A 45,249-nucleotide genomic window follows, 5' to 3' on the forward strand; every position below is an offset into this window, starting at 1 on the left:
TCGCCCGGAAGTTTCCAGAGGAACGGCACACGAAGCTGTTCTTCATAAAGCGTTTTCCCGTGGTCGGTTCCGCCATGTTCCCAAAACTCTTCCCCGTGATCCGACAGCACAAGGATGGTCGTGTTTTCGTACATTCCGAGGCGCTTCAGTTCCTCAACGGCCCTCCCGAACTGAGCATCGGTGTACGCGATCTCAGCATCGTACAGGTCAAGGGCCTTCCGCCGCGCGATCTCCGTAGGCGTTCCTTCATAAACATCCGGCTTGAACTTGTCCTCAAACCCGCCGGGGGGCTCATACGGTGCGTGGGGGCCCATGGCGTGCACGTAGACCAACCAGGGGCGCCCCGCCAACGACGGCAGCATTTCGAGAAAGCGGTCCACGAGTTTTGCGTCGTCCGCGTGTTGCCAGTTCGTCGAATCCACATCGGTATGCGTGTCGAACTCCGTTCCAATGTTCCAGAGAGGCAGACAATTGAGGTTCGTCACTATGCCGTGCGTTTCGTACCCGAAATCGTGCAGCGCCGTAGCCAGCCGGGGAAGGTTCTTCCGCACCATACGCAGACTGTCGTTCGCCCCATGAGTCGGCGGATAGGTGGCCGTTAAGAGAGACGCAACAGACGGCCGCGTCCACGATGACGGAGGCATGAGCTGCTTGAACTGGACGGCATCCTCGCAAAAGCGGTCGATATTGGGCGTGGTATCGCGCTGATAGCCATAGCAGCCCGCGTGATCCTGGCGCAAGGTATCGATAAGGAAGATGAGAATGTTGGGATGCGCCTGCGTGCCCCCAGTGAGTTCACAAGTTCCCAAAACAAAAGAACTCTTGCACTCCAGCCGCACCCGGCACTGCGCGCCCGTTTTCTCCGACAGGTCAACTCTCGCAAGAGCCCATTTCTCCGGGCCGGCACTCTTGAATGCAGCCGCAGAGGTCTCACCAGCCCACACCCGTACGTGAACTGGCGCGGGGTGTTCCCCATCCTCAAGCATGGATAGCCGGAACGCGCCCCCTTCCGGCACTGCTCCCAAGTCAAGCGTGTGTTCCCCCCCAGGCAGGACATAGCCGCGCCCCCAAACCGTTTCACGCTCGATCTGAGACCGTTCAAGATCCGCGAGACGCAGTGTTGCGGCGGAAGGCGGTAACGGAACCCGCAAACCACACCCCAGGACGGAAGCTGCGGTTAGAATCGCTATCCACGGCACGAAGTACTTGGTCATGGTGAGAGCCTATCATTGAACGGTCCGCACGGACAATCCCGATGACGGCTTATTGTCCCGTGACACACAAGAGCAGGTACAACAGAATGGGCACAGTGGCCATGCTGAAGAGCGAGGACCACGACACCGCGCTCGCGAGGAACGCGGGCTTTACCTCGAACTGCACCCCGAAAACCGCCATCCCCACCGCCGTTGGACTACTCACCTGAATCACAAATACGCTCGCCTCCGTTCCGTGAAGCCCGAGGCTCCATGCCGCGGCCGCCGCGAATACAGGCGCGGCACAAAGCCGGAAGAAGCATGCAAGAAACACGTCCAAGCCGGTATCCAAACGCGTCTCCGCCAGCTTTACCCCAAGCATCATCAATTGCACGGGGATTGCGGCCGCCGCCAGAAGCTCCACGGCGCGCATGAATATGAGCGCAAGAGCGTCGAGTACGCCGGAGCCGCTCCATTCGGCAGGAGGGCGCCACCCCAGCCGCTGAAGCGCAAGCGCAAGGAAGAACGCGTAAATCATCGGGAATTGCAGAACGCGTCTTACGGCGCCAAGCACCGCGTGGCGGCTCCGATGGGCGATGTAGATGCCCAACGTGTTTTGCAGGAAACTGCCGCAAACGAGAACGATGATAGCCAGAGGAAGCGTCTGCTGGCCAAAGGCAAACAGAACAACCGGCAGGCCAAAGTTGCCCAGATTCGGGAATTGCGTCAGCAAGAACGCGCTCTGCTGCGCCCCTTCCAGCTTGCGCAGACGAGCCACCCCGTACAGGGAGGCGAGCATCAAGAACGTCACGGCGAGGGACGCGCCAGCGTAGCGTGCGAATAGGCCCCACTCGATCACGCGCTGCGACAGGCCGTTGAAAACAAGACAGGGAATCAACAGGTAGAGATTGAGCGTAGAGAGGGTCTTGACGTCCAGGGGAAACGCACGCCGCACTGCGCAAGCGGCGCCAGCCACCAGAAATACCGGCAATACGGCCGAGAGTACAGCGAGAAGTGTGGACACCGTACCCTCCTATGCCACACAAATAGCATTCTTGCCGCGGGATTTCGCCTTGTATAAGGCATCATCAGCCGCTTTCATCAAGGCATTCCCATCCATGGAATCACGGTATTCAGCTATACCGATACTCATTGAAGTTCCATAACACTCGCTCTTTTCGAAGGCAACGCGTATGCGCTCGGCCACGGTTTGCCCAATGGCGGCATTGGCCGAACGGACCAAGACACAGAATTCGTCTCCGCCGTTGCGAAATCCCGCATCCAGCGAACGAATCTGTTCCAGAATCGCCTGGCCGGCGCTGCGCAGCACACTATCGCCTACGGGATGGCCATAGCGGTCATTGCACTGCTTGAAGTTATCCAAATCGATGGAAAGCACCGAAAGCGGCTGCTTATTCGCTTGCGCATTTCGAACGGCGGTTTCCAGGTGCACCCGCAACGCCCGCTGATTGTAGAGACCCGTCAACCCGTCTCTGGCTGCCCTCTCAACAAGTTCCTGTTGAAGGGCCTTTTGCTCCGTGAGGTCCTTGCACGCAACATGCACGAACCGCTCATCGCCGTCGCCGATAAACGTTATGCCCAAGTCAACAATCGCCAGAGTGCCATCGGACGTCTCGATACACATGTCAGACAACGTTCCCCGCCCCGTTCTGGAGACCGCCGCGAAAACCTGCTCGAGACGCACCCGGCTGGGACCGTTCAATAACTCTCTGAAATCCCGATGAAGCAACGCCTCGCATTGGCGGCCGCAGAGATCACAAAACGCCTTGTTCGCGGCGCGCAGACACAAAGTCTCCGCATCGAGCACCAGGGTTGGCATCATGTTCAGTTCGAAAATGGCCCGATACTGGATGTCCCCGCGCTCCCCGTTCGATGCAGTGTCTTCCACCGCCTTGACTCGACGAAGAATGCGTTCCCGGCCCCAAATAAGCGTTCTCCGTTGACGCCGTGTTTCAAGCACACGCATGACTCTTGCCTCGAGTTCCTCGAGAGGAAAAGGCTTGGAGACAAAGTCGCTGACGCCGGCGCCCACGAATTCGATATAGGGGCAGGGGTTTGCGCGGCCGGTTATCGCGATTACGTCGATCTCCGGCCATCGCTTCTTGAGGTCCTCCACGAACTCGAGGCCGTGCGCCCCGGGAATCTGCATATTGACAATAACAATATCGAAAGGTTCGGTTTCAAGGACCCTCGCGGCGGTGTCCCCGTCGCGAACAAGCCGAACCGGACACGCGAAGCGCTCGCGCATCATAGTCAGGAGAGCATCCCCAAACGCAGGATCGTCGTCGGCAACCATAATGCGGGTATGAGCATAGGATTCGTTCATTGTTGCTCCACTTCCCCCCGCAAAATGCGCTGAGTCTACCAACGGGCTTGCCTACTGTCAAAAGTCTCCTAGCCAGGTATCACGGATATGCTACCAGTATTGCCCTCGCTTGGTCGCGAAGCTCCTTGTATATCAGTCGAATCTCCGTTTCGTTGATCCGGGCGCCGCTCGCTGACCCGACAAACGTGTCTTGCACGCCAGCCCGCGAAACGCTGCCAGGTTCCGCGGGCTGTGCGCTGCTCGACAGGCCGTCTGTTACTCCGGCTTGTAGTCAACAGGGACCTTCAATACGGCAACAGTCGGAACGTCCTCGCCTCGATACAGGCGAATCAGGACCGATGCCCCCGGCTGCGCCTGCTCTTTCATAAGCCGGCGGAAATCACCCACATTTTCGACGGGCTCTTTGCCCACGCGCACCACAATATCCCCCGCCTGAATGCCGGCCTTATCCGCGGGACTGTTGAACTCGACATCCGAGACGATCACGCCTGTAAGTTGCTCTTCCACCCCGAGCCGCTGGCGCAACTCGTCCGTTAACGGTTGCGTGCGCAGTCCCAGGATGTTCTCAGTTGCGTCTTTCGGAGTCTCGAGTTCGGCTTCGGGGAATTCCTCGAGTTTCACATCCAGCTCAATGGGACCGCCATCGCGCCAGACCTCGACTTTGACGGCCTCTCCCGGCCTGATATCGGACACCTTCACTTTCAGGTCGGTGTCGTTTTCTATGACGATTCCATTCACCTTGCGCACCACATCGTCAGGCTTGATCCCGGCCCGTGCCGCAGGCGTGTCTTCCGATACATCGATGACAAACGCGCCCTTCGTGTCCGGCAACGCCAATGCCTCGGCGTACTCCTCGGCAGGCTTGATATAGACTCCGAGATATCCCCGGGTTACCTTACCTTTGGAGATCAAGTCCGGAATGATCTTCTTCGCGGCATTGACGGGAATCGCGAATCCCAAGGATTCGGCGCCATACATGATGGCCACGTTGATTCCGATCACCTCCCCATCGATGTTGCACAGAGGCCCTCCGCTGTTGCCGAGGTTGATGGCGGCATCGGTCTGGATGAGGTCCTGAAAACGAAGGCCCAACTCCAAGCCTTCCCGCCCTAGTGCGGTGATGTGCCCGAATGACAGTGAATCTTTGAGCCCCCGCGGGCTGCCTGCCACCACACTGAATTGCCCGACACGCAACGTGTCCGAGTCGCCTAATGCAGCCACGGGAAGGTCAAACCCAGCCTCGACCTTGATTACGGCGATGTCGGTTTGGGGGTCCCGGCCCACGGTCTTGGCATCGAGCGTTTGGCCGTTCCAAAAACGCACCTCTATGGATTGCACGCCTTCCACCACATGATTGTTGGTAACAATATAGCCATCTTTGCTGTAAATGAACCCCGAACCGGAGGCCTCTCTTCGCGGCGCGGGGCGCGGCACTCCGTCGCGCGGGGCGGGGACGTTGAAGAACCGGAAAATGTCCTCCGGAATCTCGCCGTTGCCCGAAAACCCTTCAGGCAGCGCGCTCTTGACGTTGATATTGACCACGCATGGGCGGATCGTGTCTCCAACCGCAATGAAGGCGTTCTCCAGTTCCTGGAGCAAGTCCGGTGCGGCATAGCTCGTAAGCGAGAACGCCATGACGGCCCCCAGAATCACCACAGCCGCCGGTTTGCGATGTCTCATCGTGTCTCTCCTTTTGCGTCCATCGAGGACCGGGGATGAATTGCGTGATGGATCTCCTCACGAATCGCCTCCTGCTCTTCCGGGTCCTCGACTCTCTTGTTGTCTCGTGTTACGTAGAATGAGTCGCGCACACGGCGCGCATCGGTCACGATGCGCGCCGTTGAAATGTTCAAATTCAGTTTCGCCATGGCGCGCGTGATATCATAGAGTAACCCAGTTCGGTCTCCCGTTTCGATATCAATCACCGTGTGGGTCCGCGAGGACTGGTTATCGAATTCGATGCGTGTTTTCACGGGAACCCGCGGCTGAAGCAAGGCAAACAGTCGCCGCCGCGAGTTGTTTACGTAATCCTGCACATCCTCGAATTCCAACAATACCCTGCGCAGCACATCTTTTATAGAATCAATCTGGGCAGGAGTGAGCGGCGCGCCCCGCCGCATGTCTTCCACCATGAAAGAATCTATCACATAACCATCGGGACGCGTGAACAGCGCCGCGGTCTGGATATCGACCAGTTGCGAGGCAAAACTCCCGGCAATCTGGCTGAACAAGCCGGGACGATCCTGTGTGCAAATGACAATCCCCGTCATGCCCGCCATATCATTTGTGCTCGTTGCCATCGCCAACCCTTTTTCTTTGCCCTCCTTCACGTAGTCCAGGTGCGCCACGATTTCCTGGGGCCGGAAGGCCGCCAGGTACCGCTGCCCCAGGCCTCTCATGTGTTCTAACGCGTCTTGCTCCTTCTCGGGCGCGAGCAATGCCAGAACGCGTTTCGCCTTCGGGGAAGTCCAGAACTCCTGGCCCACGGCCTCCGCCGGACCCAGGAGGCGCTGCACGGTGCGCAAGTAAAGCTGCATCAACAGCGCCCCTTTCCATTCGGTCCAGACGCCGGCGCCGACCGCGCGAAGGTCCGCGTACGACAACAAGAACAAGGCACGCAGCCGCTGCTCGTTCTTTATCGTGTCCGAGAACGATTCCACGATTCCTTCGTCGCCCGTATCGCGGTACTGGCTGAGGTTTGTCATGAGCACATGATGCCTGACCAGAAAGGCGATACGCTCCTCGTCATCCTCCGGCATGCCTACCCGGTTGCAGATGAGCCGCGTCAGCCGAACGCTCTCCTCAATGTGCACATCGCCGAAAGCCTTTCCCAGGTCGTGAAACAAGAGCGCCATAACCAATATGTAGGGGTCGGTCAAGTGTTCGAGCGCTTCCCGAAGACAGCTGCGTATGGAGCCATCGAGGTCATCGATCCTGGAAAGGGCTTCAATTGCGCGAAGCGTGTGTTCTCCAACAGGATAGCTGTGAAAGTCCTGATCGCGGATCATATTCTCGATTTCGCCGAATTCAGGCAAGTAACGAGCGAGGAAACCGCACCGCGCAGCTTGACGCAGAGCATGTCCCGCCTGCATCGGGCGGTTGCAGATCGCCACAAAGAAACGCCGAACGAGATCGCTGGAGCAGAATGCCGCATTGACAAGGTGCAGATTGGCCCGCACAAGCCGCTCAGCCGGCCGGCTCAGCGTCGCCATATGGCGCGCACACTGCCAGAAGGTCTCCATCAAACGGGCAGGATTGTGCGCATACCAGTAAGGGTCGCCGCCTCCAACGTAAAGCGCCCCTTCCCGCACTTCCACCTCCGGAATGACGTCCTCGCGGCGTGGGCTGAATGAGGCAACCGATTGCTGGTGACAGATGCGCGCGGCGACGTTCAGAAGCTGGCGCAGTTTGGCCGCGGAAGCATAGTAGTCAGACATCAAGCCGGAAAGGTTTACCGTGGACTCTTCAGAATATCCGAAAGCTTCGCAAATACGCCGCTGGTTGGCGAAAAGGAGGTCGTCCTGAGGTTTTCCGGCGCTGAAGTGCATTTCGTTTCGCACCCGCAAGAGGAAATCAAGCCCCTTCACGAAATCGAGGTGCTCATCGGCGGTCAGAAGGCCTTGGCTCACCGCTTCCTCAAGCGTGTTGACGTCGTAAAGCATCATCAGCAGCCACAAGGCGGTGTGGTAATCCCGCAACCCTCCTGCGTTTTCCTTGATATTGGGTTCCGCCGTATACAAATCCCGATATTGCGGGGGAAGCCCCGCCGTGCGATCAAAGAGCTTCTGCTCGACGAAGGTCTCTAGCGAGGGGCCGCGCATCTGCTCACGCAACAACAATTTGAGCCGGCCGAAAACCGTGCTGTCTCCGACCACATGCCGGCCTTCGAGAAGACTCGTCAGAACAGCCGTGTCCCGGCGGGCAAGTTCGAGTGATTCATCCATACTGCGGACGGCGAACCCCACCCGGAATCCGGCATCCCACAGAAACGGCACCAGGTATTCGTCTAAAGCCCCGATTTGGTCGTTCAAGGTCCCCTCATACACCAGCGAGATATCCAAGTCAGAACATGGATTCATTTGGGCGCGCCCGTAACCGCCTAGAGCGCAAAGAGATACGCGCGTGCGCAGGCTGCGGCTGCCGGGGATATCAGCCAGCGCGAAACTGAACACGGCATGCAGAATCCTGTCCGCCATTTGCGACAAGTCCGCTACCACGTCGCTTCCCGAAATACCCTGGCTGTGGCGAAGCTGGATGGCGGCGCGCGTTTCCAAGGCAAACTGGCGGACGCCTTGGAGACAGAACTCGCGGGGCGGCGCTTTCTGCTTCACTTGAGACTGCTTTACGATGGCTTCAAGAGAATCGGTCACCCGGCACCGCCCGTCCGCGATTGCTCCGGCGGTTCCGGCGCGGGAGGCGCGGGTTCATACGGAGGCCCGACAATCGTCATGGCGTTTGCCTGGGTCCATCCGCGCCGTCCGTCCGATGTGGCTATCCGCAACCATTGACCCCGGCGTTCTTCAACAAGAACGCGGTCACCCGCGAATAATTCAAAATGTACCCTGTCAGTATCACCAATGACGTATTGCACGGGAACACGTTCCATACTGGCAACCGCGAGTGCGGGAGGATGCGCCTTTACCCATGCGGAGACCCCAAAGGCGAGGGTCCAGATGGCAATCGCGATCAGGAGGGGCCGCGAATACACAAAGGTCCGCCAGCGCCGGATGCAAAGTATCGTCCAGAAAACACACCACGACACAAGGGCAACAACGCAGACGGCGCGCGGCGCCAGCCGTGCATGCCAGAAAAGGACCGTTTGCTCCAACCAGGAAGGCAACGGCGGCGCAAGGTTCCGTTCGCGCGTTGCGAGGGCATGGTCAAGGTTCACTCGGGCGCGCTCAAAGTCCGGCGCCAGCCGAAGTGCCCGTTCGTAGTTGGCCACGGCAGGGCCCAGCCGTCCCGCACAGAAGTAAGCGTTTCCAAGATTGAAGAAAACCACCGGGTCGTGTACTCCGTCCGAGATCAGCCGTTCGTAGATGGTGGCGGCCTCGGAATAAGCGCCTTTTCCGTAAGCCGCGTTCGCCTGCTCGAAGAGCGCTTCAGGGGAATCCGCCCCCACGGCCGACACCAGTATAGAGAACAGAAGCGCCATCAGCGAGATTCCTTCTCGAGCCACCGATCCAGGCATTCCATATTGGCATCAGCCGCTTCAACGAGGGATTCAACCGTCTCCCGCGAAAGCGACGCTGCGCCGTACCGTCCCCTTTCACAGCAGCACAAGATCTCGAGGAGCTTCGCGGCGGATTCGTGCTGGATTGCCCGGCCCTCGAGCAAGTCCCTCACATCTGCCGGCGTCATTCCCGCTTCCGGCAAGTCGAATTTGTCGGCAATATAGCCATTGACCGCGCGGCACAGAGCATCAGCCGGATCGGCCGCATTCACCACGCCTCGCAATCTCTTCCGCATCCGTGATTTCGCGCGGTACGAACGCGCGTACGGCCGGTCCTCCGCAAACCGCCGTTTCCGCGCGGTCCACAAGACCACCAGGCCATAAACCAGGGGCGGCCCTGCCAGCACCATCGCCGTGCCCGCCTCGGAGAGAGAGGCCCGATACAGCCGTCTTCCCGCCGTGACTATAGGCATCATTCCGGCGTTGGCCATGTCCGCCCGCGCGGATTCGGAAGGCATGGCCGCGCCCGCAACATACCGCCGGTGCTTTTCGCCGCTCTCCTCGACAGTCACAAGAAAAGCCGGCGTCTTTTCCGTGACAAACCGCTCTTGAACAGGATCGAAGTAACAGAACTCGACAGGGGGGATGGCAAGAGAACCGGGTTTGAGAGGTGTGATTTGGTACGAAAACGTCGTCTCGGCTGTCACCCCTTGCGGGTCCGTAATGGGCTGCATTGCGCGCTCGGGTTCGGAGACATGGGCGTCTTCAATGTGCCCGAGTTTCGGTTCGCCAACCGCCGCAGGATTGCCCGTTCCGTTCACTCGAATGATTAACATGATGGGCATGTTCTGCTTGACGCTCTTTGGCGTTACCTGCGCGTCCAGGGAGTATTGGCCCACTGCCCCGTTAAAACTGGGCGGGCGAGGAGGCAGAGGCTTCACGGTGACATCAATCGGCTCCGTCTTGAGTTCCAACGGCAGAGAACTTAACCCGTGAACTGTCCGGGCTTGCACGACCGCATTCCATTTCCAGGCCGGAATCTGCAACTCGCCCGGCTCCGTCGCAAACAACGTTTGCCGCCAGCGGGCGACATGGTACCGCCGTCCACCCCTGTCCTCGTAAGCCTCGTCCACCGCCTCGGGCCGTTCGGGAATGCTGTAGAAACCCTCCGTCTCAGGAAACGCGAATTCGATGCCCCCCTCCGGCGAGCTCACACGGATCGACCTGTCCGCAATACGGTAGCATCGCAGCGTAAACGACACCGGTTCCCCAACATACACCTCCGTCTTATCAACTTTGGTATCCAGAAAGATGACGTCCTCGACACGCAGCTGGGCGGTATTGTTGTCCTCGGGCTCCTCGCGGCCAGGAGGGACAATCGGCTGCCCGCCGCCTGTGGAAGTGGCCCGCACCACTACAGGGTCGCTTTTGACAGAGGCGCCGTCGACCGTCACGGTGAATGCCGGGATCGTGATCACTCCTTCCTTTAACGCCAGCGCCCTGAACCCCAGCCGGGTAGAGTTCTGGTTCTTGCCCATGATCGAAGAAAACGAACTCTCTTGAATCGACGGACGGCGGTCAAGCTGCAGCCCTTCCACATTGGGCGTTTCTACTTGACTGACATTGCCTCCTTCCGTCTCGACAAACACGTAGAAATACTGACCGACTTCCACCGTTTCGCTGCTCGCGTAAACCCGCAACGAGTCTTCACCCGCAAGCGCCGCCGCCCCCGGCACGCTCAAGATGATCAACACTTGTATCCAACGCGGCATCGTTACCACCATTCTTTGCGAACATGTGAGTCCGGCACGCCGGTCCGCAAATCCTGTTGCTCGCGCTTATCCTGCGCCTCAAGCGACTGAAGAATGGCCTCCATCGTTTGACGGTCTTTCGTGTCCTCCTGGTCTTTGCTGTCGGAAACGTCTTCTTCGCTTGCTGATGCGGCTGCCTGCTGTTGGGCCTTGGCCTGCTGTTGCTGTTGTTGCTCGCCGTCCTGTTTCTGTTGCTCTTGTTCGTCCTGGGCTTCCTGTTGCTCCTTCTGCTCTTCCTGGTCCTGCTCGCCCGGCTTGTTTTGGTCCTGCTGTTGTTGCCCCTGCTGTTGCTGTTGCTGGTCCTGCTGCCCTTCCTGCTCCTGCTGCTCCTGCGACTGCTCGTTGCTCTTTGGGGGATTCTGCAGCATGCGTTTCAGCAAATACCGCATATGGTCCAGGTTGTGTCGGGCTCCTTTGTGGTCCGGGTACCGTTCCAGGACCTGTTCATAGGCACCTACGGACTCTTCAAATGCGGCAATGACCGCTTTTTGATCGCCGAGAGCGACTCGTTGTTTGGCGATCTGCGCGACGCTGTTGGCGTGGTTGAGAGAGGCGTCAACCCGCAACCATTCGTCGCGGCTGGTCATGGCCTGCCCGAACGCATCCCGCGCAGACTCGAAGAACTCGATGGACCCTTGGGGATCCTGCAACGCGGAGACGCTTTGCCCTTCCTCGTAATCGGCGCAACCCAAACTGTAATAGACGATTTCATCCTCCGGGTGCTCGATCTGCAGGTTCCTGTACACTTCGCGCGCGCCCTCGAAATCTCCGCTGTTCAGCAAGGCATTGCCGTATTCGATCCGGTCGCGAAAAGACTCCGCGCCCGCTACGCTCCCTGAGACGGTTCCGCACAGGCACAGCAGTGCCGCAATCAATCCGCGGCTTGCGGTCATTCTCTTTTGCGCTTTATCCATGTTGTTTTTCACCCTGAGCCTGCGCTTTCCGCAGGCTTCCCCACGTGCGCAACCAAGGCATCACCGCCAACCAGAGGCTTTCCGCCGCGAACAGCATGATAGCCGCGGCCAACGGCCACTGGTAACGATTCACCAACTGCAACCGCACATCGCTCTCCACCAGACGGCTCTCGAGACGATTCATCGCCTCACGCACCTGCTGGATGTCCCAATCGTCCGGGGTAGCGGCCACATACGGCCCGTTCCCCGCCTCGGCAACACGAATCAGGGTTTCTTCGTCCAGTTTCGATATGTGCGTCGCGGCGCGGGCGCCCGCTCCCCGCACGCCCTCACGCGTCATCCATGTGGGGATCTCAATCTCGGCGCCGTCCGGGTCGCCCACTCCAATGACGTAGACGCGGCAATAATCAGCCGCCTCTTTCGCCGTCTCAACGGCGTCGCCAGATACCTCCTCGCCATCGGATATAAGCAATATCGCCCGGGTGTCGCGGGCAAACTCGTCCATCTTCGTATCTTCGTCTTTAAAGACGTCCACGGCGCCCGCCAGGGCCGCCGCGATGTCCGTACCTTCGCGGCTTATCGAGTCGGTATCCACGGCGCCGAGAACGGCCTTGAAATACCCGTGGTCCAAGGTCAAGGGACATTGGAGGCCCGCAGCCCCTGTAAACGCGATAAGGCCGAACCGGTCTCCGGGCGAGTTGTCCACCAGCGTTACCACCTTTTGTTTGGCCCGTTCGAGACGGCTGGGCAGCAGGTCCGTCGCGCGCATGCTTTCCGATATGTCCAGGCAGACCAGAACGTCGCGGCTGTGTTTGCGCACTTCCTTCCACGCGCGTCCCCAGTGCGGCTGTGCCAGCGCCAGCAACAGGCAGCAGAACCCTATGACCGTAAACCAGAACAAAGGCCGGCGGATCCGGGCGTCGTAACCGCCCACCAGTGAACGCAACAACGTGTGCTGAACGAAACACGATATACGGCGTTTCCGGCGGCTCTCAAGCCAGTACAGCCCCGCCACCGTCAGCAGCAACAAGACGGCGTCCGCCGCCAGCCACCACGGCAACTGCGACACTGGAAATCCAAAACCGAACGTCACGCCCGCCTCCTAGGGAATAGCCTCGAACCACATACGCCGCACAAACACCGCTGCAAACATCAACAACCCTCCAAATACCGTGTACGGGAAGAAACCCTCCTCGTATTCGTAATAGTCGCCGATCTCAATCTCCGTCGCCTCCAACTGGTTGATCTCTTCATAGGCGCCCACCAGCGATTCCGTGTCCGTCGCCCGAAAGAACCGCCCGCCGGTCACGTCCGCGATCTTCTTCAACGACTCCTCGTCAATGGGCATTTGCGCGGGCATCATCACGTTGCCCCACAGGCTGCGGCGGGGGACCAGCACTTCCTCTTGAGAACCCGCGCCTATCGTATAGATCCGGATTCCGTATTCTTTGGCCAGGTTTGCGGCTGTCGCCGGATCCAGCTCGCCCGAATTGTTCAACCCATCGGTAAGCAGAACAATGACCTTCGTATCGGCCTCTGATTTTCGCAGCCGGCTCACTGCCAATCCGATGGCCGAGCCGATCGCGGTGCCTTGCTTCCGGGGATCGCGCTCGTCAATGTTGGCCAGTTCCAGCTCGCGATCGAGCAAGGCGTAGTCCAGCGTCAAAGGGCACTGGGTCCAGGCATACCCCGCGTACAGAACCAGGCCGAGCCGGTCGAGACCGTACCGGTCCTCGGGTTTCTGTTTACGGCTTGCGATGAAGTCGCGAACGGCGTCCTTGGTCACCTCGAGACGGTTCTTGCGCGCGCCCCGCGACTCAAAGTCCTGCGCGGCCATGCTTCCTGACACATCCACGCACAGCATGATGTCCACGACGTCGGCCCGGTCCAGACGGGGCTGAAGCCCTTTCAGAGGCCGCGCCAGCGCAACCAGGAGCAGCAGCAAGGCGAGCGCGCGCATCACCGCGGGCAGCCGCCTCAGAAGTGCACGCTGCGTGCTGCTTACCCTGTGAAGGATTTCTCCCGTTGAGATGCTTATCGAGCCCGGCGCGCGGGCAAAACATTCGAGCAGGAACAGCACCACGACCACCGGCGCCAGCAATAGCAGCCGGGGATGCATGAATGTGTTTACCTGAAGCCAACTCATGCCGCTTCTTCCTCAGGCGCTGGCCCCTGCTCCTCGACCGGAATCGTCTCATCGATGAATTTCAGTACCAGCGTGAAACTCTGTTCCATCTCTTCCACCGTGGGTTCGTACTGCGCGAATTTCACGCGGTCGCAGTGCCTCAGGAAGCGCCCTAGACGGCGTTGCTGAGCTTCCGTGAGCACGCCGCTGCGCGCCGCCTCCGACAAGAACTCGGGCGTGGTCTGCTCGGGCGCATGAATACGGAAACGGCCCTCGATATAGACACGCAGCACGGTCGACAACTCAACGTAAAAAGTCTGGAACTCGCCCTTTTCCGGATACCTCTGCGCGTCCAGTTCCCGCAAACGGTCGTAGGCGATTTCCCATGGCGGCCGCAATGGCTCAACATGCGGACGCCGCAGACGTTTCACAAAGAGCACAACGGCAGCGAGAACCGCCACGGCGATCACCACGCCCCCGGCCGTCCCCCATATCCACGGCTGAAGCCACGGACTGGGCAACTCCGCCGGACCCGCGTTTTCTTCGAAACGCTCGGCCTCAACCAATTCCTCGGGTGTCAGGTCCCGCACGCGAATGGCCGGAGACGGCACGGCGAACTCCTGGCCGTCATTCACTTTGACAACGGCCGGCGCGATCGGGTAGTAGCCCATGAAAATCGGGTCGAGCATATATGTTTCCCGAATCCGTGCCCGGCCGCGCGGGAGTTCCTCCCGCGTTCTTTCCGGCGAGCCATACACCGCAAGCCCGCCGAATTTCCCGGCCATCTCGGGAAACGACACCTTTGAATCCGCCGGAGCTTCGACCTCGATTGTGTACTCGGCCTGCCGATGGAACGGAATGACCGAAGGCTCGACTGTTACACGCACGTCAACCTCCGGCGCTGCCGCCGCGGCAAGAATCAACACTATGGACGTGAGGAGGCTCATTTCTTCGGCGGGTCCTCTTTCAACCGCTCCGGATAGAGCTGCACGCTGCGCGCCTTGAGCGTCTCGGCCACAAGCGCCTGGAACTGCTCGCGCTGCTTTTCAACTCGCAGCATGCGTTCGGCCTGTGCCTGGACATCCTCAAAGGCATGAACCTTCGCCGGGGTCTCGGTCACGCCAAACACGTACCAGGCACTGCCCAGTTGCACCGGCTCAGATACAGCACCCGGCTCGGCCGCTTTGACGGCCTCCAGGACGGCGGCATCGTGCTCGGCATCGCCCAGCCCTTGAACCAGTTGGCCGTCGCGCACGACAACCTTGGTTGCCCGTTCGGGGTCGTTCCGCGCCTTGGCCAGGTCTTCCTTGGCGGAATCCGCACTGTCGCCGGAGCCCACCAGCGCCATACGGGTCGCCGGTTCGGTAAAACGTTCAATCTCGGCTTCGTAGAAACGACGCACGTCCTCCGGAGTGATGGAAATCTTCGAATTGACCTCTTGGTCTATCAGCCGTCGTACGATCAGGCCGTCCCGTACTTGAGCCAGTTCCTCTTGGACCTCCGGCTCCTTGTCCAATTCGAGCCGCAGGGCCTTGTCCAGGAGCAACCGTTCCGCGACGATGTTCTGGAGAAACTCCGTCCGTTTCTCTGGCGAGTCAAAAGATTCCCGCGCGGCAGGCGGGAGCTTCTCGATTTCGCGTTCCAGGTCGCGGTCCGTGATGACCTGCCCGCCAAACTCTGCCAGCACGACCTCTCCCTCCTCGAGGTCGGCCGCCGTACGTTCGGGAGCCGTCCGCTTGCGCAGTTCGCGGCGCAAGTCGCTCGAGCGCCCGAGTTTCTCGAGGCACAGCACCACCTTCCCGTTGATTTCATCTTTCACGGGGCTGTCAGGATCGAGCATCTCGGCCTGGTACAGGAATTCGAGGGCTTTCTCGTACCGTTCCGCCTCTATCGCGAGCTTACCCACGCTGTAACACACATTCGCCCGCGCATCTGGCTCGAGCGGCGCATTCTCCAGATAATCCTCGTATGCGTCAATGGCCGCATCCGTCAGACCTTTCTGTTCGAGCAGCGTGGCGTATTCACGTTGCGCGGAGTTCGTTAGACCGCCCCCGCCGCCAACCTGCTGCACCGTCCCTCCGCGTTTCGAAGTCATAACTATCGCCGCTATCACGCAGGCAAATCCCGCGATGAGCAGGACGGTATTGACGAACGGCCACACGGTGGCCCGCCGCGAGCGCTCGCGGGTCTCTTCCCGAAACGCCTTCAATCTTTCCGGAGTATTTTCACTCACGTTTCGTTGCCTCGCATGTCATCAGCCGTATCGCCGCTCGCGCATACGGAAGAATCGGTAGATTTCATTCACATAAGACCTGTCGGTGTGCACGCTTATCACGTCCACGCCCGTCCGGCGGAAGATCTCGTCGCGCTTCTTGGCGCGCTGGCGCGCAGCCCGGGCGTACTCCTCCCGCACGCTGCGGACGCTTGTGTCCACCAATGCTTCCCGGCCGGTTTCGGCGTCCTGTACCGCGACCAGGCCGACATCCGGGAGGAAATCCTCGCGAGGGTCGCTTACGTGGACCGCGATGACGTCGTGGCGCCGGTTTGCCACCCGCAACGGCACCTCGTAGGCCTCGGCCATGAAATCGGACACAAGAAACGTCACTGCCCGCCGCCTCGTGATGCCATTGAGGAAATGGAGCGCACCGGGGATATTCGTGCCTTTTCCCCTGGGCTGAAAGTACAGGACTTCGCGGATCACGCGCAACACGTGCTTCCTCCCCTTGCTGGGAGGAACATACAACTCGATGTCGTCCGTGAAGATGATCAGACCGACCTTGTCGTTGTTCTGAATGGCCGAAAACGCCAGGACCGCGCAAAGCTCCGCCGCGAGCTCGTTCTTGAGCCGTCCGATGCTGCCGAAACGCTCGGACCCGCTCGCATCAACCATCAGCATGACCGTCAACTCGCGCTCTTCGGCCAGCAGTTTCACATGCGGCACGCCCGTTCGGGCGGTGACGTTCCAGTCGATCATGCGGATGTCGTCGCCGGGGACGTACTCGCGCACCTCGCGGAACTCCATCCCCTGGCCCTTGAATACGCTCTCATACTGGCCCGCGAGGATGTCGTTCACCATGTGGCTCGTCCGGATCTGAATCCGGCGTATCTGTTTCATTACTTCTTGCGGAATCATATCTGCGTCTGTTTCCGAATCCTATGGCACCGGCACCGTATCCAGAATCTGCCGGATAATATCCTCGCTGGTCATGTTCTCGGCCTCGGCTTCGTACGTGACGATGATGCGGTGGCGGAGAATGTCCATCGCCACCTGTTTGACGTCGTTCGGGAAAACGTTGCCCTCCCCCTGCATGAACGCCAGCGCCCGGGCGGCCTGCTGCAGGTAGATCGTCGCGCGGGGCGAAGCGCCGTATTCGATAAGGTGGCTGATATTGAGTTCGAATGCCTCGGGGTGACGCGTGGCCTGAACGATGCTGACGATGTAATCCTTGGCCTTCTCGTCTACGTAGATCTGATTGACGAGCGCCTGGGCCTGGAGGATCTCCTCGCGCGTGACTGCCGGGCGCACCTCGGGCGCGTGAAGCAGGTCTACCCGGTCCATTATCTCGCGCTCCTCGATTTTGCTTGGATAGTTTACGCGCAGTTTGAGCATGAACCGGTCAACCTGCGCTTCCGGCAACGGATATGTGCCTTCCTGTTCGATGGGATTCTGCGTGGCCAGAACCATGAACGGCTCGTCGAGCAGAAATGTTTTGTCTCCAATGGTCACCTGGCGTTCCTGCATGGCCTCGAGCAACGCGCTCTGCACCTTGGCGGGAGCGCGGTTGATCTCGTCCGCGAGGATGACGTTGGCGAAGATCGGGCCCTTCTTTGTCGTGAATTGTCCGTCCTTGGGGTTGTAAACCAGGGTGCCAATGAGATCGGCGGGGAGGAGGTCCGGGGTGAACTGAATCCGGCTGAAGGAGCATCTCATGGCTTGGGCGAGTGTTTTCACGGCGGTGGTTTTGGCGAGGCCCGGCACGCCCTCGATGAGGACGTGCCCGTTGGCCAGGAGGCCGACCAGGAGCCGGTCCACCATGTACTGCTGCCCTACGATGACCCGCGCCATCTGGTCGCGCAACCGCGAAACGAACTTCGATTGCGCCTCCACCTCTTTACGAATCGCCTCAACAGACAGTGCCATATGTTCGGTACCTCCCAGTATCATGAAGCCGGGGCTTCGTCTTCGTCCTTAGTTTGTGTTACTACGCGCGCGACCGCGCGGTAGTCCATATCCATCTCATCCTCGGTCGGCGCATATCCTTGAAAGCCGGCTTTCTGGGCTCGCGTCTGCAGCGAGGCCGCCAATTCGCCGTATGGGTTCCCCAGCAGCTCGCCAGCCTTCGCGAGGTGGACGTAAAATGCGTAAACGTCGCCCTGGACGCGGCATCGTTTGGCCTCATGAAGCGCCAGCCCGGCGGCGCGCACGTCGGGGGGGCGTTCGCCGCTTATTCCCGTTGTTTCTCCGGCTGGCCGGGGCGCTGGCGCGCCTCCCGCAGTCTTGCGCAGAAGAAAGACGCCCATCCCCCCGAGATAGAGCGCGGCGCCCGCGCCAATCACTGCCAGCGCGGCCCACAGCACGGTCCGATCTTTCCGCACCTCGACGCTGTATCCGCTCAGGCGGAGCTTCGGAACCTCTCGCTCCGGCTCCTGCTCTCCGGATACCTCCTCCGGTTGTTGCGACGCGTTCAGATCACCCGGAGTCAAGTAACCGACGCGTATTTCCGGAACCTCGAAGGTACCCGTTTTCCGGGGAGTTATGACAACGGTTTGCTGAACCACGTTCTCGCCATCACGCACAAATCCTTCGCTGGGACCAAGTTTCATCTCCGCCCAGTCTACCTCGTCAAATTCCGGCGGCAGCACCACGTACGCATCCGGAGCGCCGTGCCACCGCGCCGAGCACACTACCTTCGAAGCCCGGTTCAGATAAACACGCTCGTCGCCCGCGATCCGTTCGAGCGTCGGCTGAGACGCTGCCGGAAACGCAGCGAGTACTACGGCAACTAGGCCGCCCACAAGTATATAGACACAAATCTTCCCCTTCATGTCTGACCTAACAACAAGTATCATGCCGCACGGCGCTCCTGCTGTAAATGATTCGGATATATGTTGTTACAATGATTCCGCATGGTGTCGAATCTCCCCATTTGGGGCAGAACCGCAAACCGTAACCCATCTGGGGTATCCCGGAATCCCGTCGGACCCATAGTACTGATTGCGTAAAAAGGCGAAAAATGGTACTGTACGTTATGGAAAAGCTGGGGTATTGCGCGGGTTTTACGGTGAATTCGGATATAGTAGGGCCTATCTTAGTGTACTAGGTTTTAGGGGAGCCGTTCAGTATGACCTTACGTCAAGCCAAGGACCCTCCGACAATTCTGGCCGTTGACGACCTGCAAGACAACCTGAAACTTCTGGAACGCTTGCTTGCTCCCCGCGGGTACCATGTGGTCACAGCGGAAACCGGAGCACAGGCTCTTGAATGCTTCAAAGAGGTCTGTCCCGACGTTGTTCTTCTCGACCTCATCATGCCCGGCACAGATGGCTATGATGTATGCAGGGCCATCAAGGGCGACCCCCGGTTTCGACATATACCCGTAATACTGCTCACCGGCACAACCGAGCATGAAGCCTACGTGAAAGCCATGGAAGCGGGCGCCGACGATTTCGTCCTGCGTCCGTTTGACTCCGCCGTGCTTGAGGCGCGAATTGGCAGCGCCGTGCGGGCGAAGCGATTGCAGGACAAAATCATCGAGCATCAACGGCATCTCGAGCAGCGCATCAGCGAACGCACCGCAGAACTCGAGCGCATTCAACAGGCTACGGTTTTCTCTCTCGCGAAGCTCGCGGAATCGCGCGATCCCGAAACAGGCGAACATCTCGAGCGTATCCGCCGGTATGTGCGGCTCACGGCCGAATGCCTTGCCGGCAAAGGCCTGATGGATACGCCCATCACCGCTGAGTTCATCGAAAGCCTGTATGTGGCAAGCCCGTTGCATGATATCGGCAAAGTGGGGATTCCCGACCAGATCCTGCTGAAACCGGGGCGCCTCACTGCGCGCGAATTCGACGTGATGACGTGGCATACGACTATCGGAGGAGATACCTTAAGCGCGGCACATAAGGAAGTGGGCTCGAACACTCTTCTGGCTATCGGGCGCGACATCGCCCGTCATCACCATGAACGCTGGGACGGCACGGGATACCCCGATGGCCTGAAAGGCGAGCAGATACCCCTTGAGGCCCGCATTGTGGCACTTGCCGACGTGTACGATGCGCTGACGTCCAAACGCCCCTATAAGGAGCCCTACCCCCACGCAAAAGCGCGCGACATCATCCTCGAAGGCGCGGGGACGCAGTTTGATGAGCGGGTGATTCAGGCATTTCTCGCTTTGGAGGGTCCGTTTCAGGAGATCCAAGCCACGCTGCGCGATTCAAGCGCGCCGACCCTGCTGCAGCGCATCTTCGAGACCCTGCACGAGTCCGGTACCCGCGCTCTCGAGTGATACAGTGCCCTTCCAGCGCGTGACCATTGCTCATACCGTGGGAATCGACGGCGGCGGGAATAGCTTATCGAGCTTTGCGAGAACGTCATCGGGGATAGACAACGCCGCGGCCTTGAGGTCCAGCGCCAACTCTTCGGGCCGCCACGCGCCCAGGATGCAGCTGGTGACATCGGGCTGCCGCATCACCCAGGCGATGGCCAATTCGGCGGCCTGCACGCCGAGTTCATCGGCTATCCCCGTGAATTCCTGGGCTTTCTGGATGCGGTCTTCCCGAAAATAGAGGCCCCGGGTGACCGGATTCTGTCCGTCCACCGCGGCGCGTGACCCGCTCGGCGGCGCCTGGCCCGGCTTGTAGATCCCGGCCAGGAGACCGTGTCCAAGCGGCGAGAACGTGACGTTCCCGATCCCCTCGACGCGGGTCGTTGGGAATATCAGGGTCTCGGGGAACCGGTAGACGAGGTTATACCGTGGCTCGTTCGCAGCCACTTCCCGCGCGCCCAGTGCGCGTGCGACGGCGTTAGTCTTCGCTAGCAATCCCGCCGGCCAGTTGCTTACGCCCCAGTAAAGGACCTTTCCCGACCGAATCAAATCGTCCATAGCCCGCACGGTTTCCTCGAGTGGCGTATTCGGGTCCGGACGATGACACATCAGGACGTCGACATAATCCATGCCGAGTTTCCGCAAGCTCTCGTCGCAACTCTCACGAATGTGTTTTGCGGACAGACCGGACGCATTCGGCCCTTCCCTCCAATGCCCGCCCACCTTTGTAAGCACGAACAGCTCGTTGCGGGGATAATCCGCGAGACATTTCCCGAGCATGGTCTCGGCATTGCCGTTGCCGTAGCCGTTTGCCGTGTCGAAATAGTTCACGCCGGCCTCGTAGGCGAGCCGGACCATTTCGCGCGACATAGCCTCGTCGCAACGGTCGCCCAGATTCATATCAGTGCCCATGCCCAGGGCGCTGATACGAACTCCCCATTTACCCAATTTCCTGTAGATCATAGCTCATTTCCACCGTTGTGTCGCAAGACGCTACTCTAGTCTTCCTGTGGACGCCTCCCCAGGGTTGCCCAGGTGAGGCCGGTAATATCCTTGGCAGGCGCGGGTATGAGCAGACTCGCCACATACCCGGCGCTGAAGCTCGTGAGGATTCCTGTCGTAGAGTACAGCAAGAAGCTTACGTCTGTGTACCTCTCGACATAATACAGCACGCCGGCGCCTGCCACCGCGCCAATCAACGCGCCTGCTCCGTGCGCGCGCCGGGTAAAGATACCCAGCGCGAACACGCCCGCAAGGCTGCCGCCGAAAAGACCGATGATGCTCATGTATTTTTCCCACAACCCCGTTATTTCGCTTACGGCCACGTAAAGAGCTACTGCCGTCGCAAACACGCCGAGCCCGATAGTCAGCGCGCGCGCAAGGCTCAAAGCCGTCTTCTCGCTGCCACCCCCGCTGAACCTCCGGTAGAAGTCCGTAACCAGTACCGCCGATACGCTGTTCATGCTGCTGTCCAGGGAGGACATTGCCGCCGCGAAAACCGCCGCAACCACCAGCCCGCCCACTCCCGAGGGCATCTGCTGCACAATGAACAGCGGGAAAATCTGGTCCGTCGTCAGGTTCGGGTCCAGTTGGCCCGGGTGCTCTTTGTAGAACACATAGAGCGCGGTTCCAATACCGAAAAAGACCATGAAACTGGGCAGACTGAAAAGGGCGCCGGTCCAAATCGAGCGCGCAGCCTGTCTCTCTGAAGACGTCGTCAGGTACCGCTGGATAACCGTCTGGTCTGTCGTGTACGGGATTAAGGCTTCGAGGAAGCGCCCCAAGATCACCACGAAGAACACTTTTTGCGTGATATCCCATCCCCACGTCGCCAAATGAAACTTCCCGTCGGCGTATCCCGTCTGAATCATGCCGATAAAGCCGCCGTCTACCGAGCCGCTGATCAGGAAGAAGGACAGCCATGCGCCCCCCAGCAGAATGATGACCTGGAGTACGTCGGTCCAGATAACGGCCTCGATCCCGCCGAGCACGGTGTAGAATGTGCACAACAGGCCCATCGCCAGAATGGAAAGCCGAAGGTCAATTCCGGTGACTGCTGACAGGGCCAACGCCGGTAGCAGCAGCACGATCCCCATGCGGCCGAGTTGAAATACCGTGAAGGCCGTGCTTCCGAACATCCGCACGCCCAGATTGAACCGTTTTTCGAGGTACTCGTAGGCCGATGTCACATTGAGCCGCCGGAAAAAGGGCAGGTAGAAGTGAACCACAATCAATGCCACCAGTAAGATAAGCACGTTGCTGACCGAGTATATCCAGTTGCCCTTGTAAGTCGTTGCGGGCGTCGCCAGAAACGAGATTGCGCTCAGCAAAGTCCCGTAGATGCTCATGCCGGCGGCCCACCATGGCACGCGGCGGCCGCCAATGAAATAATCGTCGGTACTATTCTCACGCCGCGAGAAATAGAGGCCCATCACGACAAGTACCAGAAAATAGGTGCCGACCACCGTATAGTCGAGCCACCCGAAGGCTTTGCGCGTACGTTCGGGCACTCCCCAGAGCACCCGCTGTACGCGCTGCCCGGGCTTTGGTTCGCCGCCAGGGACTACAATGCCGCGCTGAAATACTACGGCGGGGGCCGTCAACAGCGAATCAGGGATTTCCCCGAACGTTGTCCATGTGTTTGTGACCGTGTGGTATCCAAGAACGCCCAAGGGATATCCAGGATGGTTGCCGCCCAGCTCCACGATCTGGTCCACGAGCTTGCCATCGTCCCCGCTGAAGACCAGGATGTGCGTATCTCCCCAGGCAATCGCCGGAGCCGCCGCGATAGGACGCGGCGACGGCTCGAGGCGCTTCCATCCCTGTCTGGGGGTGAAACGGTAGGCATCGGTGAGATACTCGCGGCTGACGCCATTCTGGCGGAATGCCGCGCCGGAAAACATGAACAGCGACCCGTCTTGCGCCGCTGCCACGGGAAGAATACGCGCGGGGCCCGGCCACGGCTCGAGCGCTTCCCATCCAGTATCCAATTCGTCGAGGTCCAACTTCCAGAACTGTTCCAAATCCATATCCGGGCCGCTCTGACCGGCACCCGCGTAGATCACGTTGCCAATTGCCGCCGCGAATCCCAGCGCCATAGGACTGGGCAACGCAGGCAATTCCCATTGCACGACTGCCGCGCCGTCCCATTGCAGAAGCAGGACGCTGTCGTAATATGTCTTGTCATGCATCCCGCCGATGCAGACCACGCCTTTGGCTGTGGAAACCGACGCGCCGTAAGACAGGGGAGCCGGAAGGCGGCCGGCCTTTCGCCAGGACCCGGTCTTCACGGCCTCGCCCAGTGGTTGTTTCGCTTTGAAACGGAACAGCTCCCGAAGGGCGCCCGCAACGCCCGCCTTCTTTCCCGTCCCCTCAGGCAAGGTATACACATGGATTGTGTCAAGCCAGTGTTTTGTGCCCCCCGCCAGAAAGGAACCCTCCCACCTTGTGCCGCCCGCCACGATCAGTGCCGTGCCGCCGGACGCGGCTTCGTTCACGCCCGCGAAGTGTCCTCCCATGGGTTCCGGCAGTTCGGGCATGTCTTCCCACCGCATGGACACGGCGTGCGCGGCGTCTTCCGTCGCGAAACACAAGGAAGAAATGAGAACAGCCATCGGCAAGAAGGCAAGAAGTCCTACGCGTATTGGCAAGATGTCCCCTTATGTATCAGTTCCTGAAAGAGTCACCCTAACAGAAGGCTCGAAATGGGGTCAAAATTCTGGGGAATCGCCCAGTCCGCGCGGCTGGCCGTGGGCTATCCCCTGCCGCCCCTGCGAGGCTCCGTACATGCTCGTAAAGCAGCGACAGGGCTGAGCATGGTATCGCGGTTCGCCCGGGCTGCCGCCTGCGGGCTCCCGCGGGGCTCCGGAAGGCGCCGTTTGTTCACCCGCTGTTGCTGCCTGGTCTCTGCCGGACCTACGGTGGCCAGGGCTCCGAGTTTGCTCTTATTCAGGAGTCGTATTGGGCCGGTCCGTAGTCACAAGGCCCCTTCTTTGGCGGCCATGCCGTGCCGCGCGCAGCGCATCAGGCAATTGCGGTTATTCCATTTTCGAGCGGCGTGCCGCTATTTGCGCACGCCCAGTGCGGCATACACGCTGCGCTTCACCTTACGGGCGAATTCCCACGCCTTGCTTGGTTTTGGCGCAAATTGCATATGGCGGGGTCCCGCGTCGATGCAGCGGTCGAATTCTTCACGCGTCATGCCCAGGTTCTCAAGAAACATTGTCATGACATCCTCTGGGCATTCCTCCTCAGGCTCCTCTCTTAACCGCCGCAGCGCCTCTCCCCGTTCGAGTTGCCCCGCCTGTATCAGCCGTGCCATCGTCAGCCGCCTGACCTCCAACCCTGGAAAGCGCCGATTGTGAAGATACGTGGTAACAGGATGAATGCCGCAGTCGGTGTGCTCCGTGGCGTGTTCGGGCGCCTGCCACCCCAGTTCCTCTCGAATAACGCGGTAAATGGTCTCGTAATCCCATTCGACGTAGTCCGGAAGGTTGATCCATGCGCATAGCCGAAGGCGTTTCTGCGCACCCCACCAGAACCAGCGGTAACCGATGCGCCGCTTCAAGCTGCCTTGATACATCAAGCGCCGGCACGCCGGGCCGGCGGGTTCCCCTTTCAAGACGTTCTGTATGTAGGCCACGGGACCCGTCTGGAACATTTCGCGGGTCAGCGGCAATTCGGTTCGTGCCGAAGACCCTCCAAACACCAAGGGGACGTCGTACATGTCCGCAACGAGTTCGGAGGCCATAGAAATGCCCCGCAGGCAGACGGAACAGAAGTACCCGGCTTTTTACATGAACAACGCAAAAAGGCTGTTGACCATTTTGGGATCAAGACAGTAATAAACGTGTTCCACGCCGAAAATACGGCAGGCCCGGTCGATGTTTTCACGGGCGTGAGGCGTCAAGTAGCTGTTGTCTCCAACGTGTAGGCGAGCGGTTTCAGGCCGAACTCTTTCACTGCAAGGTACAGTACGTACATGCTGTCTTTGCCGCCTGACAAGGGGACCAGCACGTCAAAGGGCTTCTTCTTGCGTTTTGCGTCGGCGCACAACTGCTCGAGGACCTTGCGCTTTGCCGGAAGGCCTGCATCCCAGTTACGCCACCGTTCCTCGTGCGCCCTGCATACACTGCAGACGCCGTGTTCATCGAAGGAGATGCCGGGAAACGTTGCGGGCAACACGCACTTGGAACAGATCTTTTGACCGTCATTCACGGCGATACCCTCCCTCTTTAAGACGCCTCGCGATACCGAATCATGCGGGCCGGCCCCGCGGTCTTCAACGTATCCCGTTTCTGTTTCTCTCAGCAGTCAATCGCGCGGCAATGCCATCTCGAAATCCCTGTTCAGAAATACAGCAGCGAATACGCATGAGCCCGGCTCACAGTGTCTCGACGCGGATGTGGTCGTTTGTATAGATGCAGATTCCGGCGGCTATGAGCAGGGCTTCCCGTACAATTTCCTCGGCCGTCATCGACGTGTGATGCATCAGGGCGCGGGCGGCGGCTAAGGCAAAGGCCCCGCCCGAGCCGATGGCGATGATTCCGTCATCGGGCTCGATGACTTCCCCGCTGCCGGCGATCAGCAGCGACTGTTCCTTGTCGCATACCGCCAGCAACGCATCGAGGTTCCGGAGGTATTTGTCGGTCCGCCATTCCTTGCCCAGTTCCACGGCCGCGCGCGAGAGGTTGCTGCTGTATTGGCTGAGCTTTCCCTCGAACCGTTCGAATAGGGAGATGGCATCGGACACGGAACCCGCAAAACCGGCCAGCACACGCCCATCGGCCAGCCGCCGGATCTTGCTTGCGGTCGACTTCATAACCGTGTTGCCCAGCGTTACCTGTCCGTCGGCGCCAAGAGCGACTGTGTCGCCTTTCCGCACCGCACATACTGTGGTTGCGTGAAACGTGTCCATCGTGTCCTCCAAAGCCTGCTTTGCGTATCTCACGCGTGGGGATGCGCCTGCCGGTACACTTCCTTCAGGCGGTCGACGCTTACGTGGGTATAGATTTGCGTGCTGGACAGGCTCTCGTGCCCGAGCATCTCTTGCACCACGCGCAGGTCCGCTCCGCCGTTCAGCATATGCGTAGCAAAGGTGTGACGCAAGGTGTGGGGTGAAACGTTGCGATGGCCGGGAAGCACGGCACGCACGTATTTTTCGACCACCCGTTGCACGCTTCTCGTCGTGAGCGGGCCGCCCCGCGCATTCACGAAAACCCGAAAATGACCGGGATGGCCCAGGGAATTCCTTACGGTGAGATAAGCCTGTAACGCCTCGAGCGCGAACGAACCCAGATGAGCGATACGCTCTTTTCTTCGTTTTCCCAAGACCACCATCGTGCCGCCGATCAGATCGACGGCGTCAAGCGTCAAGCCCGCCAGCTCCGCGCAGCGCACCCCGCTTGAATAGAGGGTTTCGAGAATGGCGCGGTCGCGCCGGCCCAATGGGGTCGCGGCGTCCGGCGCCTCCATCAAAGCCGTCACTTCTGGAATACTCAGCACATCCGGAAGGTCGCGCGCAAGCTTCGGCGAACGCACCGCCTGGGCCGGATTCTCTTCCAGAACCCCTCCACGCACGAAGAACTTGTAGATGGCGCGAATGGCTGACAACTTCCGCGCCGTGGTGCGAGGGGAAGAACCAAGCGTGCGCAGATGTCCCAGAAACGCGCGGATATCGTTCCGGTTGGCGCGGCGCAAGGTATCAAACCGGGGCTCGGGGGCTTCCTGCTTGTCTTCGGCGGAAAACGCCGCTGGCCCATGTTCGAGGTAATCGCAAAACTGGGCGATGTCATTGAAGTATGCGCGCTGCGTATGGCCCGAGAACCCGCGCTCGGCCGCAAGGTAATCCGCGAACCGCCGGACCTGCGGATCCCTCATCCCATTCTCCCCTTCCGAGAAACGAATCTAGACCTCGGACTGCTCCGCCACGTGAGGCTCGGACGCCTTGGTTTCGGCGGCGAACTCCTTATGCTCATGATTGCAGGCAACGCAGTGCCAGATTCGTTGCCTACCCCGCTTGGACCCCATCGTCCAAGGATGACCGCACTTGGGACAAGGCGTCTCAGCTTCCTTATCCCCAAAGACGCTGAACCGGCACTTGGGATAGCGTGAACATCCAACGAAGCGTTTTCCGCGGCCCAGGCGCCATACGAGGTCGCCGTCACAGCCATCCTGCGGGCACTTCAGGCCGACAGGCTCCGCCGGTTTCTTTTCTTTGCCGTCTTTCTTCAGCGTGTACGTGCATTCGGGGTAGCGGGAACAACCCAGAAACTTGCCAAACCGGCTCCGGCGGTACACCATGGGTGCGCCGCATTGTGGGCATGTGACATCGGAGGGTTCCTCCTCCTTCTTCCGCTTCACATTGACCCGCCCATCACAGTCGGGATGTTTCACGCAGCGCAGGTACGGACCGAAACGGCCGGTCATGAATTCCAATTCGCTGCCGCACTTAGGACATTTTGTGCCCTCGCCGACGGTCTCGGTCACGATCTTATGCTGAGCGGCATGCAGGTCTTTTTCAAACTCGGTGTAGAAGCTGCGCAACAAGTCGTGCCATTCCCGCTGGCCCTCTTCCACCTCGTCGAGTTCATTCTCGAGTTCCGCAGTGAAATTGATGTTCAGAATGTCCGGGAAATTGCTTACCAGGACGTTATTGACGTTTTCGCCGAGAGGTGTTGGACACAGCCGGCGCTTCTCGCGCACAACATAGCCGCGCTCAACGATCGTGTTCATGATTTGTGCATAGGTGCTGGGGCGTCCGATGCCATTCTCTTCGAGAGCGCGAATGAGCGATGCTTCAGTGAAGCGGGGGGGAGGCTGCGTGAAGTGCTGTTCCGGCTTATACGCTTGAAGCCGTGTTTCTTCTCCTTTTTGAACCCCAGGAAGCAAACCGGCGGTAGCATCGTCCTCGCCGGGATCCTCGACGGTTTCCTCATACATCGCCAGGAAACCTTTGAACTTGAGAACCGCCCCGGTCGCCCGGAAGATGTGCTCTCGCGCCTCCACATCGATCGACGTCTGATCGAAGATGGCCGAGGCCATCTGGCACGCTACGAACCGTTTCCAGATCAACGTGTACAGCTTGAGCTGGTCGGTATCGAGAAACCGGCCTATCGTTTCCGGCGTATGGCCGGCGCTCGTTGGGCGAATGGCCTCGTGAGCATCCTGGGCCCCCTTCTTGCTGCGGTAGAAATTGGGTTGATCAGGCAGCATGGCCCGCTCGAAATGCGTCGCGATATGCTGACGCACGTCTTGAATGGCTTCTTGCGCCAGGCGGGTGGAATCGGTGCGCATGTACGTGATGAGCCCGACGCGGCCCTCCGCGCCCAGAGCGATACCCTCGTACAACTGCTGGGCGATCACCATGGTCTTGCGGGGAGCAAAGCCCAGTTTGCGCGACGCCTCCTGCTGAAGGGTGCTTGTGATAAAAGGCGGATAGGGGTGGCGCTTGACTTCCTTCTTCTCGACGCCTGCGACACGAAACTCAGCGCCATCAAGAGCAGTCAGAACCGCCTGAACCTGCCCCTCGTTCTCGAGATCCGCTTTTTCGCCGCGGACCTTCGTAAGCCGCGCGGTAAAACCCTCCTCTCGGGGAGTCAAGAAATCCGCATCGAGGGTCCAATACTCGCGCGGCACGAAATTGCGGATAGCTTCTTCCCGCTCGCAGACCATCCGCACCGCCACCGATTGAACTCGCCCCGCGCTCAGCCCGCGCTGCATCCCAAATTGGAGCAACGGGCTGATTTTGTAGCCCACCAGCCGGTCGAGGATACGCCGCGCCTGTTGTGCGTCAACAAGGTTCGCATCTATGGGACGCGGATTTTTCGCGGCTTCACAGACACAACGCTTGGTAATCTCGTTGAAGACTACCCGTGCCGCGGGTTTCCCGACCTTCTCCAGCAGCGCCGCCACATGCCACCCAATCGCTTCTCCCTCACGGTCAGGGTCTGTTGCAAGCAAAATGCGGTCGGCTTTTTCCGCGGCCTCCTGCAGCTCCTTGACCGCCTTTCGCGACTCCTTCAATTGGACATATTGAGGCTCGAAGTTCCTGTCGATGTCGACGCCCAACGAGCTTTTGGGCAGGTCCCGGACGTGACCGTAGCAGGCTTTCACCATGTAGCTCGAACCAAGGAATTTATTGATGGTCCTCGCCTTGGCAGGGGATTCTACAACGACCAGATATCTCGCCATATATTGCTCCTGATCAAACAACGACGCCGCTTCCCACCCACGGGAAGGGCGTCAGGCAAACCACATCGCCAGCTTATCAATGGAAGGTTTCCGTTTGGCCTTCCATCACGCCGTAAATCGTCTGCTGTGACTCAAAATCGCGTCCGCCGCACACTATCCAGGAAAGCAGATAATCCAACTCATCCAGGCCGATGCGCCCGTCAAACTGAACCACGTTGTCCAGGATGGCTTCTCGCTCCTGCGGTGAGATCAGCCCGTAGAATTCGAGCCGGCTCAGGGCATCACGGGCCTCGGCCGTCATTTTATGAAACTCGATTTCCGCCAGTGCGCGGACCGGCACTGGTTGCGCCTGCTGAACCATGTGATAGGGGACTACTCGGCTGCCAACTAACTTCATTGCAGCATCTATATCGCGCTTCTTATATCCTTGACCGGCTAACCACTTACGAAGTCCTATCTCTGATGTGGCCCGTTCCGGTTGCTCTTGAATCCGGCGGAGGATAACATCCACCAGCTCGATAAGGGATTGCTTCATGCACCACTCCAACTGTTGACCATTCCAGACTCCACGTTGACGCTCATATTGTAGGAGCCAGTATGCCTACTGTCAACCCGGACGCAGAGGCCGCGGCGGCGCAAAATGCGTAAAACGTTATAAGTGAGCTATTTACGCATAATATTCAGGAACTGGGCACGACGGCGAAGCCCTACCCGGTCCCATGTGAATTCCTCTGCGCGGGCTCTGGCGGCTCGAGCCATGTTTTCACGAAGCTCACGGTCCCGGGCAATCGTGTGAATCCGTTCGGCCCAGAGGTCGACATCATATGGATCCATTACATACCCTTCCACCCCGTCTCGCACAATCGCCCCGCCGCCCATGGGGCTTACCAGGGAGGGGAGCCCCCACCCGAGAGCCTCATAACTGACCAAGGGGCTGCCTTCTTCGTGGGTCGGGAAAATGAACACATCGGCCTTGCGATACGCTTCGTTGATGTCGGTGGTGTCCTGGGGAATTATCACGTCGCTGCGGTTCAGATACTCTGAATAGTGCTCGGAAACGGCACACTCCATATCGCCCAACAAGAACAGCAGCAGCCGACCCTGGATTCCTGCCCGCTCCCACATCTTCAGCAGCCAGGGAACCCCCTTCCGCACGCACCCCCGTCCCACAAAGAGGAAGGTTGGGCAGTCCGGGTTGGAAACGGCCTTATCTTGGAATCGGAACCTTCGTGGTTCCCACCCATAGCTCGACTGCAGGACCTTAGCCTCGGGGACTCCCGCGTCCACGAGAGAGGCTGCCACATTGTTGCTCGGCGCAAAGACGTAATCGGCCAGCGCCATTTTTTCGCTCTCGACGGTCACGTCCGCTTCCTTGATGCCGTGCTTGGGCGGCCAACCAAGTTTCTCATAGGCCTCACGGAGTACTCGGAGTGAGGTCTTTCGATGACAGTTGATGCGCTCGGCGACAATCGTTATGCCGCGTTGCTTGACGGATCGATAGAGCTCGACCGATACCGCCGGCCAGAGATAAGCAATATCGCCGTCATGGAACCCGTTCAGATACCGCTTTTCGAGGTGGCGTATGGCCCAGGTGGAAACGAGCGGTTTGCGATACAGATTCAACCTGCAGAGAAGCCGGAATAGCGGCCGGGGCATGCCCGGGCGCAGAAAGCCGTCATTCAAATGCGCTGCGAACTGCGGCGACCAGTACTCGACTGGAAAGGCCTCGTTTCGCATGGCCGACAGCAGGGCATAGCATGCGTGGGTAGCGCCCTTATCTTGACAGAAAACGGGGTATAAAGCCTTGATCATAGTCTCTCACATAGCCCCTGTCTGGATTCCAGGGAAACAGGGCGCCTCTTTTCTGCGTCTTGAACCCGTGCAAACCGCCGTATACTATGGAAGCTGCGAAGGAATCGCAACTTACGCCGAGAGGGGAGGCTGGAGACTAAGGCTGGAGTCCACCGGGCTCTCGTTCGGGGTTTTGTCGTGGAATGGCTCGGCAGGCTGATACTCGGGCCCCTGAGAAACGGATGTCGAGTTCGAGCAGGGGGTAAACGTGAAGACCGTCATCCTGTGTGGTGGAAAAGGCACGCGCATCCGCGACGTGTCCAGCGAGATTCCAAAGCCGATGGTCCCCATCGGGGAGTTCCCTGTGCTCAAGCATATCATGGACATTTACAGTCTGCACGGTTACCGGGATTTCGTGCTCTGTCTGGGTTTCAAGGGATGGAAGATCAAGGAGTACTTCCTGAATTTCCGCGCGCAAACAGCCGACATCACGATCGATATGGCCAACAACGGGACGGTGCGTTACGCCGATACCGAAATGCCGCCGTGGCAGATCACCCTTGCTGAGACGGGCCTCGAAGCCATGACGGGTTGCCGCATCAAGCGCATTCAGAAATACGTCGGCAACGATCGGTTTATGCTGACTTATGGTGATGGCGTTGGTGACGTGAACATCAGGGCATTGGCCGATTTCCACCGGTCACACGGCAAACTCATCACCATTACGTCCGTGCGGCCTCCCGCGCGGTTCGGCGAACTGGTGGTCAAGAACAACCAGGTCACCTCATTCCAGGAGAAACCCCAAGCTGCCGCCGGATACATCAACGGCGGATTCTTTGTGTGCGAACCCGGCGTGTTCGATTATGTGACGGCCGAAGAGTCGTGCACCTTCGAGCGCCAGCCGCTTCAGCGCCTCGCGCGCGACGGACAGATGATGACCTACTATCATGACGGTTTCTGGATGCCGATGGACACGTTCCGCGAGTATACCCTGCTCAACGATATGTGGAATCGCGGCGAAGCCCCATGGTTGAAGAAAAGCTGACACCGCACCGTAACGGCCCGGACAGATGAAGTCGCGGGGAGGAAAAGCACACATGCCGTTTCGCGATTTTTACCGTGGCAAGAAAGTGCTCATCACCGGGCACACCGGTTTCAAAGGCTCCTGGCTGGCAAGCTGGCTCGAGATTCTGAACGCCGAGGTGTACGGCCTTGCCCTCGAACCCAATACCGACCCGGCGCTGTTCGATATCCTCGGCCTGAAAGACCGGGTGAATCACCGCATTCTCGATATCCGCGACCCGGAACCGCTTGCGGCTCACGTAGCGGCCGTGAGGCCCGACCTCGTGTTTCACATGGCCGCCCAGCCAATCGTGCGCCTCTCTTACGAAATCCCCCTCGAAACGCTCGACACCAATGTCATGGGCACTGCCCACCTGCTGAACGCGATCGATCGTGCGGGCTATGGCCCTGAACGCCCCTGCGGCGTAGTAGTCATCACGTCGGACAAGTGTTACGAAAACCGGGAAACCTATGCCGCCTACCGCGAAGACGAGCCCATGGGCGGGCATGACGTGTACAGTGCCAGCAAAGGCATGGCGGAACTGCTCGTGGCTTCCTGGCGACGGTCTTTCTATACCGAAACCGCGGACGCGCCCGCCGTCCGCCTGGCAAGCTGCCGCGCGGGAAACGTCATCGGCGGCGGAGACTGGTCGCCCGACCGGATCATGGTCGACGCCATGAACGCCCTTATGAAAGATGAGGCAATCCCGGTGCGCAATCCCCTCTCTGTTCGTCCCTGGCAACACGTGCTCGAGCCGCTTTCGGGATACCTTCAAGTTGGCGCGGCGCTTCTGGACGATGACGCATCCTTCGACTGCAGGACGCCGTGGAATTTCGGACCCGGCCGCGAATCGGAACGCACGGTGGCGCAGCTGTGCGACGCTATCGTGGCCGCATGGGGAGGGGGCGCGTGGACACAGGCTATCGAGTCGGAAGCGGTCCACGAAGCCCGTTTCCTCAAGCTCGCCATCGACAAAGCGTGGCATTTCCTCGGGTGGCAGCCGGTCTGGGATTTCCAGACCACTGTCGCGGAGACGGTCTCCTGGTACAAACTGGCACATGAATCCAGGTTTGATACGTCGGCTATGCGCGAAAAAACGCGCGGGCAGATTATGAAATACACGCAGAATGCTTTCGACAGGGGTTTGCCCTGGGCCGATTCCGCGTAGACAAGGCCTGCTATGTCCGATACGACACCTCTTGCGTTGACGGACCGCAAAATCCTGGTTACGGGTGTTCAAGGGTTCATTGGAATCCACACGGCGGCGGCGGTCCACCGTATGGGCGCCCGGCTCGTCGGCGTGGATGTCGTGGCCCAGTCCCAGCGTGCGGACCGCGTCCGGGAGTCTCTGGGGTATCCGCCTGTCGCTGTTCACGCAGTTGATCTCCGTGATGCGGAGGCCACCGTCCAGATACTCCGCCAAATGCGTCCCGAGATGGTCATCCACTGCGCCGGGTCCATCGAGCGCACGGACGAATCGTCAAGCTGGAACCGCGCCTTCGAAGGGAATGCCGCGCTTACGGCCTCCCTGGTCGATGCCTTGGTTGGCTTTCCCGAACCCGAACGCCCGGTGCTTGTCATGCCTGGCTCCCAGATGGAGTACGGGACGGCGCCCATGCCGTGGACCGAGGACCGTCATTGTGAACCGTTCAATGCCTACGGCGCGGGAAAGCTGGCGGCCGCCGAGAGCGTCCTGGGGGCTGTGCGGCGCGACGGACTTCGCGCATGCGTGTTACGATTGCCGATAGTGTTCGGTCCGGGGCAACCGCCGTCGCTGTTCGTGCCGGAACTGATCGGCAAAGCCCTTTTGCGGGAGGCAATCCCGATGACTGTCGGCGATCAGCGCCGGGCATTTCTGTATGTGGACGACGCGGCGGGATTGCTACTCGAGTCGGGTATCCGCGCGGCTCAACCCGCGCCGTTTCCGCCGCTGCTCAACGCCCCTGCCTATCCGCCCATGGCCATCCTGGATGTGGCGCGCATGGTCGCCGAATCGCTGGATGCGGCTGGCTTGCTGCGCGTGGGAGCCCTGCCAAGGCGTGCAGGCGAGCTGCTCGAAGCGTGGCCGGATGCGTCGCTCGCCCGTTCCCTCGGCTTTTGCACACGGAACCAGCCTCTGGAAGCCATTCGCCGGACAGTCGCGTGGTACGAGGCTAACCGCTGGTTCCTGTCGTGAGCGCTCCTTTCCTTCTCAACCTGATGGAATAGGCCGATGCCGTCTCTGGTTTTCTTTATCAAGAGAGCGAATCACGAACTTTAACGGGCGCGTTTCTACTTGAAATGCGCCCGCTCCGCAATCCGGAGACGTTGCCGGACGAAAGGAAACAGCAGCCATGTTTTGGAGCAAGCGCGCCAGCCCAAAGCCGGAGCGGGTAGCAGCCGGGGCCGCCGAATCCCGGCGGCCCGGGAATCGCAATGCCGACCAGAACCCCGAGTTTCTCATCCGTCTTGAACAGCTGATAATCGCGAACATGCTCTGGATGGCACGATAGAAGTCTGTCGCAACCTGAACAGAAAAGCTCCAGTTCATGGGAGCTTTTCGTCTAAGCAGGTGGTGATACGCGCCGTTCGCTAGGGCATATAGGGCGGAACGGGAGGCGGGCTGGCCCAGTCTGGTTGGAAAGCCTCCTTGACGTTGGGCATCAGCATGAAGATGAACAGGATCGTCGGGTAGACTAACCCGAAACACATCCCGCCAAACATGCCAAAGACCATGCCGCCCATGAACGGAGCGGCCTCAGGTCCGCTTTGTTGTGCCATCTTCTCGATCATCGGAGCATATATGATGTAATAGGAAACGATAGCGCCGATGACCACGGCCACCCACGCGTAGACGCTGTACCCGATTGAAAGGTACCGCGCCCAGGGACGCAGTTTGAGCAAACCAATGTCCGCCGCCAGAAGCGCGGCCGATGCCGCCATGCCCAAGGCCGTGCTGACATAGGTATACGTCATGAAACGAGGATCACTCATCATCTGCTGGAAAGGGTTTCCCATCTGTTGTGCTTGCGGGACGTTCTCAAACATCCTTTGCGACAGCGATGACATGATAAGCCCTATCGGAGTGCATGTAATCCCCATTACCCCGAAGGCGATGTTCAGGATCCCAAAGACCGTTACTGCCGTTGGCCGCTGCATGACGAAGCCCTCCCTGCTCCCGAAAAGAGTATAGGCATGGGAGGCTTCGGGCTCAAATGCGAAATCACAGGTTCACGGCCCCGTACCGGCTGGCTAATTGGGCCAGTGGACGATGTTCAGGGCTGGACAGCTCGGGATCGCGCCGGAGGATGGCTTCGGCTTCGCGGCGGGCTTGGTCGAGGAGGCGCACGTCGCGGATCAAGTCGGCAACGCGCAGGTCGCTCATGCCCGATTGGCGCACGCCGCGAAATTCGCCGGGACCGCGCAACTGGAGATCGGCCTCGGCAATGTCGAAGCCGCTGTTGGTGCTGCACATAATCTCCATGCGTTTCTTGCCCTCGGGAGTCTTGTGTTTCCCCAGAAGAAAACAATGCGAGGGGTGGGCGCCCCGCCCGACACGGCCCCGAAGCTGGTGAAGCTGGGTAAGGCCGAATTGCGGCGCATCTTCAATCACGATGGTGGTGGCATTGGGGCAATCGATGCCTACCTCGATCACCGTGGTGGTGAACACTACGTCCAGTTCGCCCCGTTTGAAACGGTGCATGACCGCGTCTTTCTCCGCAAATGCCATGCGCCCGTGAAGAAGCCCAGTCCTGAGATTCCGAAACGGGCCCGCCGAGAGTTCTTCGAAATGGTTGACCACGGATGTCAGGTCGCGCTTGTCGGACTCCTCGACCAGTGGACACACGATGTAGGTCTGCCATCCTTCTTGTGCCTGCTCGGCGATATAGTCATAGAGAGCCCCGACTTTTGCGGGGGTGACGCGCCGCGTTTTCACGGGCTGCCTTCCGGGTGGGAGTTCGTCGATGACGCAGATGTCCATTCCCCCGTATACGGTTATGGCCAGGGTGCGCGGAATGGGGGTAGCGGTCATGTGGAGGATGTCGGGATGCGTCCCTTTTCGGACCAGGGCATCGCGTTGTACCACGCCGAAGCGGTGCTGCTCGTCAATGATGACCAGTCCGAGATTGCGGAAATCGGTCTTTTCCTGAATCAGCGCATGGGTCCCGATCAGTACGTCAACGTCCCCCGACGCCGTCAGTTGGCGCACGCTGCCCGCTGTTCCCGTTGAACCGGTAAGCACCTCGACCGACAGGCCCAGCGGCTCGAGGGAATCGCGGAGGTTCAGGGCGTGCTGCTCGGCCAGAATCTCTGTCGGCGCCATCAGCGCGGTCTGGTACCCCCCATCAGCGGCGGCTGCCACAGCGTGCAGGGCCACAACCGTCTTCCCACAGCCCACATCCCCCTGAAGCAGCCGCACCATCGGGCGGGGCGAAGCCATGTCTGCCAGAATGTCGCCAACCGCGCGTCGTTGGGCGGCTGTCAGAGTGAACGGCAGCGATTCGCGCAACGCCTTAAGGCGCGGACCGTCAATGGCGTGCCTGTAGCCGTCCTCTTCATGGGCACGCCGCGCACGGCCCTGCAGTATGCCGAGCTGAATGCCCAGGAGTTCTTCGTAAGCAAAACGGTCGCGGGCCTTTCGGGCTTCCTCCATGCTCGCGGGGAAATGGACCGCTTCGATGGCTCGGCGCACGTCGCGATGCGGCCAGCGTCTGGCTATTTCGGCAGGGAGCCTGTCCTCAACCAAATCCTTGGCTTCATCCAGGGCAATCCGCACCCAACGCCGCAACATCCGTTGTGACAACTTCTCGGTGAGACGGTAAACGGGCACGATGCGTCCAGTATGGAGCCTATCCTCGTCGTCATTTGACAACAATTCGTAGTCGGGATTCCGCAGGCTCAAACCGTTCCATTTCCCTACCGCACCTGTGAAAAAGCCTTGTTTGCCGGGCGTCAACGTGCGCGAGAGAAACCCTAACCCGAACCATACGGCCCTGACCTCGCCCGAGTCGTCGCGAAGCAGTGCTTCAGTGGCGGAGAGCCGGCGGCGCAAGCGCAGGGAGTTCGAACGCACGACCTCAGCCCTGATGGTGGCGGTATCGCCATCTTTCAGGCGTGCTATCGGTGTGGGTTGGCGGCGGTCCTGGTAGTCGCGGGGAAAATGGAAAAGCAGGTCGCGGACGCTGGCGATCTCAAGGTTGAGAAGCAGCAGGGCGCGTTTTTCGCCGATACCGGGAAGCGAAGATACAGGTTGCTCGAGTGAAAAGGCTGCGCCAGGCCCTCCGGCGTCCATCACTGAATCAGCTCGGCATTCTTGAGCACGAAAAAGAATTTAGGCCCTTCTTGCTCCCGCAACTCCAGCTTGCCACGCAGGGCGAGCACACCGCCCTCCGCAAATCCCACCGGCTCGGCAGTTCGGACGTACATGGCCTGATTCGTGGGCGGCCGCTTTTTCCAATAGCATTCCAGTGGCAACGGTGTCAGAAGGACTTCGGGCACTCCCTTGTAGTTGGTCGAATGCGAATGTCCCAGAACAAGGTCCAGTATGGGCAGGGACGGAAGCATGGATGCCTGGGTATGGTTGTGCTCCTCGACCGGGGCATCGCCGCCCAGGGGAATGCCGTATCCGACGATCGTGATCTGTTTTCCGTCGAGAGCCTTTACCTCGTCAGGGTATGAAGGAACTGACTCGAAGGCGCCCCCGGTCTGTCCCAACAGTTCCCAGCTTACGGGGCGCATGCCCTTCTGGACCAGGGATTGCCGCACGCTTTTCGCGGCCTCGGTGTGGAGATTGACGATGTTGCTGATACGGTACCACTGGTTGAATGAAGCCACGGCCACAATGACGACCACCACTCCGACAAGAGTCAATATCTTTCTCATGAAACAGCCCTCTTTACCCGGCCACAAGATGCCGCGTCGCGACTCTTGCGACCGCTCTAACGGCAAAACGACGGAATTCGAAACTTTGGAATGCCTCATTTTGGCCTATTTCCGTCCCCGAACGCAACCAGCACATGGGCAACCACAACTCGCGGCTGGAACCAAACGAGCGGCACATGCGCTGCCTTGCCCCGGGAGGCAGGAGGTCTGGACGGCCACTGACGGGAATAGTACGAGCGCCTGTTGCGTTAGGTATTAAAAAGTATTAAACTCGGCCGGTCAACCGGAGAAAAACCCATGCCCCCGTCAAAAAAACACGAGATCATTACGTTCAAGGTGGACGAAGGCCTGTCCCACGCCATGCAAGGCATTGGTAACCGGTCGGAGTTCATCCGGCGGGCCATTCTGGCCGCTCTCGAGAACGTGTGTCCCCTGTGTCTTGGAGCGGGCGCCCTCTCGCCCGAGCAGCGAAAGCATTGGGACCGGTTCTCGGCCACACACAACGTGGAAGAGTGCGAGAACTGCCATGCGATGCACATTGTGTGCGTGGCCGCGGGCAGTTCAGGCGAAGCGGAGACTCATGCGCACTAGACGCGTGTCATTGCGCATCGTCTGGCCCGGCGTATTGCTGTGCCTGGCGTTGACGGGTGGATGCGGGCCGGGTCCCGCGCCGTCTCAATCTACAGGTGTGGGGGGCGGCGCCTTGGACGTTTTCGTCAGCATTTCCCCGCTGGCCTTTCTGGCTGTGCGTGTTGGGGGAGAGCACGTGCGCGTTCATACCTTACTGTCCCCCGGCCAGGGACCGCACACGTTTACGGCAACGCCGAAGCAGGTGATGGCGTTAGGCGAGGCCGCCGCATATTTTCACGTGGGCGGGTTCCCTTTCGAACGCGAACTTGCCAAACGCGTCGGGGCAAGTTTCCCTTCCCTCGCGGTTCAGGATCTGAGCCAGGGCATCGCGCGCCGGACCGACCTGGCGCACGGCCACGCCGAGGAGTCACCGGCGCAGCATGCCGGCGAGGAGTGGGACCCGCACGTGTGGATGTCGCCGCCCATGCTCGAGACCATGGCAACAGCGGCCGCGCAAACGCTGAAACGGATTGACCCGGCTCATGCTGATGACTACGACCAGAATCTTGGCGGCGTTCTCGACGATCTAGAGGTCCTTGACCGTGAATTGCGGGAGAAGCTCGCGCCGTACAAAGGCGATGTGTTCTATATCTATCATCCGGCTCTGGGATATTTTGCGGAAACGTACGGGTTGCACCAGAAGTCCGTGGAAGTGGGCGGCAAGAAGCCGGCGCCGCGGCAGCTTCAGGAACTCATCGAGCAGGCTCGGAAAGACGGCGTGCGGGTCATCTTTGTACAGCCGCAGTTCGATCAGCGTGCCGCGGAGTCGGTGGCGGAGGCTATCGAAGGCTCGGTGGCGCCGGTCGACCCTCTGCGTGAAGACGTGCTCGCGAATCTGCGCGAGATCGCAACCAGTCTGGCCGAAGCCTTCGCCGCGGAGAAAACGCCATGAGGCCGGATGCACAAACGCCAGATTCATGCGCTGCCCATAGCGCCCACTGGCCCGCTGTATGTATGCGGAACGTGACGTTCTCGTACAACGGCTGGCCGGCGCTTCAGAACGTGAACCTTGACATACCCTCCGGCGCGTTCTCTTGCGTTATTGGCCCTAACGGCGGCGGCAAATCGACGCTCCTCAAGCTTATTCTCGGCCTGTTGACGCCGGACCAAGGCGAAGTGAGAGTCTTCGGAGAACCTCCGATGAATGCCCGCGGCCGCATGGGCTACACGCCCCAGTTCGCGCAATACGATCCCCAATTCCCGGTGTCCGTGGCGGACGTGGCGCTCATGGGCATTGCGGAACGCCACTGGGGCGGACGTTATACCCGCGAGGAAAAAGACGCGGCCCTCCGCGCTCTTGACGAGATGGGCATCGGGAACCTGCGCCGCCGTGCTTTCTCCGAACTGTCCGGAGGCCAGCGCCAGCGCGTGTTGATCGCCCGCGCGCTGGTATCCGAGCCGGACATGCTGCTATTGGACGAACCGGCCGCCAATGTGGACCTGGCCGCGGCGAAACGCCTGATGCTCACCCTTCAGGACGTGGCGAAGCGCATGACCATCATCATGGTCTCCCATGATCCGTCTTTCATTTACGACGCCGTTTCGCGCGTGATCTGCGTGAATCAGCATGCGCATATCCATCCCACAAGCGAACTGACGACGGCTCGCCTGCGCGAACTGTACGGCGAAGACGTGCGGCTCATCCGGCACGACGTGCGCGACCGCGAAACGGACCATGCCCATGAGTGAGTTTCTGAAAGCGCTGTTTCATCCGGACATTCCTGTGTTGCGCCATGCCATGCTCGTGGGAATGTTGTCGAGCGTGGCTTTCGGCATCGTGGGGACGTTCGTGGTGACCCGCCGGATCACCTTTATCGCGGCGGCGATCGCGCATTGTGTGTTGGGGGGCATCGGCGCCGCCCTGTATCTGCGCGTTCACACCGGCCTGGCATGGCTCGAACCGATTTACGGCGCGTTGCCCGCGGCATTGCTCGCAGCCCTCATCATCGGCGTGGTCAGCCTGCGCGCCAAGGAGCGAGAAGACACCGTCATCGGCGCTGTCTGGGCCGTCGGCATGGCCGTGGGGCTCCTCCTCCTCGCGAAGACCCCCGGCTACAACAAAGACACCATGAGCTACCTTTTCGGCGATATTCTGCTCATCACGAAACGCGATGTCTGGCTGGTTGCGGGGCTCGACATCCTGATCGTGTCCGTGGCGGTGTTTTTCTATAACAAGCTGCTGGCGGTGTGTTTTGATGAGGAATTCGCCCGCACGCGGGGAGTCGCCGTCGAACGGTATTACCTTCTGCTGTTGTGCCTGATCGCGGTGACTATCGTGCTCCTCGTGTATGTGGTCGGGATCGTGCTGGTTATTGCATTGCTTACCCTGCCTGCGGCGGTTGCGGGGCAGTTCTCGCGGCGTATGGGGCGGATCATGGTCACGGCGGTGCTGTTGTGCATGGTGTTCTCCGCGTCGGGCATCGCCTTGAGCTACCCGTACGATCTCCCGAGCGGCCCGACGATCATCGTCACCGGCGCGGTAGTCTACTTGGCCGTCCTGGCCGTGAAGCGGCTCCCATAATTTTGGGGACACAATACTCAATTGTGGCTGTGAATGCCCAAGGCACGTGGTACAACAAACGCGCAGGAAATCCCAATTGAGTATTGTGTCCCCAAAATTCAGGAACTTGCGAAGCACGCCGTGCTTCCGTAGACTGGCACAGGGCCGCAAGAGGCAATACCAAAGGGAAGACGTGCCATGAAAGAGCGCTGCAAATCTTTGCTGAAAGAAGTGCAACACCACCTGCGCGAGGAATTGATACCGTTCTGGATGACTCACGGCGTCGACGAGGAATACGGGGGATTCTTGACCTACTTCGACAGGAACGGCAATCCGACCGGCGAAACCGTCAAGACTCTTATATGCCAGACGCGGATGATCTACACGTACTCGTCGATGTACCGTGCAGGATACGGCGGCCAAAAGGCCCTTGACATCGCGAAACAGGGCGTCGACTTTCTCCTCGCGCACATGTGGGACGACAAGTACGGCGGCTGGTACTGGACCGTCGAGCGGGACGGCACGCCCATCAACAGAAGCAAACTGGGGTACGGCCATTCTTTTGGCATTTATTCGCTCAGCGAGTACCAGATGGCCACTGGCGACCCTCGCGGCCTCGAGTGGGCCATGCGCAACTACGAGATCCTCCAGACACGGATGGCCGACAACTGCTACGGCGGTTACTATGAGTTCCTCGAGGAGGATTTTCAAAAGAAGCGGCCGGGCAAGTACGGCGGCGATCGCAAATCGTTCGATATCCATATGCACCTTATGGAAGCCTTCACGAATCTCTACGAAGCCACCGGCGCCCCGCTTATTTACGATCGCACCAACGAGATAATCGAGTTGCTGTTCAAGCGGGTTATCCACCCGGAATTCGGCACGGGCATCGCCCAGTTCGCCCTCGACTGGACTCCGCTGCGGGCCATCCTCTTCGCTGACGTATGGGGCTCGGACCGCGACGTCGAAGACGAAGCGGGGCGGCCCATGAACAACACGAGCTTCGGCCACAACGTCGAGTTTGCGTGGCTCCTTATCCACACCTTGGACATCCTCGGCCTGAAGCGCAGCGGCTATCTCGAGGCTTTCCGCAAGATCTTCGACCACTGCCACCGATACGGCATCGACTGGAAACACGGCGGCGTCTATTGCGAAGGCCCCCACGACGGTCCTGCCCGTGAGAAAAACAAAGAGTTCTGGCAACAGGCCGAATGCCTCATCGGCATGCTCGACGCCTATCTCCTGTTTGGCGACGACAAATACATCGACGCCTACGAAAACGTCCACCGCTTCGTCATGGATCACGTCGTCAACCACGAAGTCGGCGAGTGGTATCCTCTGTTCGACGAAAACAACAACCGTCTCTGGGACTACATGGGCCATGCGTGGAAAATCAATTACCACACCGTGCGGTCCATGATTCAGTCCGAGAAACGCCTCATGAAGATTGTAGGATAGCGGCCGGGGCGGCCTGCGAGTCCTTTCGTCCGTGGCGATGGTGACCTATTTCGGGAAAGGCTCTTGCCATCGGCGTCTCAGAGTCGGAAGCTTGACGACCCGGCGGTTGCAGGAATGGCAGGGTCAGGAGCGGCTGCGCGAGGCCGTCCTTTGCCCTTGATTTCCCCTGCCGGAATCTCCACGATAGGCACGAACACCTGGTAAGGAGGGTGAGGCATGAGATCACTAGCTTTGATTGTTTGTTCAGCCATTATTTTGGGAAGCATCAGCGCGGGCGCGGCGGAGACGGTCCCGTTGGAGCAAGCGCGGTTCGTCGACAAGTGCAAAGGCGCATGGGCAGGGCAGATGTTCGGTGTGTGTTTGGGCGCACCCTACGAGTTCCGCTTCAACGCGACGACCATCGACGAAGACCTGCGTCCATGGAAACCGGAGCACATCGCGGGGTCCATTCAGCAGGACGATTGCTATGTCGAGATGACCTTCCTGAAGGCGCTCGAGGAGCACGGTCTTGACATCACGTACGAACAGGCGGGTAAGGCCTTCGCGAACACCGAATACCCGCTTTGGCACGCCAATTATTACGGCCGCGAGAACGTGCGTGCGGGCATCATGCCGCCCATGTCGGGCCATCCCCTGTACAACCGCCATGCGGACGACATCGACTTCCAGATCGAGGCCGACCTATTCGGCATCTTATGTCCCGGATTGCCCCAGGAGTCCACTCGTCTCTGCGAGATATTCGGCCGCATCATGAACTACGGCGACGGCCTTTACGGCGGGATGTTCGTCGCGGGGATGTACGCGGCGGCGTATTTCGAAGACAGCGACATCCGGGCCGTCCTCCAGGCAGGCCTCGATTGTATTCCGCCTGAATCGCAGTACCGGAAATGCATCGAGGACGTCATCGCGTGGCACGACGAGGCCCCGGACGACTGGCGCGCAACATGGCGGCGCATCGAAGAGAAATGGCAGGACGACGTTGATTGCATGCCCGGTTCTCCGTTCAATATCGACGCAAAGCTCAACGGCGCTTATATCGCCATGGGTCTTCTCTACGGCGAGGGTGATTTGCTGCGCACGGCGGAGGTATCGGCGCGCTGCGGGCAGGACTCCGACTGCAACCCCTCCAACGCCGCGGGCGTCTTAGGTTGCATGAAGGGATTCGAGTCGATGGGTTCTGAGATCACCTCGGGCATTGAAGCGATTCGAAACGAAAAATTCATCCACACCGACTACGGGTTTGATTCGCTGATCGATGCCTGCCGCGGGATCACCGAGCAGATCATCGCGAGAACGGGGGGCACCGTGGACGGTAGCGTTTACCACATTCTGAGGCAACCCGCCCAGCCGCCCGTGACCCTCGAGCAGTGGGTCAATCAGGAAGAGATGCTGAAGATCGCCATTACACCCACGGAAATGCGGCTGTGGGATCCGGCGTGGCGTGTTGTTGCGTGCGGCCATGAGATGGAGCCTGGCATCCGGCGCGGATGGCATGGCCGGGATTCGGTTCTCGTTTTGCACCCCGTCAGCAAGGAAGAGCCCGCGGCGATCGAAGCGGTGCTGGACGTTCCTGCCTCCGCGAAGCAGTTGGTTCTGCTTGTCGCGTCCGACAAACGGGGCGATTTCGTGCTGCGCGTGTCGTTGAACGGCGAACCAGCCCATGAATCGGTCATCGACACGAAAGGGGAATGGCGGGAGATAGGCGTTGACCTCGCGCCTCATGCGGGCAAAACGGTTCGGGCGCGTGTGGAAAATGCCGCCAACGACTGGTCTTTTGAAGCGGCCTACATCGCCTCAATCGAGTTCCGTTGAAACCAAGAAAGGCGTGGGACGCTCCACGCGATTCCGCTTTGGCCGTCGAGAATCGTTCCCAGACCTCAGGGGCCGAGGCAGCCGAGTTCGTAGCGGACGAGGGCGCAGGCGATGGTTGCCGCCACCTCGGAGCGGAACGTGGCCGTTCCGAGCGAGATGGGGCGGGCCTCGTGGGCCCTGGCCAGGTCGAGCTCTTCGGGCGTGAAATCGCCTTCGGGTCCCACGGCGAGGGCTATGTTGTCTCCTTTGACAGCCGCGCGCAGTGGAATGGGTTGGGCGCCGGCGGTCGCTATCAGGAGAGCGGACCACACGCCCGTCAAGGCGGTCGGCAAGTCCTGGGCCAGTGCGAACTCGGGCAGCCACAGCCGGCCGCACTGTTTGCATGACTCGATGGCCCAGCGCCGCCATTTTTCGCTCATTGACGGGGGGCGCTCGGAACGCTCCGACGGGTAGAACACGAAATGGCCTACGCCGATCTCCGTGCAGCGACGGATAAGTTCCTCGATGGATTTGTCGCGGTGAAGCGAGGCCTGGAGGAGGGTCAACGTGCGCAACTCGGGCTGGGTGTTGCGTTCTTTCGTAATCTTCACCGTCACATCCTGCCGTGTGCTGCGGGCGACCCGCCCGTGAAGCTCGCGTCCCATCCCGTCGAACAAGTGTACGGGATCGTCGTGCTGCACCCGCACCACATGCAGCGCGTGGTGGGCTTCGGGGCCCTCGAGCACCGCGGCCCCGCCCTGCACGGCGTCCGGCTCAACGAAAAAACGATGAATATGCGGCATGGCGCAAGGATACCACTCGTGATTTTACGAGGCAATGGCGCGCCGGGCGGA

At 59.8% G+C, this 45,249-nt stretch carries 39 protein-coding genes; 11 read left to right on the plus strand and 28 right to left on the minus strand.

Annotated features, from left to right (window positions below; translation table 11 throughout):
- The 15 genes from PLJ71_04410 to PLJ71_04480 all read right to left on the minus strand — a co-directional run.
- The coding region (locus PLJ71_04410; protein HQM47905.1) for a sulfatase at positions 1-1,214 on the minus strand (1,214 nt) is incomplete at its 3' end.
- 49 nt (positions 1,215-1,263) lie between these two features.
- Positions 1,264-2,217: an AEC family transporter gene (locus tag PLJ71_04415; GenBank protein ID HQM47906.1), complete on the minus strand. Its 954-nt coding sequence runs from the start codon at positions 2,215-2,217 to the stop codon at positions 1,264-1,266.
- A gap of 9 nt (positions 2,218-2,226) precedes the next feature.
- Positions 2,227-3,540, minus strand: a complete 1,314-nt coding sequence (locus tag PLJ71_04420) for a diguanylate cyclase (GenBank protein ID HQM47907.1) — start codon at positions 3,538-3,540, stop codon at positions 2,227-2,229.
- Between the two features lie 255 nt (positions 3,541-3,795).
- A complete protein-coding gene (locus PLJ71_04425; protein HQM47908.1) occupies positions 3,796-5,220 on the minus strand; it encodes a PDZ domain-containing protein in 1,425 nt (474 codons plus the stop codon).
- Positions 5,217-7,910 (minus strand): [protein-PII] uridylyltransferase, encoded by a 2,694-nt coding sequence (gene glnD, locus PLJ71_04430; GenBank protein ID HQM47909.1) that lies wholly within the window; start codon positions 7,908-7,910, stop codon positions 5,217-5,219. The genes PLJ71_04425 and glnD overlap by 4 nt, the downstream gene beginning before the upstream one ends.
- The gene (locus PLJ71_04435) at positions 7,907-8,695 is read right to left on the minus strand and encodes a tetratricopeptide repeat protein (GenBank protein HQM47910.1); all 789 of its coding nucleotides are present in this window, start codon (positions 8,693-8,695) and stop codon (positions 7,907-7,909) included. The genes glnD and PLJ71_04435 overlap by 4 nt, the downstream gene beginning before the upstream one ends.
- A complete protein-coding gene (locus tag PLJ71_04440) occupies positions 8,695-10,485 on the minus strand; it encodes a BatD family protein (GenBank protein HQM47911.1) in 1,791 nt (596 codons plus the stop codon). The genes PLJ71_04435 and PLJ71_04440 overlap by 1 nt, the downstream gene beginning before the upstream one ends.
- 2 nt (positions 10,486-10,487) lie before the next feature.
- On the minus strand, positions 10,488-11,438 hold the full coding sequence (locus PLJ71_04445) for a hypothetical protein (GenBank protein HQM47912.1): 951 nt from the start codon (positions 11,436-11,438) through the stop codon (positions 10,488-10,490).
- Positions 11,431-12,531: a VWA domain-containing protein gene (locus tag PLJ71_04450; protein HQM47913.1), complete on the minus strand. Its 1,101-nt coding sequence runs from the start codon at positions 12,529-12,531 to the stop codon at positions 11,431-11,433. The genes PLJ71_04445 and PLJ71_04450 overlap by 8 nt, the downstream gene beginning before the upstream one ends.
- A gap of 9 nt (positions 12,532-12,540) precedes the next feature.
- Positions 12,541-13,584 carry a VWA domain-containing protein gene (locus tag PLJ71_04455; protein ID HQM47914.1) on the minus strand — a complete coding sequence of 348 codons (1,044 nt, stop codon included), beginning with the start codon at positions 13,582-13,584 and terminating at the stop codon, positions 12,541-12,543.
- Positions 13,581-14,510: a hypothetical protein gene (locus PLJ71_04460; GenBank protein ID HQM47915.1), complete on the minus strand. Its 930-nt coding sequence runs from the start codon at positions 14,508-14,510 to the stop codon at positions 13,581-13,583. The genes PLJ71_04455 and PLJ71_04460 overlap by 4 nt, the downstream gene beginning before the upstream one ends.
- Entirely contained in the window at positions 14,507-15,796 is a 1,290-nt protein-coding gene (locus PLJ71_04465; protein ID HQM47916.1) for a peptidyl-prolyl cis-trans isomerase, read from the minus strand. The genes PLJ71_04460 and PLJ71_04465 overlap by 4 nt, the downstream gene beginning before the upstream one ends.
- Before the next feature lie 21 nt (positions 15,797-15,817).
- Positions 15,818-16,678, minus strand: coding sequence for a DUF58 domain-containing protein (locus PLJ71_04470; GenBank protein ID HQM47917.1), 861 nt, complete (start codon positions 16,676-16,678; stop codon positions 15,818-15,820).
- 39 nt (positions 16,679-16,717) lie between these two features.
- Positions 16,718-17,704: a MoxR family ATPase gene (locus tag PLJ71_04475; GenBank protein ID HQM47918.1), complete on the minus strand. Its 987-nt coding sequence runs from the start codon at positions 17,702-17,704 to the stop codon at positions 16,718-16,720.
- A 20-nt stretch (positions 17,705-17,724) separates the two neighbouring features.
- A complete protein-coding gene (locus tag PLJ71_04480) occupies positions 17,725-18,633 on the minus strand; it encodes a hypothetical protein (GenBank protein HQM47919.1) in 909 nt (302 codons plus the stop codon).
- 272 nt (positions 18,634-18,905) lie between these two features.
- Here PLJ71_04480 and PLJ71_04485 point away from each other — a divergent pair, with 272 nt between their 5' ends.
- Positions 18,906-20,069, plus strand: a complete 1,164-nt coding sequence (locus PLJ71_04485) for a response regulator (GenBank protein HQM47920.1) — start codon at positions 18,906-18,908, stop codon at positions 20,067-20,069.
- A 30-nt stretch (positions 20,070-20,099) separates the two neighbouring features.
- On the opposite strand, the gene PLJ71_04490 is transcribed toward PLJ71_04485, so the two are convergent.
- From PLJ71_04490 to PLJ71_04530, 9 genes are all read right to left on the minus strand, one after another.
- Complete coding sequence (locus PLJ71_04490) at positions 20,100-21,071, minus strand: aldo/keto reductase (protein HQM47921.1); 972 nt, start codon at positions 21,069-21,071, stop codon at positions 20,100-20,102.
- A 35-nt stretch (positions 21,072-21,106) separates the two neighbouring features.
- The gene (locus tag PLJ71_04495; protein ID HQM47922.1) at positions 21,107-23,758 is read right to left on the minus strand and encodes a sodium/solute symporter; all 2,652 of its coding nucleotides are present in this window, start codon (positions 23,756-23,758) and stop codon (positions 21,107-21,109) included.
- A 413-nt stretch (positions 23,759-24,171) separates the two neighbouring features.
- Entirely contained in the window at positions 24,172-24,858 is a 687-nt protein-coding gene (locus PLJ71_04500) for a hypothetical protein (GenBank protein HQM47923.1), read from the minus strand.
- 155 nt (positions 24,859-25,013) lie between these two features.
- Positions 25,014-25,325 carry a hypothetical protein gene (locus tag PLJ71_04505; GenBank protein ID HQM47924.1) on the minus strand — a complete coding sequence of 104 codons (312 nt, stop codon included), beginning with the start codon at positions 25,323-25,325 and terminating at the stop codon, positions 25,014-25,016.
- 166 nt (positions 25,326-25,491) lie between these two features.
- Entirely contained in the window at positions 25,492-26,025 is a 534-nt protein-coding gene (gene hslV, locus PLJ71_04510; protein ID HQM47925.1) for an ATP-dependent protease subunit HslV, read from the minus strand.
- 29 nt (positions 26,026-26,054) lie between these two features.
- Positions 26,055-26,987, minus strand: coding sequence for a tyrosine recombinase XerC (locus tag PLJ71_04515; protein ID HQM47926.1), 933 nt, complete (start codon positions 26,985-26,987; stop codon positions 26,055-26,057).
- Positions 26,988-27,014: 27 nt separating this feature from the next.
- Positions 27,015-29,300, minus strand: coding sequence for a type I DNA topoisomerase (gene topA / locus PLJ71_04520; GenBank protein HQM47927.1), 2,286 nt, complete (start codon positions 29,298-29,300; stop codon positions 27,015-27,017).
- A 76-nt stretch (positions 29,301-29,376) separates the two neighbouring features.
- The gene (locus tag PLJ71_04525) at positions 29,377-29,835 is read right to left on the minus strand and encodes a DUF494 family protein (protein HQM47928.1); all 459 of its coding nucleotides are present in this window, start codon (positions 29,833-29,835) and stop codon (positions 29,377-29,379) included.
- Between the two features lie 128 nt (positions 29,836-29,963).
- Positions 29,964-31,112 (minus strand): glycosyltransferase, encoded by a 1,149-nt coding sequence (locus tag PLJ71_04530; protein ID HQM47929.1) that lies wholly within the window; start codon positions 31,110-31,112, stop codon positions 29,964-29,966.
- A gap of 247 nt (positions 31,113-31,359) precedes the next feature.
- Here PLJ71_04530 and rfbF point away from each other — a divergent pair, with 247 nt between their 5' ends.
- From rfbF to PLJ71_04550, 4 genes are all read left to right on the plus strand, one after another.
- Positions 31,360-32,136 carry a glucose-1-phosphate cytidylyltransferase gene (gene rfbF, locus PLJ71_04535; GenBank protein ID HQM47930.1) on the plus strand — a complete coding sequence of 259 codons (777 nt, stop codon included), beginning with the start codon at positions 31,360-31,362 and terminating at the stop codon, positions 32,134-32,136.
- Positions 32,137-32,188: 52 nt separating this feature from the next.
- Complete coding sequence (gene rfbG, locus PLJ71_04540; GenBank protein ID HQM47931.1) at positions 32,189-33,322, plus strand: CDP-glucose 4,6-dehydratase; 1,134 nt, start codon at positions 32,189-32,191, stop codon at positions 33,320-33,322.
- A 12-nt stretch (positions 33,323-33,334) separates the two neighbouring features.
- Positions 33,335-34,330 (plus strand): NAD(P)-dependent oxidoreductase, encoded by a 996-nt coding sequence (locus PLJ71_04545; protein HQM47932.1) that lies wholly within the window; start codon positions 33,335-33,337, stop codon positions 34,328-34,330.
- 157 nt (positions 34,331-34,487) lie between these two features.
- The gene (locus PLJ71_04550; GenBank protein ID HQM47933.1) at positions 34,488-34,646 is read left to right on the plus strand and encodes a hypothetical protein; all 159 of its coding nucleotides are present in this window, start codon (positions 34,488-34,490) and stop codon (positions 34,644-34,646) included.
- Between the two features lie 79 nt (positions 34,647-34,725).
- Here PLJ71_04550 and PLJ71_04555 read toward each other — a convergent pair whose 3' ends face one another.
- From PLJ71_04555 to PLJ71_04565, 3 genes are all read right to left on the minus strand, one after another.
- Complete coding sequence (locus PLJ71_04555; protein HQM47934.1) at positions 34,726-35,292, minus strand: hypothetical protein; 567 nt, start codon at positions 35,290-35,292, stop codon at positions 34,726-34,728.
- A gap of 64 nt (positions 35,293-35,356) precedes the next feature.
- Positions 35,357-37,426: an ATP-dependent DNA helicase RecG gene (gene recG, locus PLJ71_04560; GenBank protein HQM47935.1), complete on the minus strand. Its 2,070-nt coding sequence runs from the start codon at positions 37,424-37,426 to the stop codon at positions 35,357-35,359.
- Positions 37,426-38,016 (minus strand): hypothetical protein, encoded by a 591-nt coding sequence (locus tag PLJ71_04565; protein ID HQM47936.1) that lies wholly within the window; start codon positions 38,014-38,016, stop codon positions 37,426-37,428. Before PLJ71_04565 ends, recG begins: the two co-directional genes overlap by 1 nt.
- 297 nt (positions 38,017-38,313) lie before the next feature.
- Between PLJ71_04565 and PLJ71_04570 the strand changes: the two genes are divergently transcribed.
- From PLJ71_04570 to PLJ71_04595, 6 genes are all read left to right on the plus strand, one after another.
- The gene (locus PLJ71_04570; protein ID HQM47937.1) at positions 38,314-38,607 is read left to right on the plus strand and encodes a CopG family transcriptional regulator; all 294 of its coding nucleotides are present in this window, start codon (positions 38,314-38,316) and stop codon (positions 38,605-38,607) included.
- On the plus strand, positions 38,597-39,538 hold the full coding sequence (locus PLJ71_04575) for a zinc ABC transporter substrate-binding protein (GenBank protein HQM47938.1): 942 nt from the start codon (positions 38,597-38,599) through the stop codon (positions 39,536-39,538). Before PLJ71_04570 ends, PLJ71_04575 begins: the two co-directional genes overlap by 11 nt.
- A 62-nt stretch (positions 39,539-39,600) precedes the next feature.
- The gene (locus tag PLJ71_04580; protein HQM47939.1) at positions 39,601-40,335 is read left to right on the plus strand and encodes an ABC transporter ATP-binding protein; all 735 of its coding nucleotides are present in this window, start codon (positions 39,601-39,603) and stop codon (positions 40,333-40,335) included.
- Entirely contained in the window at positions 40,328-41,167 is an 840-nt protein-coding gene (locus PLJ71_04585; protein ID HQM47940.1) for a metal ABC transporter permease, read from the plus strand. Before PLJ71_04580 ends, PLJ71_04585 begins: the two co-directional genes overlap by 8 nt.
- A gap of 177 nt (positions 41,168-41,344) precedes the next feature.
- A complete protein-coding gene (locus PLJ71_04590) occupies positions 41,345-42,604 on the plus strand; it encodes an AGE family epimerase/isomerase (protein HQM47941.1) in 1,260 nt (419 codons plus the stop codon).
- A 216-nt stretch (positions 42,605-42,820) separates the two neighbouring features.
- Positions 42,821-44,416, plus strand: a complete 1,596-nt coding sequence (locus PLJ71_04595; GenBank protein HQM47942.1) for an ADP-ribosylglycohydrolase family protein — start codon at positions 42,821-42,823, stop codon at positions 44,414-44,416.
- Between the two features lie 65 nt (positions 44,417-44,481).
- On the opposite strand, the gene PLJ71_04600 is transcribed toward PLJ71_04595, so the two are convergent.
- Positions 44,482-45,198 (minus strand): RsmE family RNA methyltransferase, encoded by a 717-nt coding sequence (locus tag PLJ71_04600; protein ID HQM47943.1) that lies wholly within the window; start codon positions 45,196-45,198, stop codon positions 44,482-44,484.
- Positions 45,199-45,249: the final 51 nt, after the last annotated feature.

It is taken from the genome of Candidatus Hydrogenedentota bacterium, from assembly GCA_035416745.1.
GTDB lineage: Bacteria > Hydrogenedentota > Hydrogenedentia > Hydrogenedentales > SLHB01 > UBA2224.

What these genes read in the sequence shown, in the direction of transcription:
- PLJ71_04420 (HQM47907.1), bottom strand. Translation starts at nt 3,540, where the DNA reads ATGAACGAATCCTATGCTCATACCCGCATTATGGTTGCCGACGACGAT.
- PLJ71_04425 (HQM47908.1), bottom strand. Translation starts at nt 5,220, where the DNA reads ATGAGACATCGCAAACCGGCGGCTGTGGTGATTCTGGGGGCCGTCATG.
- PLJ71_04435 (HQM47910.1), bottom strand. Translation starts at nt 8,695, where the DNA reads ATGGCGCTTCTGTTCTCTATACTGGTGTCGGCCGTGGGGGCGGATTCC.
- PLJ71_04440 (HQM47911.1), bottom strand. Translation starts at nt 10,485, where the DNA reads ATGCCGCGTTGGATACAAGTGTTGATCATCTTGAGCGTGCCGGGGGCG.
- PLJ71_04445 (HQM47912.1), bottom strand. Translation starts at nt 11,438, where the DNA reads ATGGATAAAGCGCAAAAGAGAATGACCGCAAGCCGCGGATTGATTGCG.
- PLJ71_04455 (HQM47914.1), bottom strand. Translation starts at nt 13,584, where the DNA reads ATGAGTTGGCTTCAGGTAAACACATTCATGCATCCCCGGCTGCTATTG.
- PLJ71_04460 (HQM47915.1), bottom strand. Translation starts at nt 14,510, where the DNA reads ATGAGCCTCCTCACGTCCATAGTGTTGATTCTTGCCGCGGCGGCAGCG.
- PLJ71_04470 (HQM47917.1), bottom strand. Translation starts at nt 16,678, where the DNA reads ATGAAACAGATACGCCGGATTCAGATCCGGACGAGCCACATGGTGAAC.
- PLJ71_04475 (HQM47918.1), bottom strand. Translation starts at nt 17,704, where the DNA reads ATGGCACTGTCTGTTGAGGCGATTCGTAAAGAGGTGGAGGCGCAATCG.
- PLJ71_04480 (HQM47919.1), bottom strand. Translation starts at nt 18,633, where the DNA reads ATGATACTTGTTGTTAGGTCAGACATGAAGGGGAAGATTTGTGTCTAT.
- PLJ71_04485 (HQM47920.1), top strand. Translation starts at nt 18,906, where the DNA reads ATGACCTTACGTCAAGCCAAGGACCCTCCGACAATTCTGGCCGTTGAC.
- PLJ71_04490 (HQM47921.1), bottom strand. Translation starts at nt 21,071, where the DNA reads ATGATCTACAGGAAATTGGGTAAATGGGGAGTTCGTATCAGCGCCCTG.
- PLJ71_04500 (HQM47923.1), bottom strand. Translation starts at nt 24,858, where the DNA reads ATGGCCTCCGAACTCGTTGCGGACATGTACGACGTCCCCTTGGTGTTT.
- hslV (HQM47925.1), bottom strand. Translation starts at nt 26,025, where the DNA reads ATGGACACGTTTCACGCAACCACAGTATGTGCGGTGCGGAAAGGCGAC.
- PLJ71_04515 (HQM47926.1), bottom strand. Translation starts at nt 26,987, where the DNA reads ATGAGGGATCCGCAGGTCCGGCGGTTCGCGGATTACCTTGCGGCCGAG.
- topA (HQM47927.1), bottom strand. Translation starts at nt 29,300, where the DNA reads ATGGCGAGATATCTGGTCGTTGTAGAATCCCCTGCCAAGGCGAGGACC.
- PLJ71_04525 (HQM47928.1), bottom strand. Translation starts at nt 29,835, where the DNA reads ATGAAGCAATCCCTTATCGAGCTGGTGGATGTTATCCTCCGCCGGATT.
- PLJ71_04530 (HQM47929.1), bottom strand. Translation starts at nt 31,112, where the DNA reads ATGATCAAGGCTTTATACCCCGTTTTCTGTCAAGATAAGGGCGCTACC.
- rfbG (HQM47931.1), top strand. Translation starts at nt 32,189, where the DNA reads ATGCCGTTTCGCGATTTTTACCGTGGCAAGAAAGTGCTCATCACCGGG.
- PLJ71_04545 (HQM47932.1), top strand. Translation starts at nt 33,335, where the DNA reads ATGTCCGATACGACACCTCTTGCGTTGACGGACCGCAAAATCCTGGTT.
- PLJ71_04550 (HQM47933.1), top strand. Translation starts at nt 34,488, where the DNA reads ATGTTTTGGAGCAAGCGCGCCAGCCCAAAGCCGGAGCGGGTAGCAGCC.
- PLJ71_04555 (HQM47934.1), bottom strand. Translation starts at nt 35,292, where the DNA reads ATGCAGCGGCCAACGGCAGTAACGGTCTTTGGGATCCTGAACATCGCC.
- recG (HQM47935.1), bottom strand. Translation starts at nt 37,426, where the DNA reads ATGGACGCCGGAGGGCCTGGCGCAGCCTTTTCACTCGAGCAACCTGTA.
- PLJ71_04565 (HQM47936.1), bottom strand. Translation starts at nt 38,016, where the DNA reads ATGAGAAAGATATTGACTCTTGTCGGAGTGGTGGTCGTCATTGTGGCC.
- PLJ71_04570 (HQM47937.1), top strand. Translation starts at nt 38,314, where the DNA reads ATGCCCCCGTCAAAAAAACACGAGATCATTACGTTCAAGGTGGACGAA.
- PLJ71_04575 (HQM47938.1), top strand. Translation starts at nt 38,597, where the DNA reads ATGCGCACTAGACGCGTGTCATTGCGCATCGTCTGGCCCGGCGTATTG.
- PLJ71_04580 (HQM47939.1), top strand. Translation starts at nt 39,601, where the DNA reads ATGCGGAACGTGACGTTCTCGTACAACGGCTGGCCGGCGCTTCAGAAC.
- PLJ71_04585 (HQM47940.1), top strand. Translation starts at nt 40,328, where the DNA reads ATGAGTGAGTTTCTGAAAGCGCTGTTTCATCCGGACATTCCTGTGTTG.
- PLJ71_04590 (HQM47941.1), top strand. Translation starts at nt 41,345, where the DNA reads ATGAAAGAGCGCTGCAAATCTTTGCTGAAAGAAGTGCAACACCACCTG.
- PLJ71_04595 (HQM47942.1), top strand. Translation starts at nt 42,821, where the DNA reads ATGAGATCACTAGCTTTGATTGTTTGTTCAGCCATTATTTTGGGAAGC.
- PLJ71_04600 (HQM47943.1), bottom strand. Translation starts at nt 45,198, where the DNA reads ATGCCGCATATTCATCGTTTTTTCGTTGAGCCGGACGCCGTGCAGGGC.